The 57671-nt window shown below is 67.5% G+C and carries 40 protein-coding genes and 2 pseudogenes (1 of these 42 running past the window's edge); 32 read left to right on the top strand and 10 right to left on the bottom strand.

Features of this window, described 5'->3' with window-relative positions; all coding sequences use genetic code 11:
- On the bottom strand, positions 1–1685 hold the 5' portion of the coding sequence (locus AB0313_RS02230) for an MMPL family transporter (RefSeq protein WP_366303319.1). It extends 838 nt beyond the left edge of the window; 1685 of the gene's 2523 nt are visible here — the first part of the coding sequence; it begins with the start codon at positions 1683–1685; its stop codon lies off the left edge, out of view.
- Between the two features lie 17 nt (positions 1686–1702).
- Positions 1703–2374 (bottom strand): TetR/AcrR family transcriptional regulator, encoded by a 672-nt coding sequence (locus tag AB0313_RS02225; protein ID WP_366303317.1) that lies wholly within the window; start codon positions 2372–2374, stop codon positions 1703–1705.
- A gap of 165 nt (positions 2375–2539) precedes the next feature.
- Between AB0313_RS02225 and AB0313_RS02220 the strand changes: the two genes are divergently transcribed.
- Positions 2540–3100 carry a hypothetical protein gene (locus AB0313_RS02220; protein WP_366303315.1) on the top strand — a complete coding sequence of 187 codons (561 nt, stop codon included), beginning with the start codon at positions 2540–2542 and terminating at the stop codon, positions 3098–3100.
- 98 nt (positions 3101–3198) lie between these two features.
- Here the strand turns inward: AB0313_RS02220 and AB0313_RS02215 are convergent, their stop codons facing one another.
- From AB0313_RS02215 to AB0313_RS02200, 4 genes are all read right to left on the bottom strand, one after another.
- The gene (locus AB0313_RS02215) at positions 3199–4638 is read right to left on the bottom strand and encodes a dicarboxylate/amino acid:cation symporter (RefSeq protein ID WP_366303313.1); all 1440 of its coding nucleotides are present in this window, start codon (positions 4636–4638) and stop codon (positions 3199–3201) included.
- A 187-nt stretch (positions 4639–4825) separates the two neighbouring features.
- Positions 4826–6511, bottom strand: coding sequence for a DUF885 domain-containing protein (locus AB0313_RS02210; protein WP_141940654.1), 1686 nt, complete (start codon positions 6509–6511; stop codon positions 4826–4828).
- Between the two features lie 152 nt (positions 6512–6663).
- Entirely contained in the window at positions 6664–6903 is a 240-nt protein-coding gene (locus AB0313_RS02205; RefSeq protein ID WP_366303311.1) for an acyl-CoA carboxylase subunit epsilon, read from the bottom strand.
- On the bottom strand, positions 6900–8483 hold the full coding sequence (locus AB0313_RS02200; RefSeq protein ID WP_141940655.1) for an acyl-CoA carboxylase subunit beta: 1584 nt from the start codon (positions 8481–8483) through the stop codon (positions 6900–6902). Before AB0313_RS02200 ends, AB0313_RS02205 begins: the two co-directional genes overlap by 4 nt.
- A gap of 215 nt (positions 8484–8698) precedes the next feature.
- Between AB0313_RS02200 and AB0313_RS02195 the strand changes: the two genes are divergently transcribed.
- The 20 genes and pseudogenes from AB0313_RS02195 to AB0313_RS02100 all read left to right on the top strand — a co-directional run bounded on the left by AB0313_RS02195 (position 8699) and on the right by AB0313_RS02100 (position 40453).
- On the top strand, positions 8699–9586 hold the full coding sequence (locus tag AB0313_RS02195; RefSeq protein ID WP_366303309.1) for an NAD(P)-dependent oxidoreductase: 888 nt from the start codon (positions 8699–8701) through the stop codon (positions 9584–9586).
- A gap of 57 nt (positions 9587–9643) precedes the next feature.
- A complete protein-coding gene (locus tag AB0313_RS02190; RefSeq protein ID WP_366303307.1) occupies positions 9644–10552 on the top strand; it encodes a biotin--[acetyl-CoA-carboxylase] ligase in 909 nt (302 codons plus the stop codon).
- The gene (locus AB0313_RS02185; protein WP_366303305.1) at positions 10545–11144 is read left to right on the top strand and encodes a PH domain-containing protein; all 600 of its coding nucleotides are present in this window, start codon (positions 10545–10547) and stop codon (positions 11142–11144) included. Before AB0313_RS02190 ends, AB0313_RS02185 begins: the two co-directional genes overlap by 8 nt.
- A 127-nt stretch (positions 11145–11271) precedes the next feature.
- Positions 11272–12342: an adenylate/guanylate cyclase domain-containing protein gene (locus tag AB0313_RS02180; protein WP_307303698.1), complete on the top strand. Its 1071-nt coding sequence runs from the start codon at positions 11272–11274 to the stop codon at positions 12340–12342.
- A gap of 208 nt (positions 12343–12550) precedes the next feature.
- Positions 12551–18643, top strand: a complete 6093-nt coding sequence (locus AB0313_RS02175; protein WP_366303303.1) for an Ig-like domain-containing protein — start codon at positions 12551–12553, stop codon at positions 18641–18643.
- A gap of 53 nt (positions 18644–18696) precedes the next feature.
- Positions 18697–19668 (top strand): MoxR family ATPase, encoded by a 972-nt coding sequence (locus AB0313_RS02170; RefSeq protein WP_307303442.1) that lies wholly within the window; start codon positions 18697–18699, stop codon positions 19666–19668.
- Positions 19669–19738: 70 nt separating this feature from the next.
- Complete coding sequence (locus AB0313_RS02165) at positions 19739–21082, top strand: DUF58 domain-containing protein (RefSeq protein WP_366303301.1); 1344 nt, start codon at positions 19739–19741, stop codon at positions 21080–21082.
- Entirely contained in the window at positions 21079–23673 is a 2595-nt protein-coding gene (locus tag AB0313_RS02160) for a transglutaminase-like domain-containing protein (protein ID WP_366303299.1), read from the top strand. The genes AB0313_RS02165 and AB0313_RS02160 overlap by 4 nt, the downstream gene beginning before the upstream one ends.
- Positions 23670–23759, top strand: a pseudogene (locus AB0313_RS02155) (zinc-ribbon domain-containing protein); the annotation flags it as partial. The gene AB0313_RS02160 and the pseudogene AB0313_RS02155, both read left to right, overlap by 4 nt.
- A 294-nt stretch (positions 23760–24053) precedes the next feature.
- A complete protein-coding gene (locus AB0313_RS02150; protein WP_366303749.1) occupies positions 24054–25505 on the top strand; it encodes an RDD family protein in 1452 nt (483 codons plus the stop codon).
- Positions 25502–26437 (top strand): protein phosphatase 2C domain-containing protein, encoded by a 936-nt coding sequence (locus tag AB0313_RS02145; RefSeq protein ID WP_307303445.1) that lies wholly within the window; start codon positions 25502–25504, stop codon positions 26435–26437. The genes AB0313_RS02150 and AB0313_RS02145 overlap by 4 nt, the downstream gene beginning before the upstream one ends.
- On the top strand, positions 26424–28421 hold the full coding sequence (locus AB0313_RS02140; RefSeq protein ID WP_366303296.1) for an FHA domain-containing protein: 1998 nt from the start codon (positions 26424–26426) through the stop codon (positions 28419–28421). The genes AB0313_RS02145 and AB0313_RS02140 overlap by 14 nt, the downstream gene beginning before the upstream one ends.
- Positions 28418–30202 (top strand): protein kinase, encoded by a 1785-nt coding sequence (locus AB0313_RS02135; RefSeq protein ID WP_366303294.1) that lies wholly within the window; start codon positions 28418–28420, stop codon positions 30200–30202. The genes AB0313_RS02140 and AB0313_RS02135 overlap by 4 nt, the downstream gene beginning before the upstream one ends.
- Positions 30203–30287: 85 nt before the next feature.
- On the top strand, positions 30288–30992 hold the full coding sequence (locus AB0313_RS02130) for a hypothetical protein (protein ID WP_141940668.1): 705 nt from the start codon (positions 30288–30290) through the stop codon (positions 30990–30992).
- Positions 30989–35434 (top strand): FtsK/SpoIIIE domain-containing protein, encoded by a 4446-nt coding sequence (locus AB0313_RS02125; RefSeq protein ID WP_366303292.1) that lies wholly within the window; start codon positions 30989–30991, stop codon positions 35432–35434. The genes AB0313_RS02130 and AB0313_RS02125 overlap by 4 nt, the downstream gene beginning before the upstream one ends.
- Before the next feature lie 122 nt (positions 35435–35556).
- Positions 35557–36165: a hypothetical protein gene (locus AB0313_RS02120; RefSeq protein ID WP_366303290.1), complete on the top strand. Its 609-nt coding sequence runs from the start codon at positions 35557–35559 to the stop codon at positions 36163–36165.
- A gap of 133 nt (positions 36166–36298) precedes the next feature.
- On the top strand, positions 36299–38584 hold the full coding sequence (gene ligA, locus AB0313_RS02115) for an NAD-dependent DNA ligase LigA (RefSeq protein WP_366303747.1): 2286 nt from the start codon (positions 36299–36301) through the stop codon (positions 38582–38584).
- Complete coding sequence (locus AB0313_RS02110) at positions 38581–39390, top strand: inositol monophosphatase family protein (protein ID WP_141940672.1); 810 nt, start codon at positions 38581–38583, stop codon at positions 39388–39390. The genes ligA and AB0313_RS02110 overlap by 4 nt, the downstream gene beginning before the upstream one ends.
- A gap of 131 nt (positions 39391–39521) precedes the next feature.
- A complete protein-coding gene (locus tag AB0313_RS02105) occupies positions 39522–40025 on the top strand; it encodes a GNAT family N-acetyltransferase (protein ID WP_366303288.1) in 504 nt (167 codons plus the stop codon).
- A 47-nt stretch (positions 40026–40072) separates the two neighbouring features.
- A complete protein-coding gene (locus AB0313_RS02100; RefSeq protein WP_141940674.1) occupies positions 40073–40453 on the top strand; it encodes a RidA family protein in 381 nt (126 codons plus the stop codon).
- 19 nt (positions 40454–40472) lie between these two features.
- Here the strand turns inward: AB0313_RS02100 and AB0313_RS02095 are convergent, their stop codons facing one another.
- Positions 40473–41135: a response regulator gene (locus AB0313_RS02095; RefSeq protein WP_141940675.1), complete on the bottom strand. Its 663-nt coding sequence runs from the start codon at positions 41133–41135 to the stop codon at positions 40473–40475.
- The gene (locus AB0313_RS02090) at positions 41128–42897 is read right to left on the bottom strand and encodes an ATP-binding protein (RefSeq protein ID WP_366303285.1); all 1770 of its coding nucleotides are present in this window, start codon (positions 42895–42897) and stop codon (positions 41128–41130) included. Before AB0313_RS02090 ends, AB0313_RS02095 begins: the two co-directional genes overlap by 8 nt.
- A 204-nt stretch (positions 42898–43101) precedes the next feature.
- On the opposite strand from AB0313_RS02090, the gene AB0313_RS02085 reads away from it, so the two are divergent.
- From AB0313_RS02085 to AB0313_RS02065, 5 genes are all read left to right on the top strand, one after another.
- On the top strand, positions 43102–44589 hold the full coding sequence (locus tag AB0313_RS02085; RefSeq protein ID WP_366303283.1) for a CitMHS family transporter: 1488 nt from the start codon (positions 43102–43104) through the stop codon (positions 44587–44589).
- A gap of 147 nt (positions 44590–44736) precedes the next feature.
- The gene (gene gatC / locus AB0313_RS02080) at positions 44737–45033 is read left to right on the top strand and encodes an Asp-tRNA(Asn)/Glu-tRNA(Gln) amidotransferase subunit GatC (RefSeq protein ID WP_141940678.1); all 297 of its coding nucleotides are present in this window, start codon (positions 44737–44739) and stop codon (positions 45031–45033) included.
- Positions 45034–45035: 2 nt separating this feature from the next.
- Positions 45036–46598, top strand: coding sequence for an Asp-tRNA(Asn)/Glu-tRNA(Gln) amidotransferase subunit GatA (gene gatA / locus AB0313_RS02075; RefSeq protein WP_366303280.1), 1563 nt, complete (start codon positions 45036–45038; stop codon positions 46596–46598).
- Positions 46598–48106: an Asp-tRNA(Asn)/Glu-tRNA(Gln) amidotransferase subunit GatB gene (gatB, locus tag AB0313_RS02070; protein ID WP_366303278.1), complete on the top strand. Its 1509-nt coding sequence runs from the start codon at positions 46598–46600 to the stop codon at positions 48104–48106. Before gatA ends, gatB begins: the two co-directional genes overlap by 1 nt.
- Before the next feature lie 228 nt (positions 48107–48334).
- On the top strand, positions 48335–49009 hold the full coding sequence (locus AB0313_RS02065; protein WP_366303745.1) for a hypothetical protein: 675 nt from the start codon (positions 48335–48337) through the stop codon (positions 49007–49009).
- A gap of 41 nt (positions 49010–49050) precedes the next feature.
- Here AB0313_RS02065 and AB0313_RS02060 read toward each other — a convergent pair whose 3' ends face one another.
- Positions 49051–49962 carry a LysR family transcriptional regulator gene (locus AB0313_RS02060; RefSeq protein ID WP_141940682.1) on the bottom strand — a complete coding sequence of 304 codons (912 nt, stop codon included), beginning with the start codon at positions 49960–49962 and terminating at the stop codon, positions 49051–49053.
- Between the two features lie 132 nt (positions 49963–50094).
- On the opposite strand from AB0313_RS02060, the gene tdh reads away from it, so the two are divergent.
- The 6 genes from tdh (at position 50095) to AB0313_RS02030 (ending at position 56517) form a co-directional block, all read left to right on the top strand.
- The gene (gene tdh / locus AB0313_RS02055; protein WP_141940683.1) at positions 50095–51141 is read left to right on the top strand and encodes an L-threonine 3-dehydrogenase; all 1047 of its coding nucleotides are present in this window, start codon (positions 50095–50097) and stop codon (positions 51139–51141) included.
- A gap of 21 nt (positions 51142–51162) precedes the next feature.
- Positions 51163–52362, top strand: a complete 1200-nt coding sequence (locus AB0313_RS02050; RefSeq protein WP_366303275.1) for a glycine C-acetyltransferase — start codon at positions 51163–51165, stop codon at positions 52360–52362.
- Positions 52363–52419: 57 nt separating this feature from the next.
- Positions 52420–53535 carry an FAD-dependent oxidoreductase gene (locus tag AB0313_RS02045; RefSeq protein ID WP_141940685.1) on the top strand — a complete coding sequence of 372 codons (1116 nt, stop codon included), beginning with the start codon at positions 52420–52422 and terminating at the stop codon, positions 53533–53535.
- An 11-nt stretch (positions 53536–53546) separates the two neighbouring features.
- Positions 53547–54758: an imidazolonepropionase gene (gene hutI, locus AB0313_RS02040; RefSeq protein WP_366303273.1), complete on the top strand. Its 1212-nt coding sequence runs from the start codon at positions 53547–53549 to the stop codon at positions 54756–54758.
- Positions 54759–54857: 99 nt separating this feature from the next.
- Positions 54858–55646 carry a DeoR/GlpR family DNA-binding transcription regulator gene (locus AB0313_RS02035; RefSeq protein ID WP_366303271.1) on the top strand — a complete coding sequence of 263 codons (789 nt, stop codon included), beginning with the start codon at positions 54858–54860 and terminating at the stop codon, positions 55644–55646.
- 94 nt (positions 55647–55740) lie between these two features.
- Positions 55741–56517, top strand: coding sequence for a type II CAAX endopeptidase family protein (locus AB0313_RS02030; RefSeq protein ID WP_366303269.1), 777 nt, complete (start codon positions 55741–55743; stop codon positions 56515–56517).
- A gap of 42 nt (positions 56518–56559) precedes the next feature.
- Here AB0313_RS02030 and AB0313_RS02025 read toward each other — a convergent pair.
- Positions 56560–57576, bottom strand: a pseudogene (locus tag AB0313_RS02025) (DUF222 domain-containing protein); the annotation flags it as partial.
- Positions 57577–57671: the final 95 nt, after the last annotated feature.

The following is a 57671-nucleotide window of genomic DNA, read 5'->3' as shown; positions in this document are numbered from 1 at the left end:
ACGACGTTATCCACGGCACGGAGCTTGTCCGCAATGTCGTACTGCAGTTTCTGCGCCTGGGCCGAGTCCAGGCCTGCGGGGAACTCGCCGACGGCCACGATGGGACCGGTGACGCCTTCGCCGAAGCTGCGGGCGGTGAGGTCGTAGGCCTGGTATGCCTCGGACTCCACCGGTTCCGAGCCGCCGTCGGGCAGGGCGAGCTGCAGCTGGGTGGCCGGCAGGGCCAGGGTTCCGAGGAGGAGGACACCTGCAACGAGGGCCACCCAGGGGTGCCTGGTGACCAGGCCGCCCCAGCCCCGGGTGCTGCGTTCCCGGTCAACGGCAAGGTCCGCGGCCTCGTGGTCCGGTTGGGCGTTGTGCGCGTCAGCCTTGGCCCAGGCACGTTTGGAGATGATGCGGCGCCCGATGAGGGACAGCATGGCGGGGGTCAGGGTGATGGCGACAAGGACTGCCACCGCCACTGTTCCCGCCGCAGCGAGACCCATGACCGTGAGGAACGGAAGGCCAGGAACCACCAGGGCGGCCAGGGCGATGATCACGGTGAGGCCCGCGAAGACCACGGCGTTGCCGGACGTGCCGTTGGCCCTGGCCACGGACTCTTCGGGGTCCATGCCGGCCAGGAGCTGGGTCCGGTGCCGGTTGACGATGAACAACGAGTAGTCGATGCCCACGGCAAGGCCGAGCATGAGGGCCAGCATGGGGGAGATGGAGCTCATGTCGAACAGGCCGGAGAGTGCGAAGGTGATGCCCACTCCCACGCCGACGCCCATGATGGCCATGAGCAGCGGCAGTCCTGCCGCCACCAGGGTCCCCAGCATGAGGATGAGCACCAGGGCTGCTACGGCGATGCCAACGATCTCGGCGGTGCCGAACAGGGCGGAGATGTCCTCGGTGATTTCCTTGCTGGCCAGTGCCGTGACACCTGCCGAGGAGGTTTCATGGGCGATCTCCTGCACCTGCTTGCGAACGGAAGGAGCCAGGCCGTTGATGGAGGTGTTGAACTGCACCTGCGCCACGGCTGCCTTGTTGTCTTCTGAAACGAAGCGGATGGCTGATGCTGCCTGGGCCTGGCGTTTGCCAAGTTCCAGCTTGGCCTTATTCGCCTCCAGTTCCTTGGCGCCGGCGTCGAGCTTTGCCTGGCCCTGTGCCAGGGCTGCCTTCTGCTGGCCCAGCTGGGCCTCGATCACCGCGGCCGGGGCGCCGGCAGCGGTGAGCTGCTGCTCGGCGGCCGCCAGCTGGGCCTTGCCGGCTTCCAGCTGGGCGCGGGAGGCGTCCAGCTGGGCCTGGCCCGCGGCCAGCTGCTGTTCGCCATCGGTGATGGCCTTGCCTGCCTGGTCCACCTGGGCCTGGGTGGCGAACGGATCCACTGTGCCGCGGACGTCCGGGAGGGTCTGGAGTTTTTTGAGTGCGTCCGTCACGGCCGCCCGGCTCTGGGCCGTGAAACCGCCGTCGGGCGCTTCGAAGACGATGGTGGCGCTGCCGCCGGAGGCGGAGGGCAGCTCCTGCTTGAGCTTGTCCGCGATCCGCTGCGTTTCGGTGCCCGGAATCTGGAAGTTGTTGGAGAGGGTGCCGTGGAAGGCTGCGGCCGAGCCGCCCACGGCCACCAGCACGGCAAGCCACAGTGAGATGACAAGCCAGCGCCGGCGGTAGGAGAACTTGCCGAGGCGGTAGAGGAGGAGTGCCATGCGGAATACCGATCTGGTCAGGAGGAGCGGGACGTGGATGGTGCAGGGGTGGTGAAGCCGGTGCCCAGCAGGGCCATGGCGTCGATAAGCAGTTGCCGTAGCTCGGCCAGGGAAGCGGGCGAAAGGTCCGGGCCGCGGCGGTTGAACCAGACCTCCATGGCGGCCTTTCCGCAGGAGATGACGGAGCCGGCCAGGGCGTGGACGTACAGCTCATCCTCCTCGCTGGGGGTTCCGGCCAGGCGCTCGCGGGCAACCATGAACACCTGCGCGCGGCAGTGATCCCAGGCCTCGAGTTCGGGGTGGGCCATGAGGGGGCTCTGCTGGGTCAGCGAGAACAGTTCAGCGAGCGGTGCCACGGCCTTGGGATCGGCGAGGGCCACGAGGGCGGCCTGGGCGGATTCGAGCAAAGGTTCGTCCGCCGGCCTGAGGCGCAGCTGCTGGATGGCGTTGTCCAGGAATCCATGGACGATTGAGGCCAGGGCCGCGTCGGTGCTGCCGAAGTAATTAAAGAACGTGCGGCGGGAAATGCCCGCTGCCTCGGCAATGTCCTCCACCGTGAAGTTGCCCGGGCCCTTGCCGCGCAGGAGGGCCAGGGCTGCATCAGTGATGGCCTGCCGGGTGGCGGCCTTGTTCAGCTCCCGCCGGGAAGGCGCGGGGCCGGCATCAGCAGGAGAATCGAGTGTGCTCACGCGCTTACACTATGTGCAAGTTTGCACTCTATGCAACCTGCATTCACAGGTGAACGAAAGGTTCACAACAGCCTTTCCTGAACATCGGCGGAGAAGCTTGTTATGTCTCGCCAAGAGGCACAACACGAGCAGCCGTCCCCAAGGCGGCGAATCAGGAGACAAAAGATGACACGCACGAAGAAGATGACCCTGGGTTTGTCAGCCGCCGCGCTGGCGCTTGGTGCCGGAATCGGCGTTGCCGGCATGGCCTCGGCCACCACCACAACGCCCACGCCGAGTGCGAGCTCGAGCGCTTCAGCCGACGGAAGCACCGGAACCGGCCAGGAGCACATGGGCAGGCACGGCGCCCGCGGCGGCCAGGGCATGGAGCAGGCGTCGGCGCTGGCAGCGAAGCTCGGCGTGGACGAGGCCAAGGTTGCCGACGCCCTGAAGTCCTTCCGTGACGCCAACAAGCCCACCACTCCGCCCGCTGAGGGCCAGAAGCCGGACCCCGCCGCCCGTGAAGCGGCCCTGGCTAAATCGCTTGCCCAGTCGCTGGGTATTGATGAAGCCAAGGTAACGGCAGCGCTGCAGGAGATCCGCAGCGAGGAGCAGGCTGAGCGGGCAGCAGCACTGAAGACGCGCCTGGACAAGGCCGTCACCGACGGAAAGCTGACGCAGGCGGAGGCCGACGCCGTGACCAAGGCCGTCCAGAACGGCGTTATCGGGGGCGGCGGCGGCCGCTAACCAGGCAGCTGGCGTCTGCGGTGTAGCCGCCGGCCGTCCTTAACAAAGAACGTCCCCGGGGAAGACTTCCCGGGGACGTTCTTTTGGTTATTTGGGTGTTACGCCTTTGCATCCTGCAGTTCGCGGGGTGCGGTGTCGGCTGTGGTGCCGTCGGTGGCGTTTTCGCCGATCACAGCTTCCTCCTCGACGAAGGGGGTGCCGTTGCGGGGGGCGTTGTACAGCGACTCATCCAGGATGCCCTGGCGCTTGGCCACGATGGTGGGGACAACTGCCTGGCCCGCAACGTTCACTGCGGTGCGGCCCATGTCCAGGATCGGATCAATGGCCAGCAGGAGTCCGACGCCGGCCAGCGGCAATCCCAGCGTGGAGAGCGTCAGGGTGAGCATCACCACGGCGCCGGTGGTGCCGGCGGTTGCCGCGGAACCGAGGACGGAGACCAGCGCGATCAGCAGGTACTGGCTGAAGTCCAGGTGGATGCCGAAGAACTGGGCCACGAAGATTGCCGAGACTGCGGGGTAGATGGCTGCGCAGCCGTCCATCTTGGTGGTGGCGCCCAGGGGCACGGCGAAGGAGGCGTAGGCGCGGGGGACGCCCAGGCTGCGCTCGGTGACGCGCTGGGTCAGCGGCAGCGTTCCCACGGAGGAGCGGGATACGAAGGCGAGCTGGACGGCAGGCCAAACGCCGGAGAAGTACTGCTTGATGGACAGGCCATGGCTGCGGACCAGGACGGGGTAGACCACGAACAGCACCAGGGCCAGGCCGGCGTAGATGGCCACGGTGAACTTGCCAAGCGAGCCGATGGTGTCCCATCCGTAGACGGCGACGGCGTTGCCGATCAGGCCGACGGTGCCCAGCGGTGCGATGCGGATGATCCACCAGAGGACCTTCTGGATTACAGCGAGGGCTGAGGCGTTAAGGTTCAGGAAGGGCTCCGCGGCCTTGCCGACCTTGAGTGCGGCGACGCCCACGGCGATGGCGATGACCAGAATCTGCAGGACGTTGAAGCTGATGGAGGTGGTGACGGCGCCGGCGTCGCCGACGGTGGAGCTTGCACCCAGGCCGAGGAAGTTCTTGGGGAAGAGCCCCACGAGGAATGCCCACCAGTCACCGGACTTGCCGGTGTACTTGGCGTCCCCGGTGATGCCGGTGTTGGCGCCGGGCTGCAGCAGCACGCCCAGGCCCATGCCGATCAGCACGGCGATCAGGGAAGTGATGGCGAACCACAGCAGCGTGTTCCAGGCCAGCCTGGCGGCGTTGGATACCTGGCGCAGGTTGGAGATCGAGCTGACCACGGCGGTGAAGATCAACGGCACGACCGCGGTCTGCAGCAAAGACACGTAGCTGGAACCAATGGTCTGCAGCGTGGCGCCGAGCGCGTTGGGGTTCGCCTTGGTGCTGCCGGTGTACTTCGCCAGCAGGCCGAGGCCAAGGCCCACGATGAGGGCGGCGATGATCTGGAAGCCGAAGGAGCCCGCCCACTTGGGCAGCTGGAATCCGGTCTTCCCTGCGGGGGACGGGGTGCTTGTCTGAGTGCTCACCAGAACAAGCTAGACCTCCGCTCAATACCACGTCGAAAGAATATTGAGAAATATTACGCGCCAGAAGTTGGCGGAGAGACAGGAAAACCCCGGAAACACAAGGCGCACAGCGGCTTGTGTTACTTATTCCCGGCATTGGTGTGCTTAATGTCTCTCCGCGCCGGGGGTGATGGCCGCGCTGCCCGGGCTATCCCAACAGCGCCCGGCGGAGGGTGTCCAGCCCAACGGAGCCGATGTTGAGGGCCTTCGTGTGGAACTCCTTGAGGTCGAATCCGGGCCTGGTTTCGAGTTCGGCGCGGATCTGTTCCCAGAGCCGCTGCCCCACCTTGTAGGAGGGCGCCTGTCCTGGCCAGCCAAGGTAGCGGGTGAATTCGAAGTTGAGCTGGCCTTCGCTGATGGGGAGGTTTTCCTTGAGGAAGGCATAGCCCTTGTCGGCGGTCCAGGTGCCGGAGCCCCAGCGTTCGGGCATCCCGAGTTCAAGGTGGACGCCGATGTCGAAGACCACGCGGGCGGCGCGCATGCGCTGCATGTCCAGCATGCCCATGTGGTCGCCGGGGTCGCTGAGGTAGCCCAGTTCCTGCATGAGCTTTTCCGCGTACAGCGCCCATCCTTCGCCGTGGCCGGAGGTCCAGCAGACGTTGCGGCGCCATTTGTTCAGCAGTTCGCGGCGGTAGGTTGCGGTGGCCACCTGGAGGTGGTGGCCGGGAACACCCTCGTGGTACACCGTGGTGGTTTCGGCCCAGGTGGTGAATGTGTCCTCGCCGGCGGGGACGGACCACCACATCCGGCCGGGGCGGCTGAAGTCGTCGGAGGGGCCCGTGTAGTAGATGCCGCCTTCGTCCGTGGGCGCGATCCTGCATTCGAGTTTCTTCATCACGTCGGGGATGTCGAAGTGCACTCCGGCGAGTTCGGCAACGGCTTTGTCCGAAAGGTGCTGCATCCATTCCCGCAGGGCATCGGTGCCTTTGAGCTGGCGCGCGGGGTCGTTGTTGAGGATTTCCTTGGCCTCGGCGATCGAGGCCCCTGCCTTGATGGCGGCTGCCACCTTCTCCTGTTCGGCGATAAGGCGGTCGAGTTCCTGGACGCCCCAGGTGTACGTCTCCTCAAGGTCCACCTCGGCACCGAGGAATGACCTGGAGGCCAGGGAGTAACGGGTTCTCCCCACGGCGTCTTTCTCGGGCGCGGCGGGGAGTAGTTCGGTACGCAGGAACTCTGCCAGCCCGGTGTAGGCACGCCGTGCGGCGTCAGCGCCGGCGTCGAGCTTTTCCTGCAGCGCAGGCGGCAACGCTCCGGAGGCCGTGGAGGCTTCCGCCGCCAGCTTGGCGAAGAAGCCGTCTTCGGCGGCGTACTTGGTCACCTGTTCGATGACGATCCGCACCTGGCGGGCGGCGGCCACCTTGCCGGCGTCCCTGGCCAGGCGCAGGGACTCGGTGTAGCCGCGGATGGCAGCTGGCACGTTGTGCGCACGCCCCGCAATGTGCTCCCAGTCCTGCTCCGTCCCGGTGGGCATGAGGTCGAAGATGGCCCTGATGTCCTGGGCCGGGGAGGCTATGTTGTTCAGTTCCGCGTACTCCCAGCCGGAGGCGTGGATGAGGAGCTGCAGGCCGAGCCGCTCCCGCATGGCGTCCAGGGTGACGGCGTCCACGTCGTCCTCCGGTTCCAGGCCCTCCAGCGCGGCGAGTGCGTCGCGTGCCGCCTCGGCGAATCCTGCGATGCCGGCGGGTGAGAAGTCCTGGTACTCCGTTTCATGTCCGGGCAGGCCAAGGGTGGTGGCGAACGTCGGGTTGAGCCTGATCAGGGTGTCGGTGTAGTCGTCCGCGACGGCGTCGATCCGGGTACGCGGACGGGCGGCGGGTGCAGTGTCGATAGTCACATTCCGAGCCTAGCCGCTCAGGCCGGCCGGGTGGGCCCACGCCGCCGCGGGTTCCCTGGCCGAGCGAAGCGCGGTTACCGGATGTGGGTGGGCCCACGCCGCCGGGGGTTCCCTGGCCGAGCGAAGCGAGGTTAGGGAGGCGGTGGGGAGGGTCAGCCCTGGCTGCGCTTCCAGGCGCCCGGCCCGGGGGCGGGGGCAAGCCGAAGCTGCTGCCGCCGCACCCAGTGCCGCACGGCCGGTGTCCGGGCAGGGACAGCGCTTTCGCCGCCGAGGGAAAGGACGACGGCGGTCAGTGCGGCCAGTTCCTCGGCGGTCGGCTGCCCTTTGACAACAGAGAGCAGGGGAGTGGCGGGAGTTTCGGCGGCCTCAGGCACATTTGGGCTCGGGGTCACAGCGGGATGTTCCCATGCTTCTTGGCGGGGAGGCTTGCGCGTTTGTCACGCAGGGCGCGCAGTCCCTTGATGATCTGGATGCGGGTGTCCGAGGGGGCGATCACGGCGTCCACGTAGCCAAGTTCGGCCGCCTGGTAGGGGTTGAGGAGTTCTTCCTCGTACTGCCGGATCACCTCGGCGCGGCGGGCTTCAACGTCGCCGCCGTCCTGGGCAACCGTGGCGAGGTCGCGCCGGTAGAGGATGTTCACGGCGCCCTGCGCGCCCATGACGCCGATCTGGGCCGTGGGCCAGGCCAGGTTCAGGTCGGCACCGAGCTTCTTGGAGCCCATGACGATGTAGGCGCCGCCGTAGGCCTTGCGGGTAATCACGGTGAGTTTGGGAACAGTGGCCTCAGCGTAGGCGTAGAGGAGTTTGGCGCCGCGGCGGATGATCCCCTGGAACTCCTGGTCCTTTCCGGGGAGGAAGCCGGGGACGTCCACCAGGGTGATGATGGGGATGTTGAAGGCGTCGCAGTGGCGCACGAATCGGGCCGCTTTTTCCGAGGCGGCGATGTCCAGGGTGCCGGCGAACTGCAACGGCTGGTTTGCCACGATGCCTACGGTGTGGCCCTCCACGCGGCCGTAGCCGATCATCACGTTGGGGGCGTACAGGGCCTGCATCTCCAGGAAGTGCCCGTCGTCCACGATCTGCTCCACTACGGCACGCATGTCGTAGGGCTGGTTGGCGGAATCCGGGACCAGCGTGTCCAGGGCGAGGTCGTCGTCGTCAATCTCCAGCTCCTGCTGGTGGCCCAGGACGGGTGCCTCTGCGAGGTTGTTGGAGGGGAGGAAGTCCAGCAGTTCGCGCACGAACTCGATGGCGTCGGTTTCATCCGAGGCCAGGTAGGTGGAAGTTCCGGTGGTGGCGTTGTGCTGGCGGGCGCCGCCGAGGGTTTCCATGTCCACGTCTTCACCGGTGACCGTCTTGATGACGTCGGGGCCGGTGATGAACATGTGCGAGGTCTTGTCCACCATCACCACGTAGTCGGTGAGGGCCGGCGAGTAGGCAGCGCCGCCGGCGGACGGGCCCATGATGAGCGAGATCTGCGGCACCACGCCGCTGGCGTGGACGTTGTTGCGGAAGATATCCGCGAACATGGCCAGCGAGGCCACGCCTTCCTGGATGCGGGCGCCGCCGCCGTCCAGGATGCCGACGACGGGGCAGCCGTTGCGGAGCGCAAACTCCTGGACCTTGACGATCTTTTCGCCGTTGACCTGGCTGAGGGAGCCGCCGTAGACCGTGAAGTCCTGGGAGTAGACGGCCACCAGCCGTCCGTCCACCGTGCCGTAGCCGGAAACCAGGCCGTCGCCGAGCGGCTTCTTCTTTTCCATGCCGAAGGCGGTGGAACGGTGCACGGCCAGGGCGTCGAACTCGACAAACGAATCTTCGTCCAGCAGCATGGCGATGCGCTCGCGGGCCGTGTTCTTGCCGCGTGCATGCTGTTTTTCGATGGCTTCAGGGCCGGAGGGCTGTTCAGCACGCGCCTGGCGGTCGCGGAAATCGGCAATCTTTCCCGCTGTCGTTGTCAGATCGTGGCTCATCAAGTGTCTCCGGCTCTGTAGCAGGTCAGTTCTGTTGGCTGGCGGGCCGCACTGTCCGGAGCGTTAAGTAGCATCCACACAAAAGACGAACCCTGCTGGCAAGTCTAGTGACGCTTTGGACGCCCGCAGCTGTAGGGATCCTACAATTTTCTGCCGTTCGAGCAACCCCTCCACAATGTTACTCGCTGGTAACTTAGTTGGGCTACAGTGGTCCCATGACTTCAAGCGACGATGCTTTGCATGCTTCTGAAAGCCCGTACCGGGCAGCAGGTTCCCTCGCCGGCCGGACCATCCTCATTTCCGGCGGAAGCCGGGGAATCGGCTTGGCCATCGCCAGGAGGGCGGCGCGCGACGGCGCCAACATCGTGCTCCTGGCCAAGACGGGCGAACCGCACCCAAAACTGGAGGGCACGGTGTACACCGCCGCCGCCGAACTTGAAAAGGCCGGCGGCCAGGCGTTGCCGCTGGTGGGCGATGTGCGCCGGGATGAGGATGTTGCCGGCGCCGTGGAAGCCGCCGTTGACCGCTTCGGCGGAATCGACGTCGTCATTAACAACGCCTCGGCCATCGACCTGTCCGCCACCGACGCTGTGGACATGAAGAGGTACGACCTGATGCAGGACATCAACGTCCGGGGCACCTTCCTGCTGTCCAAGCTTGCGCTCCCGGCACTCCGGGCCTCCGAGCAGGGGCAGATCCTCACCCTCTCGCCGCCGCTGAACCTCGATCCGTCCTGGGCGGCCCGGCACCTCGCCTACACCATGGCCAAATACGGCATGAGCCTGACAACGCTGGGCCTTGCCGAGGAACTGAAGGCCGACGGGATCCGGGTGAACTCGCTCTGGCCCTGCACGCTGATCGACACAGCCGCCATCCGCAACATGCCGCACGGTGAGACCATGGTCCTTGCGGCCCGCGGACCGCAGATCATGGCGGACGCAGCCCACGCAGTCCTCACCGGAGGCAACCTTGCACCCGGCGCCCCGCCGTCGGGCAACTTCTACACGGATGAGCAGGTCCTGAGCGCCGCCGGGGTGACCGACTTCCGCCCCTACAGCCTCGGCGCACCGGAAGACCGCCTGGTCCCGGACATCTTCCTGTAGCGAAACCTGCCTGGGCGGCGCACCGCCGGGCACGATTCGGCTCGGTAGGATTTAGGCATGGACGACGCACACGCACCGGGCACCCCCCTGAACCGAGGGGACCTGGCCGACCAGCGCTTCCTCTCCGCCACGGGGATTCCCCGGCTCGACGTGGTGGACTCCACCGGCTCGACGAACGCAGACCTACTGCGCGGCGCCACAGTGGATCCGGCGGCGTGGCCCGACCTCTCCGTTCTCACCGCCGAGTACCAGACCGCGGCGCGGGGCCGGCTGGACCGGCATTGGGAAGCGCCGCCGCTGAGTTCGGTGTCCGTCTCCGTGGTGCTGCGCCCGGTCAACGCAGAGGGCGGGCCGCTGCCCGCCCAGAGCTACTCGTGGCTGTCCCTGATCGCAGCACTCGCGCTGCGCGAGACCCTCCTGGAGACGGCCGGCATTCCGGCGGAGCTCAAATGGCCTAACGATGTCCTGGTGCGGGGCAGGAAGATCGCGGGCATCCTGGCCCAGCTTGGACCCATGACGGACGGCAGGGTGCCCCCCGTCATCCTGGGCACCGGCCTGAACGTGACGCTGCGTGAGAATGAGCTTCCGGTTCCCACGGCCACCTCGGTGGCCCTGGAAGGTGCCCGCACCACGGACCGCACCGCCCTCCTGAAGAGCTACCTGTCGCACTTTGCGGCCCTGTACCGCAGTTTCTGCAACGCCGACGGCGACCCCGCTGCCGGTATGGCCGGTGGCCCGTCCCTTCACAAGAGGGTGGAAGCCGTGATGGTCACGCTGGGCAAGCAGGTCCGCGCGCAGTTGCCCGGCGACCACGAAATCATTGGACACGCTTCGCGGCTGGACGAATACGGCTCCCTGCTGGTGGTGGACAGTAACTCACGCGAGCATGTGGTGACTGCGGGGGACGTGGTGCACCTGCGGCCCTGGACCTCGCCGGATGAACCCGACCAAGGCGGTTATGCGTAAGAACCTCCTTCCCGGGGAGCAGGTCATCGTCACTACCCGCCCGCAGCCCAGGAAGCTGGCCGGGGCAGCCGTGGCGTTCGTGCTGGCCCCGGCGCTGGCGGCGTACGGCAGCGCCTGGATCATCCGGGGCGGCGCAGCACGCCTGGCCCCCGCACTCGGCCGCCAATGGACTCCCTGGCTGGTCGCCGCCTGCATCGTCGCAGCTGCTGCCGTGTGGCTGGGCTACTGCCTGCCCCGCCTGCTCCGCTGGCAGGGGACACGCTACATCCTGACCAGCCACCGGCTGGTGGCCCGCTACGGACTGCTGAACCGACGCGACCAGCAGGTGAACCTGGCATCGGTGCGCAACCTCACGGTCCATGAATCGGTGCTGCAGCGACTGGTGCGCTCGGGGAATATATCCTTGGAAACCGGGCACCCGGGTCTTGTGACCTTTCGCGATGTGCCCGAGGTTGCCAGGTTCCGCGACTTTATCCTCGACGCCATCGGGGAACTGCCGGACGACAGCGGGGCCCAGCCGGGCGGCGCGACGTATTACCCCGCCGGTGCTTTTCCGGAGGACATGAGAGAAGGTGGACGGGATGACCGATGAGGCCCAGCAGGAACGCGTCGAGCACATCCCAACCCGCGCCGCCTTTGGTCCCGACGGTGGATCTTCCGCGGGCCCGTCGACCGACCCGACCGGATCCGAACCCGCTTCCACCGCGGCGGCGACCGGGATGGACCGCCACCCGCCCACCGGCGTCATGTCCGCCGAACGCCTCGCCATGAAAGCCCTCGAAGCCCGCCTTTTGGGCGGGGAACGCAAGCTCCGCCGTCGTGAAGTTGCCGCCGGCGCCGGGCTCTCCCTCCTCTCCGCCCGCAAGCTCTGGCGGGCATTGGGATTTCCGAACTTCGGCGACGAGGACGTTGCCTTCACCGAACGGGACCAGGCGGCGCTGTCCACCGTGGTCGACCTGGTCCGAGCCGGCAAGCTCACGGAGGAAGCCGCCATCTCGGTCACCCGCTCCATCGGCCAGATGACCGACCGCATGGTCGTCTGGCAGATCGAAGCCCTGGTGGAGGACATGGTCCACGAACAGGGAGTCACCGACGCGGTGGCCCGCAAGCGGCTGGTCAACGAACTTCCCGCACTGGTGGACGCCCTTGAGGAGGTCCTGGTCTACTCCTGGCGGCGGCAGCTCAACGCGGGGGTCCAGCGGCTGGCAGTCCGGGCCGAGGCCGGCCTGCAGGCCAGCGAAGAGGGCCGGGAAGGCGACGAGGACGACGCCCCGCTGCCCCTGGCCCGCGCCGTGGGGTTCGCGGACCTGGTGTCCTACACCAGCCTGTCCCGGCGGATGAACGAGAAGACTCTCGCGCGGCTGGTCCAGCGCTTCGAGAACAAATGCGCCGAGATCATTTCCGTGGGCGGCGGCAGGCTGGTCAAGACCGTGGGTGACGAAGTCCTGTACATCGCCGAAACCCCGGCGGCCGGGGCAGAGATTTCGCTGGCACTGGCCGAGGCCTTCACCGAGGACGAGATCCTCCCCGAAGCCCGGGTGGCCATGGTGTGGGGGAGGATCCTGTCGCGCCTGGGCGACATCTACGGACCTACCGTCAATCTCGCGGCACGCCTGACCACCCTCGCCGACCCGGGGACGGTGCTGGTGGATTCCATGACGGCGTCCGCGCTGGAGCACGACGAGCGGTTCGTGATGACGCCCCAGGCTCCGGAGAACGTCCGCGGCTTCGGCGAGATCAACCCGGTCCAGCTCTCCCGCGGCCGTGGCAAGGGCCTGGTCCTGGACTAGGACGTGACCCGGCGCCGGGTTTCCAAACCGGCCCGGAAGAATTTGTCCATTTGCTGGCGTATAGGGGTATCGTTGTGGTGCCCGGGGGTCCTGTGATGCCGGCTGCCCGGCAACGAGCCAAAATCTATCCGGGGGATTTCCACTCATGAACCGTCGCGGACAAACGCGCCCTAAGAGCCCTGGCGCCGCTGTATCCCCATGGCGCCGGATGATGCGCTCCCGCCGGATCGCTGGTACTGCTTTTGGTGCTGTGGTGGCGGTAGTGGTGACGGGTGCTGTGTTGTATCCGGGGTTTAAGACCACTGAGGTGGAGTTGAATGACGGTGGCGTGTGGGTGGTGTCGAAGTCGAAGAATGCTGTGGGGCGGTTGAATTATCCGTCCCGGGTGTTGGATGGCGCGGTCACGCCGGCATCGACGACGTTTGATGTGTTGCAGCATGCGGGTGAGGTGTTTGTCGATGATGTGACTGGTTCGACGTTGAACCAGGTGTCTCCGGCGAATATGCGTTTGGGTGGGGATAAGCAGTTGCCGGGTTCTGCTGTGGTGAGTTTTGGTGCGCAGACGATTTCTGTAACGGAGGCGTCGTCGGGGAAGGTGTGGGCTGTTTCGCCGTCGACGGTGAATGGTTTTGATAAGGAAGCGTCGGAGCCGGTGCTGGTGGGTTCTGCGGGCATTGTGTCTGTGGTTGGTTCTGATGACCGGATTTATTCTGCGGATCCGAAGACCGGGGTGGTGACGGTGACGGGTGTGGATGCCGGTGGGGAGAAGGTGTCGTCCGAGTCCAGCGCCTGGGATGGGCTTAAGGGTGCCGGGGATTTGCAGATGACGGTGGTGGGGGACCAGCCGGTGGTGTTGGATGCTGCGGCGGGGAATTTGTTTTTGCCTGGTGGGAAGCGGTTGGCGCTGGATGATGCGCGGGATGCGAAGCTCCAGCAGCCGGGGCCTGGCAGTGATGTTGTTGCTGTTGCGACGCGCAAGGCGTTGGTGAAGCAGCCGCTGGGCGGGGGTACGGCCAAGACGGTGACGTTCGACGGCGAGGGCGTCCCGGCTGCTCCGGTGCAGTTGGGCGGTTGTGTGCATGCGGCGTGGTCTGGGGCGAACAAGTATGTCCGGGACTGTGTCAATGATGGTGATGACAAGAAGGTGGACGTGCCGAAGGCGAGTGCGTCGCCGTCGTACGTCTTCCGCGTGAACCGGGACCTGGTGGTCCTCAATGATGTGAACTCCGGGAACGTGTGGCTGGTGAACCAGAACATGCAGCTGGTCAACAACTGGGACGACGTCATCCCGCCCAAGAACCAGTCCGACGACCAGGACCAGGAGTCGGCGGACAACAACACGATCAACATCCTGCCGGACCGCACCAAGCCCAACCGTCCGCCGGAAACCAAGCCCGACGTCATCGGCGTCCGGCCCGGGCGCACCACCGTCCTCAGCGTCCTGGACAACGACTCGGACCCCGACGGCGACGTCCTCACGGCGGCTGTTGCGGCGGGCGCCGGACCGAAAGTCGGGACGCTGGAAAGCATCTACGGCGGAACTGCCTTCCAGATCACCGTGCCGGCGGACGCAAAGCCGGGCACGGAGACCTTCAATTACAGTGCCTCGGACGGACGCGGCCTGTCCGCAACCGGCCAGGTCACACTCAGCGTGGTGGGACCGGACGAAAACAAGCCGCCGAAGTTCAAGCGCGGTGAGGACACCACCATGCTGGTGGAACAGGGCAAAACCGTCAGCCAGAACATCCTTACCGACTGGATCGACCCCGACGGCGACGACCTGGTCCTGCTGGACGCGAAAGCGGACAACGACCAGGACCAGGTCAAGGTCCGGCGCGACGGCCTGCTCACCTTCCAGGACTCCGGCGCAACCGCCGGCAAGAAGAACGTCCAGGTCACCATCTGGGACGGCCGGGCCACCGTCACCGGCAAGGTAGTGGTCAACGTCCGGCCGCCCGGAGCCCTGGCACCGGTGGTCAACGCTGACCACGTCACCGCCGTGGTGGGCCAGGACCTGGTCATCTCCCCGCTGAAGAACGACGTCGACCCCAACGGCGGCGCCCTCCGCCTGGCACAGGTGGAAGCCAACGGCCCCGCCGAACTTGGCCCCGTTACCGACGGCGGCACGTTCACCTTCCGCAGTACTACCCCCGGACCCGTCTACCTGACGTACATCGCCAGCAACGGGCCCCAGAGCAGCCAAGGCCTCATCCGCGTGGACGTGGAGTCCGGTAACGACGGCGGCGACCCCGTGGCCGTCCACGACGTAGCCCTGATGCCCACCGGCGGAAGCGTGCTGTTGGACCCGCTGGCCAATGACTCCGATCCCTCCGGCGGCGTCCTGGTGCTGCAGTCCGTCAAGCTCCCTGATCACGCCGCCGTATCCGTCAGCGTGATCAACCACAGCGTCCTGCGGATCACGGACATCCTGGGGACCAAGGATCCCATCCTGTTCGAATACACCATGTCCAACGGCAGGAAATCGGCTACCGGAAGCGTGTCCGTGGTACCCGTCCCGGCCCCTGCGGTGCTGGAAGCGCCGCAGCCCAAACCGGACGAGGTGAATGTCCGTGTCAACGACGTAGTCACTATTCCGGTCCTGGACAACGACACGCACCCGCAGGGCCAGGAGTTGACGGTGGACCCCGTGCTGCCGCAGCCCGTGGACCCGGCCGACGGCAAGAGCTTCGTCTCCGAGAACAACCTGCGGTTCATCGCCGGGAGCCAGCCAAAGACCGTGCGTGCCATCTACAACGCCGTGGATCCGGAAGGCCAAAAGAGCGCCGCCGCCGTCACTATCCACATCCTCCCGCTGGAAGGCGCCGAGAACTCACGGCCCCAGCCGAAGAACCTCACTGCCCGCGTAGTGGCGGCAGGCACTGTCAGGATCCCCGTTCCACTGGACGGAATCGATCCCGATGGCGACTCCGTCCAGCTGACCGGTATTGACAGCACTCCTGCCATGGGCACGGCCACAGTAGGCAGCAACTTCATTGACTTCACCGCAGCCGGGGACGGTGCCGGTACCGATACCTTCCGCTACAAGGTGGTGGACCGCCAGGGGGCCGTGAACACGGGGACCGTGACGGTGGGCATCGCGCCGCGCGGCGAGACCAACCAAAAGCCCACCCCGGTGGACGACGAGGTCCGGGTGCGCCCGGGCCGCCAGATCGCAGTGGACGCAACCGCCAATGACACGGATCCCGACGGCGACCGCATCCGCATCCTGACCGACGGCATCGAGGCTGATCCCGCCCTTCAGGCCACCGTCAGCAAGAACAGCGGCCGCATCATCCTCCAGGCCCCGAACGAGGCCGGGACCTACAACGTCCGGTACACCGTTGCGGATGACCGGGATGCCACCGCGCAGGCCACCATCCGCCTGGTGGTGGACAAGGACGTACCCCTGAAGGCGCCGATTGCGCGGGATGACAGGGTGACCTCGGCGCAGGCCATGGGCAAGACTGCCGTGGACGTGCCGGTCCTCAAGAACGACGAGGACCCGGACGGTGTGGGCGAAAACCTGAAGATCAGTACCGGGGCCGCAACGGCCCGGCCCGGCGGCAACGGCAATGTGCTGGTCGACCTCACCGAACAGCCCCAGCTCATCCCGTACACCGTAGAGGACGTTGACGGCCTGCAGTCCACGGCCATCATCTGGGTGCCCGGCCTCGGGCAGCAGGTACCCACCCTCGCCAAGGACGAAGTCCTCGAAGTGGTCGCCGGCCAGTCCGTCGACGTCGACCTCAAGGAATGGGTCAAGGTACGGGAAGGGCGCTCGCCCCGCCTGACCCAGGCTGACCGGATCAAGCTCATCGGTGCCGACGGCGGCGACCCGGTCACCCGGGACGGCGCCGGCCTGAAGTACGCGGCAGGTGCGGACTACGTTGGGCCGGGGTCATTGACCTTCGAGGTGACGGACGGTACGGGACCTGACGATCCGGCCGGCCTGAAGTCCACCCTCAGCATCCGCACGAAGGTCCTCCCGGACCCCAACAAGAACAATCCGCCGGAGCTGCTTGGGGCTGACGTGGACGTCCCCAAGGGCGACTCGGCCAGCACCGACCTGGGCAAACTGACCTCCGACCCTGACCGGGACGACGTCGAAAACATGAAGTACGAGCTCGTAGGGAATGCCCCCGCCGGCTTCAATGCGAGCATTGAGGGCAAGTCCCTGAAGGTGTCGGCGGCCGATTCGACGGCTCCCGGAACCCGCGGCGCGGTGCAGGTGAAGGCCACGGATCCCCGGGGCCTCGCGGCGACGGCCACGTACCAGCTTGGGGTCACCGCTTCCAACCGGCCCAAGCCTGTGGCCAACGACGATGTGGAACCAAACGCTGCCGCCGGCAAGCCCGTGACCATCAACGTCCTGGCCAACGACGCCAACCCATTCCCCGAGACCCCGTTGAAGATCATTGCCGCCAACACCGAAACGGGCAGCGGCACTGTGGGCGTCAACGGTGACTCGGTGACCGTCACGCCGGCGCCCGGCTTTACCGGAACCATGGTGGTGACTTATACGGTGGAGGACAAGACCGGCGACGATTCCCGGCATGCCACGGCGCGCATCCGGCTCACCGTCAAGGACAAGCCCGCAGCACCCACCACGCCCCAGGCCCAAAGCGTGGGGGACCAGACTGCGCTGCTGAACTGGTCCGCTCCTGCGGACCGTGGCTCGCCCATCACCAAATACACCGTCTATGGGGAAGGTGGCTTCCGGCAGGACTGCCCCGCCAACACCTGCACCCTGAACGGCCTGACCAACAACACCACCTACCACTTCCAGGTGACGGCCACCAATGAGTTCGGTGAGTCCGACCGGTCCCCGGCATCGGCTGATGTCCGCCCCGACGTGAAGCCGGATACGCCGCTGGCGCCGTCGCTGAAGTTCGGTGACAAGCAACTGACGGTCAACTGGACCGCTCCGGCGAGCAAGGGCTCACCGGTGAAGTCCTACGACCTTGAGATCTCCCCGGCACCGGCCGGCCAGAACGCCCAGGTCCAGGGACTGACGTCCGTCAACTATGTCTGGAAGGGCCTGCAGAACGGCGTGTCCTACAAGGTCCGGGTCCTGGCACGCAACGATGCCAGGGATCCGTCCGAATGGAGCGCGTACTCAGCCGCGGAGGTCCCCGCGGGCGTGCCCGCCACGCCTACCGCCCCGAGCGTGTCCCAGGCAACGCCGGTCGGCTCGCAGAGCCAGCTGCGGGTGGTCTGGTCCGCGCCGAACAACAACGGTGACCCCGTCTCGGCCTATACCCTGACCACCCTCCGCGGCGGTGCGGCGATATCCAGCCAGCAGGTGGGTGGCACGTCGCAGAACGTGACGGTGGATAACTCGGAGTCCAACTACACGTTCACCGTGGCGGCCACCAACAAGGCCGGCACCAGCGCCACCAGCGCCCAGTCGGCACCCATCCGGGCGGCAGGCAAACCCGGCCAGGTGAGCAGCGGAACTGTCGCGGACACCGGGAACAGCGGACAGCTCAAGGTCACGTTCACCCCGCTCACGGAGGCGCAGCGCAACGGCTCCACCGCGAGCGAGATCGCCTACTCCTACCGGACGTCCTCGGGCCAGTCCGGATCGATCGCTGCCCCCGGGGGCAACATCAACGGGCTTCCCAACGGAACCGACGTGACCGTCACGATCATCGCCACCTCCACCAAGAACAACATGTCCGGGGATGCCAAGGCCATCGGCACGGGCAATCCGTACGGACCGCCCAACGCGCCGGGCGTTAACGGTATGGCGTCCACGCAGGGCGACGGCCAGGTGCACTGGACCTGGAACAACCCCAACATGAATGGCCGGCCGCTCAACCACTTCGAGGTCAGCATGGACGGCGGGGGATGGCAAAATGTTGGCACCGCCAACCGCTTCGACGCCTCAGCTGGAGGTTGGAGCAAGAGCCACAACCTGCGGGTTCGGGCCGTCTCCGTTGTGAATGGCGATATTGGCGGTCCCGCCACTTCCACGTCCGGTGCCGACCCCACCCCGCCGCCTGCCCCGACCAAGGTCAGGGTCAAGGCATCGGTCGTCAACAGCTGCCCCGGCAAACCGGGCGTTCCCGACCGCTACAGTTCCTCACCGCCCTCGTGCGGCGGAAGCGACGCAAACTGGGTGTCCTACTCCGACGGCTGGATCCCCAGCGCCTGCTGGATGAACATCTACGGGTCCAGCGAAACCTCCAACCCGCCCAGCTACTACAAGTGGTACCGCATGGACGGTGGCCCGTGGGCGGGATGGTACGTGAAGCTGGCCACCATCGACATTAGCGGCCCGGATGTCGGCAGATGTTGATTCACCAAGCCCCTTGACTGCCACCGAACCGTATAGAAAAAGAGGAGCTTTTCATGACCATGACCATCGAGCAGGCCGAGTGGTTTGCCGACACGTTCGAAAAGCTGGTTGCCAACGTGGGGCAGGCGGTGCTGGGCAAGGAACACGTCATCCGGCTGACCTTCACCGCCATGCTGGCCGAAGGCCACGTCCTGTTCGAGGACGCACCCGGCACCGGCAAGACCTCCCTGGCCCGGGCCCTGGCCGCCACGGTGCAGGGCTCCAACAACCGCATCCAGTTCACGCCGGACCTGCTGCCGTCGGACGTCACGGGGGTGACCATCTACGACCAGAAAACGCAGAAATTCGAGTTCCACAAGGGCCCGATCTTCAACAACATCGTCCTGGCTGATGAAATCAACCGCGCCTCACCCAAGACCCAGTCCGCGCTGCTGGAAGTCATGGAAGAGTCCCGCGTGACCGTGGACGGCGTCACCTACTCCGCGGGCCGCCCTTTCATGGTTCTGGCCACCCAGAACCCCATCGAGCAGGCCGGCACCTACCGGCTTCCCGAGGCCCAGCTGGACCGCTTCCTGATCAAGACCTCGATCGGCTACCCGGACCACGCCTCCACGGTGCGGCTGCTGGGCGGGAGCAGCCTGAGGGACCGCTCCAAGGAGCTGTCCGCCGTCATCACCACCCAGGCGGTCGCCGACATGGCCGACCTCGCCGCCACCGCACATATCGATACCGCGGTGCTGGAGTACATTTCGCGGCTGTGCGAGGAGACCCGCACCGCTCCGGAAACCAGGCTGGGCGTGTCCGTCCGTGGCGCCCTGGCCATGGTCCGGGCTGCCAAGGTCTGGGCTGCCTCCCAGGGACGGAACTTCGTCCTGCCGGATGACATCAAGGAGCTGGCTGCCGTGGTGTGGACCCACCGGTTCGTCATGGACCCGGAAGCCGAGTTTTCCGGTGCCACCGCCGAGGCCGTGCTGACCAGGATCCTGGCAGACGTAGCCGCCCCGCAGCAGCGGACCAACGCCTGACCCGGTGGCTGCAGCGCGAAGCTGCAGCCGCCACCTTTCCATTCCAGCGCAACAACGAAGGCACACCTTTATGTCCGACGGCACGTCCAGCGGCACCCCGTTGACCCGGTTCGCGGAGCGTCTCCAGCAGCTCCTCCACTGGAACGGCCGCACCACCCGCCTGCATCCGGCAGCAGTATGGTCAGAGGCCAGCAGTACCGCCCTGCAGGCCATGGCACCTGCCTGGCGTGCCGTCCGGGACAGCTGGCTGAAGTACGCGTGGCCGGTGCTGTCCGTGGTCAGCATCCTTGGCTGGTCCGTCCTGGCCGCCGCCGTCCTGCTGTGGATCACCGGGCAGGCGTTCGGCTGGCAGGAAGCCACGGCAGCGTCCATAGCCGCCTTCGCCATGTTCGTCCTCGCCGTGGCCTTCATCCTGGGCCGGTCCTCCTATGGCGTGGTGCTGGACCTCGCCCGTACCAGGGTGACGGTGGGAGACAGCGCGGTGGGCAGCATTGCGGTCTCCAACACCTCGGCACGGCCGCTGCTGCCGGCCGCGCTGGAACTGCCCGTGGGCAGCACCACGGCCGTGTTCCACCTGCCGCGGATGAAGCCGGGGCAGGTCCACGAGGACCTCTTCACCATTCCCACCGCCCGGCGTGCCGTCATCGTGGTGGGGCCTGTCCGCTCCGTCCGCGCCGACCCCCTGCACCTGCTCCGCCGCCAGGTGCTGTGGACAGAGCCGGAGGACCTCTTCGTCCACCCGCGCACTGTACCCCTGGCCGGTTCCGCCGCAGGCTTCATCCGGGACCTCGAGGGCATGCCCACCACGGACCTCTCCAGCGCCGACGTCTCCTTCCACGCCCTGCGCGACTATGTGCCGGGCGATGACCGCCGCCACATCCACTGGAAGACCACTGCCCGCACCAACAAACTGATGGTGCGTCAGTTCGAGGAAACCCGCAGGGCCCACCTGGCCATCTCGCTGTCCATCAATACTGACGAATACGCCTCGGAAAACGAGTTTGAGATGGCCATTTCCGTGGCTGCGTCCATCGGCCGGCAGGCCATCCGGGAACAGCGCGAACTGGACGTCCTCACCCAGAAAGGGCCGCTGCGCTGCGAGACCGGGCGCAACATGCTCGATGACATGACGCGGATCGTGGGCACTCCCATGCGCCGCACCGCCGTCGACCTCGCCCGGACCATGGCTGATACGGTCCCCAACGCCTCCGTGGTCTTCTTCGTGGTGGGCAGCAATGTGACGGCAACGCAACTGCGTTCCGCCGCCGCCTCCGTTCCGCCCGGCGTGCGAAGCCTTGCGGTCCGGGTGGAAGCCGGGGCCGCGGCCGCCAGGGCCAACATCGCAGACCTCACCGTCCTGACGCTCGGCGACCTGGCCGACCTTGCCATCGTGCTGAGAAAGGCGGCCGCATGAGCGCCGCACCGGGCCGGACGGCATCAACGCGGTCCCCGCAACCCCGTACCCGCCGCAAGGCCGCCAACCCGGAATCGGCCTTCGCAACCGGGCAGCCGCTGTGGCACTTCCTGCTCGACACCGGGGCCCTGGTGGTCCTGCTGGGCCTGGGCCTGCTCGGGTTCGGCCTGAGCTTCGGAGGTGACCCCTACTACCTGTTGTCCGGGTTCGGCGGCATCATCCTTGGCCTCGCCATCGGCGCGGCCAACGCCCACCTGCGCCTGGGCATGCTGATCACCACGGCCTTGGCCCTGTCTGCGTATCTCGTGTTGGGGACCTGGCTGGCGGTGCCGGACTCCGCTATTGCCGGCTTCGTCCCCAGCCTTGCTTCGCTGCGGACCCTGCTCCTGGGCGTCGTTTTCGCCTGGAAGGACATGCTCACGGTGGGCGTGCCCGTGGGAACGGCCGGCGGCGTGCTCATCGTGCCCTTCCTTAGCTCGCTGCTCATGGCGCTCGTTGCTGCGCTCCTGACCTGGCGGGCCCGCAGCCCGTACCTGCCACTCCTGCCCGTGCTGGTCCTGTTCGTCACCGGCATCGCCTTCAGCACCAACGCGGCGTTCCTCACGCTCGAGCGCGGGATCGGCCTGACCGTGCTGGGCATCGCCTGGGCAACGTTCCGGCGGGACGTCCTGCGGCGGAACAGCACCCGGAGGGTGGCCGTCAATAGCCCCCAGACAGACAGCGCTGCTGCCCGGCGTGCCAGGATCCGCAGGCTCGGCATGGCCGCGGGCGTGATGGTCCTCAGCGTGGGGATCACCGCGGTGGCTGCGCCGCTTGTCAGCGCCGGGGATGACCGCAAGGTCCTCCGCAACGTGGTGGTGCCCCCATTCGACCCCAAGGACTACATCACACCTCTGGCCAGCTTCCGGACGTACGTGAAGGACAAGAAGGACGACACCCTGTTCGTGGTCAAGGGGCTGCCGAAGGACGGGCGTGTCCGCCTGGGCGCCCTGGACGCCTTCAACGGGACCAACTACAACATGGATCCCAACGGCTCCGGCAACTTCAGCAAGGTGGGCGATGCCAAGTCCATCAACACGCTCGCCGACACGGGAGGGGTGGTGCCCGCCAACGACTACTCGATCAGCATCAACATCGAGGACTACCAAGGCTTCTTCGTCCCGGGCGGCCGCAAGACCACGGGCATAAGCTTTGACCAGGCAGGTTCGGCAGCTGCTGCCGGCCTCTACTTCAACCCGGGGACGGACACCGCCGTGACCACCAACGGCCTGTCCCGCGGCGATTCATACAGCGTCCAGGTATCCGATCCCGTCAAGCTTGAGCACGGTCAGCTGACCCAGTACGACTTCGCCAAGGTTTCCCTCCCGGACCCGCTGGAGGTGCCGCCGGTGGTGGGTTCCCAGGCCAACGACCTGTCCGCTGATGCCCCCACCGCCATTGACAGGGTGCGCCAGATCGAGGCCCATTTCCAGAAGACGGGGGCGTTCAGCAACGGTCTGGTCAGCGAGGGCCAGCTGCCCAGCGTTTCGGGCCACGGTTCGGCCCGTATCCGCAGCCTGCTGACTGCCAAGCAGATGCTCGGTGACGATGAGCAGTACGCGGTGGCCATGTCCCTGATGCTCCGGCACCTCGGCATCCCCTCCCGCGTGGTGATGGGTTTCTACCCCGATCCGACAAGCCCGGAAAACGGCGCAGGCGAAGTGAAGATCACCGGCAAGGACGTCCACGCATGGGTTGAGGTGGCGTTTGAACGGGTTGGCTGGGTGAGCTTTGACCCCACCCCGCCCAAGGACAACATTCCCATCCCGCCGGACCCCGAGAACAAGTCCAAGCCCAAGCCGCAGGTGCTGCAGCCGCCGCCCCCGCCGCAGGAGCCGGCGGACTTGCCGCCGGACTCTTCGCCGGACGCCCTGGACGCGGACCAGAAGAAGAACAACCCGTGGCTCTTCTGGGGTGCCCTCCTGGGTGCGCTGGGCGTCGCCGCCATTCCGCTGGTGGTCCTGGCCTTCCCGCTGTTGCTGGTTGCCCTGTTGAAGTCACGACGGCGGAAGTCGCGTTTCAGCGACGGCCTCCCCGCCCAGCGGGTGGGCGGGGGCTGGAGCGAAGTGGTGAGCCTGGCGACCGACCTGGGCGCCGCCGTCGACGCCCGTTCGACGCGGCGCGAAAGCGCTGCCGTGTTGGCCGAGGCGTTCCCTGCCACGCAGGGCACCACCACAATGCTGGCCCGCCGGGCTGATGCTTCGATCTTCGGCGCCGGCGAGCCCACGGAGGAGGACGTCCGTGAGTACTGGACCATCGTTGACGGTTCGCTCAAGGAGCTGACCGCGGGGATGGGCTTCTGGCGCCGCCAACAGGCACGCTTCTCGCCGCGTTCGCTGCTGGCCGATGCCCGGACCGCCATGAACTCCGGCAACGGCATCACGTTGCGCGGCGGCCGCTTGGCGCTGCCCGGCGTGGCCGGGATCCTTGCTGCCCGCCGCCGTCGTACCTCCGGCGCAGCCGCCGCGCCGCAGGAGCCGGGCGCACCCGGGGCGGGGCACCAGGCACCGGACCAGCAGGCACCAGACCAGCAAGGACCAGCACAGCAGTGACCGCCGACGCCGAACGCTGCCCGCGCTGCCCGCGCTGCCAACAGCAGATTCGTGCGGGGGCCACGTTTTGTCCCGCCTGCGGCGCACCGCTGCCCAACCGGGCAGCGCGCCGCAGCCGCCTCGAGGGCATTCCCGCGGAACGGGACCGTCGCGATGCCCGGGAGGCGCGCCCCGCGCACACGCCCGGGATTCCCGGTACTATCCCGGTAGTAGAAAGGCCCCCGGCAGGTCAGCCGGCGGGCACAGCATTGAAGGGCGCCGCGCACGTGGGCGCCTACTACACGGACAGCCCATACACGGACAGCCCGCACGCGGGCTCCGGGCCGGGCAGCACCGGCGGTTTTGCCGCGGTGGAAGCCGCTCCAGGGGGAGGAACGGGAATGGCAGTAAACCTTCAGCTTGTTCCGGCTGCGGCGGGCAAGCGGCTTGGTGCTGCCGTCATTGACTGGCTGCCCGGGGTGGCGGTGCTGGTGGTGGCGTTCGCCATCGGCTTCGCCGGGATCACCCGGACCAGAAGCGGCGGCTTCATCATTTATGACACCTCTTCCCTGGTGCTGTTCGGCAGCATCGGCCTCGGACTGACCCTGGCCTACCTGTTCGTCGTGCTCGGCCTGGAGGCCCGCAGCGGCAAAACGCCCGGCAACCTGCTGATGGGCATCCGCAGCGCCGACCACGATGGCTATGCGCCCGGTGCCGGCGCCGTCTTCCTGCGTGGCCTCATCACCGGCGCCGGCGTCCTGCTGGCCCTGCTGGCCGCGGTTCTGGTGGTCGTCTTCAAGTGGTTCGATGCCGCTCTCTTCATCCTTGGGCCGCTGCTCCTCGTGGGTGCCGCCTGGGCAATACTGGTGGTGGTGTCCTGCCGATGGGACAGGAACGGCGGCCTGCGCGGCTGGAACGATGCAGCTGCAAGGACGCTGGTGTTCGACGTCAAGGCAGGCAGGGATCCCATCACCACCGGGGGAATCCAGGGGCCGTACAGCTTTGCGCCACTGGACCTTCCCCCCGTGCAGCAGGTGCTGTCCCCGGTGGCAGGAGCGAAGCAGGCCCAGGCTGCTTCGGCGCCTGCACCGCAGCACCGGGTCCAAGTTACGCAGAACCCGGTGATGCAGGGACCGTTGATGCAGGGCCCGTTGATGCAGGGCCCGGGGACGCCGGCCCCTGCAGCTCCGGCGGCGTTCGCACCGTTACCTGCCACGCCGGCCCCACAGTTTGGCGTATCTCCCGCGCCGGCATCCCCAAGCCGTGCAGGCCAGTTACCCGCGCCGTCGGCCATCATGCCGTCCCACACCATGCCCTACACGTCGCCGGCATCATTCGCGCCGCCCGCAACCGACGCCCCCGTACAGGCTGCCCCCGTTGCCCGTGGTGCCGCCCCGGGTTTCGCTCCTGCCGCAGCCGTTCCCACCGACCCGTCCCAGGGCCACCGCGTGGCCGCGCAGCAGGTTGACGACGACGTCGAACGCACCCAAGTGCGCCCCGGCGCCGGCGGACCGGCCCCGGTAGCCGTCCTCCGCATCCGGTTGGACGACGGCCGTGACTTCCAGCTGGACCGCAGCGTCCTGGTGGGCCGCGACCCCGTGGGCCAGGCGGGGGAACAACACGCCCAACTGCTGGCCGTGGATGATCCCGGCCGCTCCATTTCCAAGACGCACCTGCACCTGCTCACCGACGGCGCGGGCATCTGGGTGACGGACCGGCAGTCAACCAACGGAAGCGCCGTCACCACACCGGACGGCCTGCGCACCCCCTTGGTGCCGGGCGTCCCCACCTTTGTCAGCCCGGGATCCAGCGTCCACTTTGGAGACCGTACCTTTTACCTAGGACAGGCATGAACCAGCACCCCGCCAGTGTTTCCCCCACCATCCAGCCGGGCCCGGGCCTCAGCCTCACGTACGGCTACGGGACGGACAGGGGACTCCGCCGGGAACTGAACGAGGATTCGTACATCGCCGCCGACCCCGTGTTTGCCGTGGCAGACGGCATGGGCGGGCACGAGGCCGGCGAAATCGCCAGCGGCCTGTGCGTGCGTGCGCTCGCCGAAATGCCCCAAATCGCCTCTGGCGAACGGAGTATCACGGCCGGTGTCCTCCAGCAGTACCTTGTCCGTGCGGACAACTCCATCCGCGAAGCCACCGGAGCGCGGGCCGGCACCACCTTGACCGGCGCGGTCCTCGTGGAACAGATGGGCATGCCTTACTGGCTGGTGCTGAACATCGGCGACTCCCGCACCTACCGGCTCAGCCAGGGACGATTTGAGCAGATCAGCGTAGACCACTCCGAGGTCCAGGAACTCGTCGACGCGGGCGAGATCACCGCCCAGGAAGCCACCGTCCACCCGCGCCGGCACGTGGTCACCCGCGCCCTGGGCACAGGGGATGAGACGGAGGCGGACTACTGGCTCCTCCCGGTCGAGGAAGGCGACCGCATCCTGGTGTGCTCCGACGGGCTGACCGGCGAACTCAGCGATGACGAAATCCTCCGCATCCTCAGTACCGTGGCGGACCCGCAGGACGCGGTGGACACCCTGATCCAGGCTGCCCTGCGCAGCGGTGGCCGGGACAACGTCACCGCCATCGTGGTGGACGCACGGAACGTAGCGAACGACGACGGCGCGGGCACCACGGCGCCCCGGCAGACCTCTGATGACGGAGACGAAGTGACGCTGCCGCGTCCCCCGGCGTCAGAAGCGGTCACGGAGCCCCTGCCCGAACCGGTGGTGGCAAGCACGGACCATGAGGGGGAGCCGGACGATGACCGGCGCTAGCTACACCCCAGGCCACTGGCTGGGCATCGTCCGGTCCCGGACCGCAGTCCTGCTGGGTCCCGGGGCACCTGCTGAACTCGCGGGTGCACTATGGGAGCTCCTGGCCGGGCGTCCTGAGCCGCACGAGGTCCTGGCGGCCGTAACGAGCAGCTCCGGCGGATCCCTTACCCGCATCCCGTCGTTCGGCATCCTTGATTTCAACGGCTCCCTGCGGGTCTTCCTGCGCGGCGGGATCGACCTCGCCGTCGACCAGCCCGGGGGAGCTGTCGAGCTTGACGGCCGGGACGTGACCACCTGGAACGAACGCAGGTTCGTGGTGCCGGGGACCTGCCGCCTGGTGATCGCGGACAGCGCCCGAACAAGCGGGCAGGCCGCGGGACAGCGTGGAACGCCCCTGGCTGAACTGCCCTTGGGGGAGGGGGTTGTCCTGCTGCAGTCCCTGACCCTCGGGGCACCTTCAGGGCCCGCCGCCGTCAACCGTCCTGCTGCGGCGCCCACCGGGGTTGCAGAGGCTCCCGCCGCTGCCGATGGTCCCTTCGCGGTGAATGCCGCCGGTGAGGTGGACGGCATCGGCGGCGAGTACGTTTCCGGCCCGGCGCCGCAGGGTGTCCTTCGCGGCCAGGAAGCCTCCGCCGAGACAGTGGGGGGAACCCTGGACCAGGACCCAGCCGACGAGGACCCGGACAGTGGGGAACTTGGCGGAGGGGAGCCTGCCGGCATGGACCCCGACGATGAGCGCCTGGCGGGCGCAGACCTCCAACCGGCGTCCGCGGCGGCCCTCATGGACCCGGCGCCCCTCATCGACCCGGAGGCCACGATCGCCCCCGGCGCCATCATCGACGCGGACGGAGAGTTGGTGGCCAGGGCCGCCGGGATGGAACCGGCGGATGGCGTGGCCGCCGGGCACGGCACCGGCATGGGTGAGGCTGTTCCGTCGGTGGAGCTGACCAGTTCCTACGACCACTTGTGGGACCGCACAGTGATGCGGAACATCGAAGACGCGGCGGTACGCGAGGAACCGGACCCCGATTCCGGCCATGTCCCGGCCCGACAGCAGCCTGCCCTGCCTGCCACTGAACAGCGGGCCGCGATCGAAACGGCGCAGGACGCTGCCCCGGAAGAGCCTGCGACCGCAGCGGGGGGTTCAGTTTACGGAGGCACCGGCCCGTCCGCCGCAGCCGGCACCGCTTCCGCCGCGGATGCACCCGCCCGGCCCCTTCCGGCTGCCACGGGCCTCATTGATTCCGTGCCCTGGCGTACCGGAGGATCCACGCCGGCAGCGTCCGCTTCCGCACCGGCCCCGCCGCCGGCCCCCGGCACTCCACCGGCCCCGGCAGCCGACGCTCCGGCAGCCGACGCTCCGGTTCCGGCCGACGGCGGCCCCGCCCAGGAGGCACCTCCGGCCGAACCCGGGGCAAGCTTCGCCCCCGATCACGACGGCCAGACGGTCATGAAGAACAGCCTCCCGGGGGCTGGTTCCGGTGCATCAGCCACCCCGCCGGCCGGCCGTCCGGATGCCTCGGGCGCCCCGCTGGTGCTGGCACGCGTCTGTGCGCGGGGCCACGCCAACCCGCCCACCCATGCACAGTGCAGCGCCTGCGGTGCCGCACTGCTCCCGGATGCCGTACAAGTGGCACGCCCCCGGCTGGGGCGGATGCGGCTGTCCACGGGTGAATTGCTGGACCTCGACCAGTCGATGGTCATCGGCAGGCAGCCGTCCGTGTCCCGCGTGCAGGGCGGGGTGATGCCGCGCCTGGTGCAGGTGGCAAGCCCCGGTGGGGACATTTCGCGGTCACATGTGGAGGTGCGGCTTGAGGGCTGGCACGTGATGCTCTGCGACCTCAAAGCCACCAACGGCACAGTCCTGGTCCGCGAAGGGCAGCCCCCGCGCCGCCTGGCCCAGAACGAGATGGCCATCCTGCTCGACGGCGACATCGCGGAACTGGGCGACGACATCTCACTGCGTTTTGAGGAGATTCCTTGAGTTCCAAACGGCCCGTTGCCCCGCCGCCCCGGATCCCCGGGTTCACCTACATCAGCCTGCTGGGCTCCGGCGGCTTTTCCGACGTCTACCTCTACGAACAGGACAGGCCGCGCCGGAAAGTCGCCGTCAAGGTGCTGCTCTCGGACCTGAAGACTGAGGGCGCCCGGCGGCGGTTCGAGTCCGAGGCCAACCTCATGGCCCAGCTGTCCTCGCACCCGTACATCGTGACCATTTTCGAAGCGGAAGTAACGGACGACGGGCACTCCTACCTGGCGATGGAGTACTGCTCCCGGCCCAGCCTGGACGTGCGGTACCGTCGGCAGCGCTTCAGCGTGGACGAGGTGCTGGCCGTCGGCATCCAGGTGGCGTCCGCCGTCGAAACCGCCCACCGCGCCGGCATCGCCCACCGGGACATCAAGCCCGCCAACATCCTGGTGACCGACTACAACCGGCCCGCTCTTACGGACTTCGGCATCTCCGGCACCCTTGCCGGCGACAGCGATGACGACTCCGGCATGTCCATCCCCTGGTCCCCGCCGGAGCAGTTCCGGGACGGCGCGGTGGACGGGGTCATGGTGGATGTTTGGGCCCTGGGTGCCACCCTGTACACCCTGCTGGCGGGCCGATCGCCCTTTGTGATGCCGGGAGCGGACAACTCGCAGCGCGAACTGATCAACCGGATCAGCAACACGGCCCTGCCCCGGCTGGGCCGGGCGGACGTGCCTGAATCCCTGGAACTGGCCCTGGCAACCGCCATGGCCAAGGCGCCGCAGTCACGGTACTCGTCCGCCCACGCCTTCGCCCTTGCCCTGCAGCGCATCCAGGCAGAACTCAACCTCTCGGTGACACCCTTCGAGGTCCTGGAGGAGCCCCAGCAGGAGGAAAACCACCCGGACGACAGCACCGAGGAAACGCGCGTCCGCAGCATCGCTGCCATTGATCCGGAGCGGACCGGCAGCGCGCCCACTTTCCCCGCGAGAACCCGTCCCAACGCAACCTTTGCGGGGACCGACGCGACCGGACGCAGGGATGGCGCCCTCCCGCCGTCGTCCTTCACCCCTGCTGCCCCCAGCCAATGGCGGCCTGCCCCGGCGGTCCCGCACATCCCCGCCGGCCCCGCCGGTACTTCGGACGCACAGGGCACGGCCGACGGCGGCGGGCAGGGGGAGTGGGCCCAGTCCACAGTCCTGCGCGGCAGCGAAGGGGCCGTCAACTACGGCGCCCCGCTGGCAGGAGGCCCGGCCACGTTGGCAGGGGGACCTGAGCAGGACACCGGCTACACGGCCGACGCAACAGTCCAGCGCGCCGTGAAAGTGGACGAACCCCAGGCGGAGCCGGTAGCGGACCACAGCAAGCGCAACCTTTGGCTCGCCATTACCGGCGGCACCCTCCTGGCCCTGGCGGCCGTGGTGGGCATCGTGGTGGCCAACGCCGCCCCCGGCACACCCAAGCCGGTGCCCACCCAGCAGGTCAGCAAACCGCCCGCGGACGCATTGGACAACGGCACTGTCCCTGATGTGGAAGGCCTCAAGGGCACCATCGCAGGTGACGGGGAGGCGACTTTCACCTGGACCAACCCGCAGCCCAAGGACGGGGACACCTACAAGTGGAAGGTGTATACCATCGGGGGCGGTGACGGGGGATTCCAGGCCATCACGCAGCCGTCCGTACGGCTCCGGCCCAATCCCTCCGGGCAGACCTGCATCCAAGTGATGATCGTGCGCACCGACGGCGCCTTTTCACCCATGGAATCAGGCTCCATCGCATGCGTGGGCAAGTGATTTCCCCTGCAGGGGCACCAGTCAACAGCACAACACCAGCACTCCGGCCACACCGGAACAGTTCTGCCTTGAGGAGGCATGGATCATGGGGGATCTAGCGATAGATTTCTGCGGCGAATGGTATGAGCCATCGGACGAAGACATCTTCAATATCGGCCGCGAAGGCGACCTTGAAGTGGACGACAACCCATACCTGCACCGGCAGTTCCTGCAGGTGGCACGCTACGACGGCATCTGGTGGCTCAGCAACGTGGGGAGCATGCTCTCCGCCACCGTGGCCGACGCCTCCGGCGGCATGCAGGCCTGGCTGTCGCCCGGCGCCCGGATCCCGCTGGTGTTCAGCCACACCAATGTCATCTTCACTGCAGGGCCCACGACGTATGAGTTCGCCGTGCACGTGAAGACACCCTCTTTCCGGCAGGAAGCCCGGGAAGGGACCAGCAGCGGGGACACCACCATCGGTCCGGTGGTCTTCACGGATGCCCAGAAGGCACTGATCGTGGCGCTCGCCGAGCCGGTGCTCCGGCGCGAGGGCACGGGCTTCAGCACCATCCCGTCCTCCGCGGCCGCGGCCAAAACGCTGGGGTGGGCGCTGACCCGGTTCAACCGAAAGCTCGACAACGTCTGCGACAAGCTGGACCGCGTGGGAGTGGTGGGACTTCGCGGCGGCGGTGGCAAGCTCGCCACCAACCGGCGGGCGCGGCTGGTGGAGCATGCTGTCACGACCCACCTGGTGACACCCGATGACCTGTACCTGCTCGAGAAGATGAGGGGCGTGGACGAAGGATGAGGATCCGGCTGACACTCCGCCGCGAGCCCGCCGAGGCCAAGGACCTGGCCGTCACGGTGGACGGCATGGCCACAGTTGCCGATATCGCCACCGTCCTCTGGGCGGCGGACCCGGCCCGCAAGGGCACCCCTGCGCCGGACAACCTCTCCCTGCGCATCGACGAAGCCTTCGTGGGCGCCGGGATCAGCGGCAACGTCCTGGCCCGGGAGGACAACCTCCTCGAATCAGGGCTGAGGCCGGGGTCGGTAGTATCGCTGGCCCAGGTGAGCGGGCAGTTCCACGAGGCCGGAGCCAGCCGGGGACCCGCCGCGGCAACCCTGCGGGTACTGTCCGGGCCCGACGTCGGACGCGAATTCCCGCTGCCCACCGGCACCAGCTATATCGGCCGGGACCGGAACGTGGACATCCGCCTGGCGGATCCGCTCACCTCCAAGCGGCACGCCCGCATCACGGTGGGCGAAAGCATCGAAATCGTTGACACCAACTCCGCCAACGGCCTCCTGATGGACGGCCTGCCCGTCACCCGCGCCACCCTCAACTCCTCCGACACGGTGACCCTGGGGGACACCACCATCACCGTGGTGCCGCTGGGACACAACCACGCGGCAGCGCCGACGTCGCCCCTGGTGGACTTCAACCGCTCCCCTCGCGTGGTGCCGCGCTTCGACGTACCCAAGCGGGTACTGCCTGCCGGGCCCAAGCGTCCGGAGGACCAGCCCTTCCCGTACATCATGCTGGTGGCACCGCTCATGATGGGCGCCGTGATCTTCGCGGTGACGCAGAACGTGCTCTCCATGGTGTTCATGCTGATGATGCCCCTGTTCATCGTGGGCCACTACATGGACACCCGGATGCGGACCCGGAAGCAGCAGAAGGAGCAGCTCAAGCAGTTCCGGGCCGCGATGGCCGCGTTCCGGCGGGACCTCACCGAACTGCAGCAGGTGGAACGGGCCGTCCGGCTCCAGGAAGCGCCGTCCGTCAGCGACACCGTGGATGCCATCTACAAGCTGGGGCCGCTGCTCTGGACGCACCGGCCGGAGCACTCCTCGTTCCTGGGCCTGCGCTTCGGGCTCGGCACCGCGCCGTCCCGCATTCCGCTGGAAGAACCCTCCAGCAACGACACCGAGGTCCAGTACGCCCGCGAAATCCAGGACTGCATCAAGCAGTTCAGCGAGATCGAGGGCGTTCCCGTGGTCTCCCAGCTGCGCACCTCGGGCGCCCTGGGCATCGCCGGCGCACGCGGCCTGGTGGACGACGTCGCCCGCGGTATGGTGCTGCAGCTGGTGGGCCTGCATTCTCCGGCCGAGGTGGTCCTGACTGCCATCACGTCCGCCCAGTCCCGGGCCCGCTGGAACTGGCTGCAGTGGCTTCCGCACGTGGGTTCGGGCTACAGCCCCCTGGGCGGGGACCACTTGGCCGCCGGTTCGGCCGGCGGTTCCTCCCTGCTGGCCCGCCTCGAAGACCTGGTCGATGCCCGCGAGGCAGCGGCCAAACGGACCGCGCCCGACCTGCGCCCCGGCATCGACCCCGTCAAGCATGAGCTTGAGGAACCGGTCCTGCCGTCCGTGCTGGTCATCGTGGAAGACGACGCCCCCGTGGACCGTGGCCGCCTCACCCGGCTGGCAGAACGGGGTCCGGACTCAGGTGTCCATGTGCTGTGGGTGGCCACGGACATCCAGGCGCTCCCCGCAGCCTGCCGCGACTTCATGATGGTGGACGGCGACCACGGCACCACTACCGGCCAGGTTCGGCTGGGCCGCCACACCTACCCCGTCAGCTGCGAAAGCGTGGACGCGGGACTGGCTGCGCAGCTGGCACGGATGCTGGCCCCCGTGGTTGATGTGGGCAAGCCCGTCAACGACGATTCCGACCTGCCGCGTGCCGTTTCCTACGCAACCTTGATCGGCAAGGATTTCCTGGACAACCCGGAGGCCGTGGCCGAGCGCTGGACGGAGAACAATTCGGTTCGTGCCAGCGCCGTGGCCAACCGCAAGGACAACGGCACGCTCCGGGCACTGGTGGGGTCCAAGGGCATTGAACCGCTCTACCTGGATCTGAAGAATGAAGGACCGCACGCGCTGGTGGGCGGAACCACCGGGGCCGGCAAGTCCGAGTTCCTGCAGTCCTGGGTCATGGGCATGGCCGCCGCCTACAGCCCGGACCGCGTCAGTTTCCTGTTCGTGGACTACAAAGGCGGCGCCGCGTTCGCCGACTGCATCAATCTTCCGCACACCGTGGGGCTGGTCACGGACCTGTCCCCGCACCTGGTGCGCCGGGCCCTGGCATCCCTCCGGGCCGAGCTGCACTACCGGGAACAGCTGCTGAACCGCAAGAAGGCCAAGGACCTGCTGGCCCTGCAGCGGGAGGCGGACCCCGACGCACCGCCGTACCTGATCATCATCGTGGACGAGTTCGCCGCGCTGGCCAACGACGTCCCCGAGTTCGTGGACGGGGTGGTGGACGTGGCCGCCCGCGGCCGGTCCCTGGGCCTGCACCTCATCCTGGCCACCCAACGGCCGGCAGGCGTCATCAAGGACAACCTCCGGGCCAACACCAACTTGCGCGTGGCGCTCCGCATGGCCGACGAGGACGACGCCACGGACATCCTGGGCGTGCCCGACGCCGCCTACTTCGACCCCGCCATACCAGGCCGCGGCGCCGCCAAGACCGGCCCAGGCCGCATCCAGGGGTTCCAGACCGGCTACGCCGGCGGATGGACCACCGACAAACCGCAGCGTCCCCAGATCGACATCGTGGAGATGGCCTTCGGCTCCGGTCCCAGCTGGGAAGCTCCGGCCCCGGACAAGCCTGTCGCGCAGGAGCCGGCCGGGCCCAACGACATTGCCCGGATGACCTCAACGATCGTGCACGCCGCGGAGCGCCTTGCCATCCAGCCGCCACGCAGGCCGTGGCTGGACGAACTGGCCAAGACCTACGACTTCTCGAAGCTGCCCAACCCGCGCACCGACGAACAGCTGCTGCTGGGCGTTGCCGACGATCCCGTCCACCAGGACCAGCCCACCGTGTTCTACGAGCCCGACCGGGACGGCAACATGGCCATCTATGGCACCGGCGGCTCGGGCAAGTCGGCGGCCCTGCGCGGTATCGCCATTGCCGCCGCGGTCACTCCCCGGGGCGGGCCCGTCCACGTGTATGGCATCGACTGCGGTTCCGCAGGGCTGCGGATGCTCGAGGAGCTTCCGCACGTGGGAGAGATCATCAACGGCGACGACGTGGAACGCGTGGGCAGGCTCCTGCGCCTCCTGCGGGACATTGCCGAGCGGCGGTCAGCGCAGTTCGCGGAGGTCCGCGCCTCCACCATCGTCGAGTACCGGAAGCTGGCCAACCGGCCGGACGAAAAACGGATCTTCGTCCTGGTGGACGGCATGTCCGCCTTCCGCGAGGCCTACGAGCACAGCAAGCTCTCCGGCCTCTGGGACATCTTCCTCCAGCTGGCCACCGACGGCCGGACCCTCGGCATCCACCTCGTGGTCACGGGCGACCGGCCCAACGCCGTCCCCGCCTCCCTGCTCGCCTCCATCCAGCGCAGGCTGGTGCTGCGGCTCTCCAACGAGGACGATTACATCTCCATGGACGTGCCCAGGGACGTCCTCACCGCCAATTCGCCCCCGGGCCGCGGGCTGCTGGACGGGCTCGAAGTGCAGCTGGCGGTCCTGGGCGGCAACTCCAACCTTGCCCTGCAGGCCCGCGAAGTCCACAAGCTCAGCGAAGCCATGATGCGGCAGGGGCTGGAGACCGCACCGGGCATCGAGCGGCTGCCGGAGCAGGTGGACCTGGACGTACTGCCCGCCGGCAGCCCGGACCTGCCGGTCATAGGCGTGGACGATGAGTCGCTCCAGGCCGCCGAGATCATGGCACGGGGCCCGCTGCTGCTTGCCGGGCCGCCGGGTGCAGGGCGCACCGTAGCCCTGGTTACCCTGGCATACGCCCTGCGCCGGTCCAACCCCGCCACCGAGCTGATCTACGTGGGATCCCGCCGGTCCGCCGTCGCGTCACTTCCCATCTGGAACCGCGCCGTGGTGGGGCCGGATGACCTCGCCGAGGTGGTGGAGGACCTGGTGGAGCATTCCACCGGAAACCCGGGAACCGTGGCCATCTTCATTGAAGGCCTCACCGAGTTCACCGACACCATCGCCGAATCAGGCATGGCCCAGCTGGTGACGGCGTCGCTCAAAGCGGACCAGTGGGTGGTGGGCGAGTCTGAATCCTCCACCTGGTCCAGTGCCTGGCAGCTTGCCCAGCCGTTCAAATCCGGCCGGCGCGGGCTGCTGCTCAACCCGGGGGATATTGAGGGCGACAGCCTGCTCAACACCTCCCTGGGCCGCGTCAGTCCCGAGTTCATTCCGGGCCGCGGCTACGTGGTGGGACGCGGTAAAGCCCGGAAAATCCAGGTGGCGCTGCCGCCCGAAAACCGGGACTGAACAGGTCCGATGACTGCGGGGGCGCCGCTGCTGCGGATTTGCGGCCCCGCAGGGAGCTGTAGAAGACTACCGGGGACACCAGAAAGCCGTGGTGGGGGGACTGCGCGCATCGAAAGGTAGCAATGACCCCGTCCGCACCGGCCCGCCACGCTGTTTCGACGACGGCATCAGCAGCTGTCCTGGCCCTGGCCTTTGGCTTCTTCCCGACTTCCCCCGCACGCGCCGCCACTGCCGAGCCCTCGGTGGCCCCGACCTCAACCTGCGGCATTCTCTGCCTGCCCGTCCTGGCTGGCAGCCCGGACACTGCCCAACCCGGGCGGCCGCGGAAGACCAGGGACCCCGCGCCGCCAACCTCCCAGCCGGCACCTACGGCCGGGGTACCGGTCCAGCCGGCCCCGCCCCAGCCTCCGCAGGGAGACGCCGGGCCCCAGGATGCTGCACCACCCGATCCGGCGCTGCCCGCCACGCCGGCAGGTGACGTGGCCCCTGCCACCGCCTCAGCCGCCGTGGGGTACCGGCCGCCCACCGGACCGTCCAGTGGCCAGGACTGGAACAGTCCCGTCACGCGGTCCGCCGCGGCCGCTCCGATGGCTGCCGCCGTTCCCGCGCGCGGCCAGGGTTCCGACGGGCCGGAGTTCCTCCCCATCGCCTTGGGAACGCTGCTGGTGGCTCTTTCAGCCGGCTCCTTCGCCTGGTTCACCCGCTACCGGAACCGGCTCCGGTCGCACTGAGCTGCGCGCACCTTCCGCCCCACCCGGCCACATCAGTGTCGGGGCTGTAGGGCAAGATAGGTCTGTGAGCACAGGACCAGGACACGCAGAACAGACCGCCGGCCGGAGCACGGCGCCGCACGAGCCCGAAGCGATCCCCACCGAAGCCATCCGCGAGGAATACGAGAACCTTGCGGACCTGGTGCGGAAGTACCGGTTCGCGTACTACCAGGAGGACGCGCCGCTGGTGTCGGACGCCGAGTTCGACACGCTCTTCCGCCGCCTGGAGGAGATCGAGGCGCTGCACCCCGAACTGGTGGCCAACGATTCCCCAACCCAGGAAGTGGGCGGCGAGGTATCGGCCGCGTTCGCGCCGGTAGAGCACCTGCAGCGGATGTACAGCCTGGAGGACGTCTTCTCGCTCGACGAGCTTGAGGCCTGGCTCAACCGGGCCGAGGCCAGCATCGAAAAGATCGGTGACGGCGGCGTCAAAGCCGCATGGCTGACCGAACTCAAGATCGACGGCCTGGCGGTCAACCTCCTGTACCGCGACGGCAAACTGGTGCGTGCCGCCACCCGCGGCGACGGAACCACGGGCGAGGACATCACCCACAACCTGCTCACCATCAAGGAAATCCCGCAGGAACTGCGCGGCAACGGCTTCCCGGCCGAGATGGAGGTACGCGGCGAGGTCTTCATCCCCTCCAAGGCATTCGCTGAGTTCAATGAAGCACTCATCGAAGCCGGCAAGGCGCCGCTGGCCAATCCCCGGAACGCCGCAGCAGGGTCGCTGCGCCAGAAGGACCCTGCCGAAACGGCCAAGCGGCCGCTGAAAATGTTCGTCCACGGCATCGGCGCCCGGGAGGGACTTGCGGCCGGGAGCCAGTCCGAAACGTACGGGCTGCTCAAGGAATGGGGCCTGCCGGTCAGCCCTTACTTCGAGGTGCTGGAAACCCGCGACGACGTCCTGGCTTTCATCGAACGGTACGGCGACCAGCGCCACAAGCTGCTCCATGAGATCGACGGCATCGTGATCAAGGTGGACGATTTCGGTACCCAGCGTGCCCTGGGCAACACCACGCGTGTTCCCCGCTGGGCCGTGGCCTACAAGTACCCGCCGGAGGAAGTCCACACCAAGCTGCTGGACATCCAGGTCAACGTGGGCCGCACCGGCCGCGTCACCCCCTACGGAGTCATGGAGCCGGTCAAGGTGGCCGGTTCAACAGTGGAGATGGCCACACTCCACAACCAGGACGTCGTCAAGGCCAAGGGCGTCAAGATCGGCGACATCGTGATCCTGCGGAAGGCCGGGGACGTCATCCCGGAAATAGTGGGACCGGTCCTGAACCTCCGCGACCAGCAGGACCCGCCGGTGCGCGACTTTGTGATGCCCACCGAATGCCCCTCCTGCGGGACGCCCCTGGCCCCTGCCAAGGAGGGGGACGTGGATGTCCGCTGCCCTAACGCCAGGTCCTGCCCATCGCAGCTGCGCGAGCGCGTGTTCCATGTAGCGGGCAGGGGCGCCTTCGACATTGAGGCCCTGGGCTGGGAGGCGGCCATCGCCCTGACCCAGCCCGCCGAGCCTGAGGTGCCGCCGCTGACCTCCGAAGCCCGGCTGTTCGACCTCACTCCCGGGGATTTGGCCGATGTCCGGATCCGGCGCGAGAAAAAGTCAAAGGGCGTTCCCACAGGCGAGTACGAGCTGGTGCCGTACTTCTTCAGCAAGGGCACCGCCAAGTCGCCGTCGAAGCCCACCGCCACCACCCAGAAGCTTTTCAAGGAACTGGAAAAGGCCAAGACCCAGCCCCTGTGGCGCGTCCTGGTTGCCCTGTCCATCCGGCACGTCGGTCCGCGCGCGTCGCGTGCCCTGGCACAGGCGTTCGGCTCCATGGACCGCATCCGCTCGGCCTCCGAGGAGGAACTGGCCCATGTGGACGGGGTAGGTCCCACCATCGCCGCCGCACTGAAGGAATGGTTCGCGGAGGACTGGCACCTGGAGATCATCGACCGCTGGGCCGCCGCCGGTGTTCGCATGGAGGACGAACAGGACGAGTCCATGCCGCGCACCCTGGAAGGCCTTACCGTGGTGGTCACGGGCTCCCTGCCCAACTTCAGCCGGGACGAGGCAAAGGAAGCCATCCTGCTCCGGGGCGGCAAGGCGGCGGGTTCCGTTTCGAAGAACACCAGCTACGTGGTGGCCGGCGAAAGCGCCGGCAGCAAGCTGGACAAGGCAGAACAGCTCGGGATCCGGGTCCTGGACGAGGAGGGGTTCAGGCAACTGCTCGACGGCGGCCCGGCTGCCTTGGGTGATGCCCCGGCAGCCGGCGAAGAACCTGGTGACGGTGCAGAACCTGGTGGCGACGCAGCGGAAACCTGGCGCGACGATGCCGACAGCACCCAGAAAGCGGCTGTACCTGTCGCAGTGGAGGAGAACGTATGACGTCCGCAGCTGAACTCCTGGCGGTGGCCAAACAGGCGGCCGCGGCAGGCGCCAACGTCCTCTCCGGCCGGGACGGCAACGCCCTGGACGCGAGCAACAAGGGGGCCGCCGGGGACTGGGTCACGGCCTTCGACCTGGCCGCGGAAGACGCCGTGCGCCGCGTCATCACCACTGCCCGCCCGGACGACAGCATCACCGGCGAGGAACAGGGAACCACCCGGGCCGCCGACCCCACCGGTTACCGCTGGTCCATCGACCCCCTGGACGGCACCACCAACTTCATCCGCAACATCGTCTACTACGCCACCTCCGTGGCTGTTGCCGATGCCGACGGCGTCTGGCTGGCCGGCGTCGTCAACGCCCCTGCCCTGGGGCGGGTGTACTACGCTGCCCGCGGCCAGGGTGCGTGGCTGGAGGAACGCGGCACTGTCACCAGGCTCGACGGCCCGGTACCGGGCCGCGCCGGGCAGATCCTGGCCACCGGGTTCAGCTACGAACCCGGCGTCCGCAGCGAGCAGGCTGCCGCTTTCGCCACCCTCATGGACGGCTTCGCCGACGTCCGCCGCCTGGGTTCCGCAGCCCTCGACCTGTGCATGGTGGCGGATGGAACGCACGATGCCTATGGCGAGCGGGGACTCAACGAACACGACTTCTCGGCCGGGGCGCTGATCGCCGAGGAAGCCGGCTGCTGGGTGCGCAGGCCCCGCCTGACCAGCCCGCTCGACGGCGGCCCCACCGACGACGAGCGCCTTGACGCGTGGACGTGCGCTGCCAGCCTGGAGTTGTCCGGGAAGTTTCCGCTCTAACCGGTGAGGTACTGCGGGCGCAGGCGCCGGAAGGAGGCGGCTGCCCCGGTTGCTGCGCACCATCTGATAGTTCGATCACGGAAAACGCTTTTCCGCGCAGCCCACGGACCGGCTGCCACTACCATTGACGGGTGCAGCCGCAGCTAACCATCCGTCCCGCCGTCGAAGCCGACTTCCCCGCCATTGCCCGCATCACCGGGGACTCTTACCTGTCCGCAGGCTACTTCGACGACGCCTCGCACCCGTACATTGTCAAGATCATGGACGTTGCGGCGCGGGCCGAACAGGCAACCATCTGGGTGGCCGAACGGGAAGGAACCATCGTCGGCTCGGTCACCTTGGCACTGGCGGGGGAACCGTACGCGGACATCGCCCTGCCTGACGAACTGGAATTCCGCATGCTGGTGGTGGACCCTGCCGTGCAGCGCAGCGGCGCCGGCAAAGCCATGGTGGACGCCATCGTCAGCCATGCCAGGACGCTTCCCGGCATCCGTGCAGTGGCCCTCACCACGGGCCAGGCCTGGGAAAGCGCGCACGGGCTCTACCTTAAGACCGGCTTCCACAGGGCCCCTGAACGGGACTGGCTGGTCCCCGGAACCGACACAAAACTGCTGGTTTACCGGCGCGACCTGTAGCCGCCCTACAGTGGTGGCGACCCATTCCAGCTTTGAAAGGCCCACCCATGCGCAATACCTTCGGCAGCGGATCCGTCTGGGAACAGACCCTCGGCTATTCCCGCGCCGTCCAGGTGGACAACACCCTCTACATCTCCGCTACCGCGGCCAGCGGTGACGACGGAATCGTGGGGGATGACTTCTACACCCAGACCCAGTACATCCTGCAGAAACTCGGCAAAGTCCTGGCTGACGCCGGCTTCGGCTACGAGGACGTGGTGCAGTCCAAGCTGTACCTGACGGACATCAGCAAATGGGAAGAGGCCGGCCGCGCCCACGGCGAGGTGTTCGGAGAGATCCGCCCCACTCTCTCCCTGGTCCACGTGCTCCCGTTCCTGGACCCGAAGATGCTCGTCGAGATCGAACTGGTGGCCCAGAAGAGCGCATAACGCGGAAGTTTCTTCTGCCCTACCGGGCCGGCAGGCCGTAGCGGTGTTCCGGCCTGCCGGTGGTCCCGTAGCGGAGCTGGATGTCCACCGCGCCGTCGTCGGCCAGGGAGGACAGGTACCGCTGGGCGGTGGCGCGGGAGACACCCACGCGTGAGGCCACCTCGGCAGCCGAGTACTGCTCGCCGCTGACCAGCGATTCCAGGACCGCCGCTTCCGTGGCCGAACGGGGTTTCGACGACGGCGTGACATCCCCCGGAATCAGAGCACGTTTGGCGCGTTCCACCCTGTCCTGGTCCAGTGCCCCCGGCTGCGCCAGGAGACGGCGGTAGCGGGCGTAGGAGCGCAGCTGCTGCGACAGCGACTCGGCGGTGAACGGCTTCAGCAGGTACCCCAGCGCGCCGCGGCGGAACGCCGCCCGGACTGAGGCGGCGTCGGAGGCGGCGCTCAGGATGATCGTGTCCACGTCCAGCTGCTGGAGCAGGTCCAGTCCGGAGGCATCCGGAAGGTAGACGTCAAGCAGCACCAGGTCCGGCCGCAGGCTGTGGATGGCCTGCAGCGCCAGGGATGCGCTGCCGGCGGGCGCCAGGGCCAGGAAGCCGGCCACCGAGTCCACGTAGGTGGCGTGGAGCTTTGCCACGTGGAAGTCGTCGTCCACAATCAGGACCCGAAAATCGTCAGCCATTGTCATCCTTTCCGGCTGCCCCCAGCTGGTGGGCGGCAGGGTTTCCTGCCATTGTGTGTGGCAACGTGGCCATGAATACAGCGCCGGGTCCGCCCCTGGTTCCGCGTTCGAGAACTTTGACGTCGCCTCCGCGGCGGCGGGCCAGCTGGCGGGCCAGGGCCAGCCCGAATCCGTGGCCGCCGCCGGCACGAACGGGCCCGGTGGCGGTGGTGAAACCTTCGGCGAACACGCGCTCCGCGTCCGTTCCGTCCGCCAGCCCATCACCCGAGTCCGCGACCACCACGTGCAGCGTGCCGCCGTCGTCGCCCGGCTCATCCAGCACCTCAATCTCCACCCAACGTTCGGTGGAGGATCCCGCCACGGCGGCGTTCACCGCGTTGTCGATCAGGTTGCCCAGCACGGTGGTCACATCCTGGGCCTGGGTCACCTGGCCGCGGACCAGCGTCTCCGGCCCAATGCGCAGGGCAACGCCGCGTTCATCCGCCTCCACGCCCTTGGCGCCCACGAATGCCTGCAGGTACGGGTCCTGGAGCAGCTCGGCCTGGTCCACCGGAAACTTCAGCGGTCCCGTGGCGGCCAACCCGGCCAGGTAGTCGCGTGCCTCCTGATGCTGCCCGATGCCCAGGAACCCGGCCAGCGTGTGCAGCTGGTTGGCGAACTCGTGGCGCTGCGCCCGCAGGGCGGTGGACATGGTGCCCACTGCGTCGAGTTGCCGGGTGAGCTGCTGCAGTTCGGTGCGGTCGCGCAGCATGATGACCCAGCCCAGGTCCTCCCGGCGGTGCAGTGCCTTGCGCGCGTTTGCCACCAGGACCCGGCCGCCGGCCATCAATTCCAGGGCATCCTGGCCCGAACTGCTGGTACCCGCGGCGGCTCCCATAACGGTGCCGCCGGCAGCACCGGCCCCCGGCCGGGTCAGCGACTTCAGCTGCTCCGGCACCGGAGCGTCCTCCCAGGCAGTACCGGACAGGTCGGGCAATCCGAGCAGGCGCTGGGCTGCGGCGTTGAAGACGCTGACCCGCCCGTCGGCACTCACGCCGATGACGCCGTCGTCCACGCCCTGCAGTACGGCAACCTGGTCGTGGACCAGCCTGCTGATCTCCTCAGGCTCCAGGCCCAGGGTGAGGCGCTGCAGGCGCCGGCGCAGCAGGAAGGACCCCAGGACCCCCGCCAGCAGGGCTCCGGCGGCCGTCAGCGCCACCGGCCCGATATCCCGCGCCACGCTTTGGGCGACGGTCTCCATGGAATAGCCCACGCTGACCTCGCCCACCACCGTCGCCGTGCCCGGAGCGTACACCGGAACCTTTGCCCCCGCGGAAGGGCCCAGGGTCCCGGTGTTCCGGGTGGTGATCTCCTGCCCGGACAACGCCTCGGTCGGGTCGGTGCTGACCTTCCCGCCGAGCCGCTGGGGGTCGGGATGCGCCAGCCGGATGCCGGTTTCGTCGGTGATCACCACGAACAGTGCGCCCGTCCGGGTCCGCGCTGCCTCGGCGGACGCCTGCAGGGGGCCGGCCAGAAGCTCCGCGGGCGGGGGAGTGCCGGGCTGTTCACTGATGGCCAGCACGTCCGCCCGGACCTCGGGATCGGAAGCAACGGTGCGGGCCAGCGTCAGTGCCTGGTTTTCGGCGTCGCTGCCCACCCGGTCGTAGGTCAGCCAGGCATGGACGGCGGCGCTGAGCAGCACTACCAGAAGAACCACGGCCACCTGGAGCAGGAGCGTCTGGGTGGAAAACCGCAGCGGCGGCCGGGGCGCGGAACGCTGCATTCATCCTCCTTGACGGGTACTGCGTGACGGTAGCGGGCGGGCGGCCTCCAGCGCGAAAAAGCTGCGTGAGCACAATGAGCAAAATGCTCCCAACAAGCAGTATGCCAATCAATTAAGCCAAAGGCACCGCCGTGACGCCCGCCACCCTACAGTCTGTAGCACGCATCACAACGCTGTGGTGCTGTTCACAAGAAGGAGCCGGCTGTGCTGGTAATACTTGGATTCGCCATGATCGCGGTTTTCATGGTGCTGATCATGACGAAGAAGTTGACGCCAGTGCTGGCGCTGATCATCGTCCCTACTGTTTTTGGCCTTTTCGCCGGTGCCGGCCTGGGTATCGGCGACATGGTGATGGACTCCATGAAGTCCATGACCTCCACCGCGGCCCTGCTGATGTTCGCCATCATCTACTTCGGCCTGATGATCGACGTCGGGCTCTTTGACCCGCTGGTGAAGTTCATCCTCCGCAAGCTGGGCAACGACCCCGCCAAGGTTGTCCTGGGCACTGCCATCCTGGCCGCCGCCGTATCCCTGGACGGCGACGGATCCACCACCTTCATCCTCACCACCGCGGCCATGCTGCCCGTCTACCTGCGCCTGAAGATGAGCCCCGTAGTCCTCACCTGCGTGGCCGGCCTGGCCAACGGCACCATGAACATCCTGCCCTGGGGCGGCCCCACGGCCCGCGCCGCCACCGCGCTCAAGATCGACGTCAACGACGTCTTCGTCCCCATGATCCCGTCCCTCGTGGCCGGCCTGGTGGTCGTCTTCGCCTTCTCCTGGCTGCTGGGCCTGCAGGAACGCAACCGCCTCCGCGCCACCGCTCCCGAAATCTGGGGCGTCCCGGACACCGCAGCAGAGTTCGACGGCGGCACCTCCACCGGTGGTTCGCTCGCCGGCGGCACGGCGTCCGGCACCGGACGCAAGGGCGGCAACCCTGGCGGAGCAGCCCCCGCCGTCGACCGTTCCCCGGCAGGATCCTCGGTGGCCGTGCTGGAGCATACCGACTCCCTTGCTGAGGACAGCGGCACCGGACTCGCCGACACCGCCCTCGATCCCAACCGCAGCACCCTGCGCCCCAAGCTGTTCTGGTTCAACCTGGCCCTGACCGTCGCGGTCATGGTGGTCCTCGTGGCCAATGTCATTCCGCTGCCGTTCGTCTTCATGGTGGGCGCCGCGATCGCCCTGCTGGTCAACTTCCCCAGGGTCAAGGACCAGGGCGCCCAGCTGATCGCCCACGCACCGTCCATCGTCGCCGTGGTCAGCATGGTCATGGCGGCCGCAGTGCTCACCGGCGTCCTCAAGGGCACCGGCATGGTCGGGGCAATGTCCGCCTGGCTGGTCCAGATCATCCCGTCCTCCATGGGTCCGTTCATGGCCGTCCTCACCGGCGTCCTCAGCATCCCCATGACGTTCTTCATGAGCAATGACGCCTTCTACTTCGGCGTCCTGCCGGTGCTCAGCGAGACCGCCGCCCACTACGGTGTCGGCGCCGCGGACATGGCCCGCGCCTCCATCACCGGCCAGCCGTTCCACCTCCAGAGCCCGCTGGTTCCGGCCATCCTGCTCCTGGTGTCGCTGGCGAAGGTGGACCTCGGTGACCACCACAAGAAGGTCCTGTGGCGCACCGCCGTCATTTCGCTGGTAATGCTTGGTGTCGGCATGCTGACCGGAGCCATTGGTATCGGTTAGTCTGTAGCTGCCCGTGCTCCTGTCCCCGCGGCAGGATGCGGGTATCGAAGGTGCCCGTCTGACGCCCGCTGGGGGATGTCAGACGGGCATCTGCGTTTCCCCACTAGACTGGATCGGAAAACAATTCGAACTTTGCAGGGGAGATCCATGGCTGCGATCAACCGTGACGACGTCGCGCATCTTGCGCGGCTCGCTCACATCGAGATGAGTGCCGAAGAGCTGGACAGGATGGCCGGCGAGCTCGCCGTCATCGTCGATTCGGTGAAGTCCGTCAGCGAGGCCGCGGGGGACGACGTGCCCGCCACCTCGCACCCCATTCCGCTGACCAACGTGTTCCGCGAGGACGTCGTGGGCCACACCTTCACGGCGGAACAGGCTCTCTCCGGCGCCCCGGACTCCGATGAGAACCGTTTCAAGGTCCCCGCCATCCTGGATGAGGCATAACCATGACTGAACAGAACATCAGCGCCGATACCCTGATCCGCCTGTCTGCAGCGCAGCTCGCCGAGAAACTGCGTGCCGGCGAGGTCACCGCCGTCGAGGCAACCCAGGCCTACCTGGACCGGATCGCCGCCGTGGACGGCAAGGTCAATGCCTTCCTGCACGTCAACGCCGAGGAAGCGCTCGCCGTTGCTGCGGAAGTCGATGCCATCCGCGCCGCCGGCGGAGCGGAAGCCGAAGCCCTGCACTTCCTGGCCGGCGTTCCCATCGCCGTCAAGGACCTTATTGTCACCATCGGCCAGCCCACCACCGCCGGATCGAAGATCCTCGAAGGCTGGCACAGCCCGTACGACGCCACCGTCGTCGAGCGCCTGCGCGCGGCCAAGATGCCGATCCTGGGCAAGACCAACCTCGACGAATTCGCCATGGGCTCCTCCACGGAGCACTCGGCCTACGGCCCCACCCGCAACCCCTGGGACCTGGACCGGATCCCCGGCGGCTCCGGCGGCGGTTCCGCTGCCGCCGTTGCCGCCTTCGAAGCGCCCCTGGCCCTGGGCACGGACACCGGTGGTTCCATCCGCCAGCCCGGCGCCGTCACCGGCACCGTGGGCGTGAAGCCCACTTACGGCAGCGTCTCCCGCTACGGCGCCATCGCCATGGCCTCCTCACTGGACCAGATCGGCCCCGTTACCCGGACCGTCCTGGACTCCGCCCTGCTGCACCAGGTCATCGGCGGCCACGACCCCCGCGATTCCACCTCCCTGCCGGACCCGCTGGCGGACCTCGTCGCCGCCGCGAAGACCGGCAGCGTTGAGGGGCTCCGCATTGGCATCATCAAGGAACTGCACGGCGAGGGCTACCAGGCGGGCGTCGAAAACCGCTTCAATGATGCCCTGGAGCTGCTCAAGGACGCGGGCGCGGAGATCGTGGAGGTCTCCTGCCCCAACTTCCAGTACGCCCTGGGCGCCTATTACCTGATCATGCCGTCCGAGGCCTCCTCCAACCTGGCCAAGTTCGACGGCGTCCGGTACGGCCTGCGCGTCCTCCCCGAAGAGGGTCCCATGACGATTGAACGCGTCATGGGTGCCACCCGCGCCGCCGGCTTCGGGGACGAGGTCAAGCGCCGCATCATCCTGGGCACCTACGCCCTGTCCGCCGGCTACTACGACGCCTACTACGGCTCCGCGCAGAAAGTCCGCACCCTGGTCCAGCGGGACTTCGAGGCCGCCTTCGCGCAGGCCGACGTCCTGATCTCGCCCACCGCCCCCACCACGGCGTTCCCGCTCGGCGAAAAACTGGACGATCCGCTGGCCATGTACCTGAACGACGTCGCCACCATCCCCGCCAACCTCGCCGGCGTGCCCGGCCTGTCGCTGCCCGGCGGCCTCGCGGATGAGGACGGGCTGCCAGTCGGCATCCAGTTGCTGGCCCCGGCCCGCGAGGACGCCCGACTGTACCGGGTGGGTGCGGTCCTGGAATCGCTGCTCGAAGCCAAGTGGGGCGGCCCGCTGCTGGCCCAGGCGCCCGACCTTGCCGCTGAATCCCTCGAAACCCAGGAGGCAAAATAATGAGCACCGACGAAATCCTGAGCTTCGATGAGGCCATGGAGAAGTACGATCCCGTCCTGGGGTTCGAGGTCCACGTGGAGCTCAACACCAAGACCAAGATGTTCTCCTCCGCGCCCAACGTCTTTGGCGACGAGCCCAACACGAACGTCAATGAGGTGGACCTGGGAATGCCCGGTGTCCTGCCCGTGGTGAACAAGACCGCCGTGGAGTCCTCCATCAAGATCGGCCTGGCCCTGAACTGCAAGATCGCCGAATCCTGCCGCTTTGCACGGAAGAACTACTTCTACCCGGACACCCCCAAGAACTTCCAGACCTCCCAGTACGACGAGCCCATCGCGTACGACGGCTACCTGGATATCGAGCTGGAAGACGGCACCGTATTCCGCGTGGAGATCGAACGCGCACACATGGAGGAGGACGCCGGCAAGCTGACCCACATGGGCGGGGCTACGGGCCGCATCCACGGCGCCGACTTCTCCCTGGTGGATTACAACCGCGCCGGCGTTCCGCTGGTGGAAATCGTTACCAAGCCCATCGAGGGCGCGGGTTCCCGCGCCCCGGAACTGGCCAAGGCCTACGTGGCCGCCATCCGGGAAATCGTGAAGAACCTGGGCGTGTCCGACGCGCGCATGGAACGCGGCAACGTCCGCTGCGACGCCAACGTGTCGCTCCGTCCGCACGGCCGCGAACGTTTTGGCATCCGGTCGGAAACCAAGAACGTGAACTCGCTGCGCGCCGTCGAACACGCCGTCCGCTACGAGATCCAGCGCCACGCAGCCGTACTGGACTCCGGCAACCCGGTTGTCCAGGAGACCCGGCACTGGCACGAGGACACCCGCACCACAACGTCGGGCCGGCCCAAGTCAGACGCGGACGACTACCGCTACTTCCCGGAACCGGACCTGGTCCCCGTGGTTACGTCCCGCGAATGGATCGAGGAACTGCGCGCCACCCTGCCTGAACCTCCGGCTGAGCGCCGCAAGCGCCTCAAGGCGGACTGGGGCTACTCCGACCTGGAGTTCCGCGACGTGGTGAACGCCGGCGTCCTGGACGAGATCGAGGAAACCATCGCCGCCGGTGCCTCCGCTTCAGTGGCCCGCAAGTGGTGGATGGGCGAGATCGTGGGCCGCGCCAAGGCCGCCGACGTTGACCCCGGCCAGCTGGGCGTCAGCCCCGCCACCGTTGTGGAGCTGAGCCGCATGGTGGAAGCCGGCAAGATCAACAACAAGATGGCCTCCCAGGTCCTGGACGGCGTACTCGCCGGCGAGGGCACCCCGGAAGAGATCGTCGAAAAGCGCGGCCTGGCGGTCGTGTCCGACGACGGTCCCCTCCTGGAAGCCATCGATGCCGCCCTCGCAGCCCAGCCCGACGTGGCGGACAGGATCCGCGGCGGCAAGGTACAGGCCATCGGCGCCATCGTGGGCGCGGTCATGAAGGCCACCCGCGGCCAGGCCGACGCCGTCCGCGTCCGGGAACTCATCCTGGAGAAGCTGGGCGTCACGGTCTAGCGTTTCCTACCCAACCGGGCCGCAGTAGATGCCGTTTTGAGCCCTCATAACGGCAATAACTGCGGCCCGGTTCGCTTTAAGTACTCAGGCGGCGCTCCCCAAAAGTACCCGTGGCTGCGGGCTCCTGGCGGACTTACACTTGAGCCCACAAGGCGCCGGTGCGACGGCGTGGAGTTGCGGCACGAGCGCGCGGGAGGGACAGCCATGGCGGTCCGGGAGCCAATGAGGATGCGCAGGGTGGCGGTTGTGTGCGCGGTAGCCCTCGCACTGACCGGGACCGGGGCCGCGCTGGCATGGTCCGCCACAGTCACGGCCGCACCGACACCGTCGGCGTCACCCGCTCCGTCCCGATCGGCGCCGGGAAACTCCGGCAACGCTCCAGGACACAACAAACCCGGCAAAGTCCAGCGCGCCCAGCCCCTCCATGGGGAGGCCGTAGTCAAGAACCCGGACGGCACTTTCACCACCGAGCTGGAGCAGCAGGGGACCGTGGAGTCTGTGAGCGGCACCGCCATTACGGTCAGGAGCGAGGACGGCTTCTCCCAGACCTACACCGTCAACGGCAACACAAGAATCACCAGGCTTCCGGCCGCGGGCGCCGGTGGTTCGGGAGCAACGGCCAGCCCGGGAGCAACGGCCAGCCCGGGCGCAGCGCCCACCCCGGGTGCAAAGGGCGACGACGGCAAGCGGCCCAAGGCGGCAGGCGGAACGATTGCCGACATTGCGGTTGGAGACACCGTGCGCATCTCCGGCGTCAAGGACGGGGACAAGGCAACCGCCAATCGGATCGTCAAGGGCGCCGGCGACGCCCCCGGCCTGGGACACAACCAGGGCTTGGGGCACGGTCAAGGCCTTGGACACAGGATGGGCAAGGGCAACGGCCAGGATGCCGAGGACTCGTAGCGCCCGGCAAGGACCCGCAGCCTCCCGCAGGCGCGCCGCGTTCAGCCCTGCTGCACCAGCCCTGCCATGATGTCTTCCAACGCCTCGCAGACCATCACCACCGCCCTCCGCTTCAGGTTTTCCGGCCTGGCCAGCAGGTCGATCCTGCGGCGGGTGCTGATGCCTTCCAGCGGACGCAGCACGATGTCCGGGTTGAGGACCGGGCCTGCCGTGTACCTTGGCAGCAGCCCCACCACTCCGCCGGCGCCCACGAGGGCCGCGACCGTTGAATAGTCGTTGATGCGGTGAATGATGTTGGGCACCCGGCTGGAGACGGCAGCGATGGCGGACAGGACATCGGCGGGGGAGTACCCGGGGTGGCTGGTCACCCACGCCTCGGCGCCGACGTCGTCCGCGGTTACCGTGTCCCTCCGGGCCAGGGGGTGGTTGGCGGGCAGGGCGACGTCCAGGGGTTCGTGGGCCAGCGGGATCACGGCCACGCGGTCCGCGGGCCAGCGCGGGCTGTGGTCCATCCTGTGCGCGAGGACCAGGTCGTACCGTGCGGTCAGGGCGGGGAAGTCCTGCTGCGCGACGTCCTCGTCGGACAGTTCGATCCGGGGGTGCTCCGGCTGGTCCAGCATCCGGGCCAGCGGTGCAAACAGGGCCTGTCCCGCGCTGTGGAACCCGCTGACCGTCACCCTGCCGGCAGGGGAGCCATGGTAGGTGCCCAACGCACCCCGGGCTTCGGCCATGGCGCTGACGACGGCGGCCCCCGCGTCGGCAAGTACCTGGCCCGCCTCGGTCAGTACCAGGTTCCGGCCCTCCTTGCGCGTCAGTGGAACGTCCACGGAGCGCTGCAGGTGTGCCAGTTGCTGGGAGACCGCCGACGGCGTCACCATGAGGGTGTCGGCTACCGCCTTCACGCTTCCCAGGACGCCGAGTTCCCGCAGGATTTCAAGCTGATGAACCTCCACTAGCCCAGTCTATCCCTTAGCTTTGCTACATCGTCGATTGAGAAGAATCCTGTTGTGCTAAAGCGTCGGCGGGGCTTCAATGAGGAGGAGACGCCGTTCCCCCCGTTATAGCTGCATGAAGTAAGGATGCCAATGAAGGCCCTGTACAAGGCCGGCCCCCAGGCCGGTTTCGAACTCATAGACCGCCCCGAACCCCAGGCTGGCCCGGCGGACGTGAAAATCCGGGTCATGACCACCGGTATTTGCGGCACTGATCTGCACATCCAGTCCTGGGACGCCTGGGCGCAGGGGATGATCGAAGCCCCCCTCATCGCCGGGCACGAGTTCTACGGCGAAGTGGTGGAAGTCGGCTGGGAGGTGCGTGACGTCAAGGTGGGCGACCGGGTTTCCGGCGAGGGCCACATCGTGTGCGGGATCTGCCGGAACTGTCGTGCGGGCCGCCGGCAGATGTGCATCCACACGGTCAGTGTGGGGGTGCAGCGCGACGGCGCCTTCGCCGAGTATGTGGTCATCCCCGAAACCAACGTCTGGGTCCACCATGACCCATCAGTCACACCCGAACTGGGCGCAATCTTCGACCCCTTCGGCAATGCTACGCATACGGCCCTGAGCTTTCCGCTCGTGGGGGAGGACGTGCTGATCACCGGTGCGGGTCCCATCGGCCTCATGGCCATCGCAGTGGCACGCCACGCAGGTGCGCGGAAGATCGCCATCACGGACGTTTCCCGCCCCCGGCTGGAACTGGCCCGGCAGCTCGGTGCCGACCTTGCCATCGATGTCTCCACCACCCGCGTCCGCGACGCCCAGCGGGAGCTTGGCATGCGCGAAGGCTTCGACGTCGGAATGGAAATGTCCGGCCACCCCTCCGCCCTGCCTGAAATGATCGACAACATGAACCACGGCGGCCGGATCGCCATGCTGGGACTGCCCAGCCAGGAGATCACCATCGACTGGGGCAAGGTGGTCACCCATATGCTCACGCTCAAGGGCATCTACGGCCGCGAAATGTACGAAACCTGGTACGCCATGAGCGCCATGCTCTCCTCCAACCCCGTGCTGCACGCGGGAATTTCCGCTGTGGTGACGGACACGCTGCCGGCCACGGACTGGGAGAAGGGCTTTGAGATTGCCCGCAGCGGTGTTGGCGGAAAAGTAGTCCTCGACTGGACCCGACTGTAAGACCTGACGGTAAGGAAACCCATGTACACCTCCATCAAGGACCAGCTCCGCGACGAGCTGGAAGAAATCCGCTCAGCCGGCCTTTACAAGACAGAACGCAGCATCAGCTCCCCCCAGTCCAGCCACATCACCGCCGGCCGGATCGGCGGACCGGGCGCCGACGTCCTGAACTTCTGCGCCAACAACTACCTGGGCCTGGCGGACCACCCCGAGATCATCACCGCCGCCAAGGCCGCCATGGACGAGCGCGGCTTCGGCATGGCCAGCGTCCGTTTTATTTGCGGCACCCAGGACCTGCACCTGCAGCTCGAAGCCCGGGTTTCCAAATTCCTGGGCACCGAAGACACCATCCTGTTCTCCAGCTGCTTCGACGCCAACGGCGGCGTCTTTGAGTCCCTGCTCGGCCCGGACGACGCAGTGATTTCCGACGCGCTCAACCACGCCTCCATCATTGACGGCATCCGCCTGTGCAAGGCCAAGCGCTACCGGTACGCCAACCGGGACATGGCAGAGCTAGAGGGCCGCCTGCAGGAGGCGCAGGACGCGCGCCGGAAACTGATCGTTACCGACGGCGTGTTCTCCATGGACGGATACCTGGCTCCGCTCAGGGAAATCTGCGACCTCGCCGACAAGTACGGCGCCATGGTGATGGTGGACGACTCCCACGCGGTGGGCTTCATGGGGGCCACTGGTGCGGGGACGCCCGAACACGCAGGAGTCTCGGACCGCGTGGACATCTACACCGGCACGTTCGGCAAGGCCCTGGGCGGAGCGTCGGGCGGCTATGTGTCCGGCCGCAGGGAGATCATCGCCATGCTGCGGCAGAAGGCCAGGCCCTACCTCTTCTCCAACTCGCTGGCGCCCGCCATCGTGGCCGCCACCCTCAAGGCGCTGGACCTGGTGGAAAACTCCGGTGACCTGCGTCGCCGGCTGTTCGAAAACGCCGCGCTGTTCCGCCGCCGAATGACGGAAGAAGGCTTCGACCTGCTCCCCGGCGAACACGCTATCGTCCCGGTCATGTTCGGCGACGCCGTCATGGCCGCCAAGGTGGCCGACCGGATGCTGCAGCACGGCGTTTTCGTCACCGCGTTCAGCTTCCCGGTGGTCCCGCGCGGTGCCGCGAGGATCCGGGTACAGCTGTCCGCCGCCCATTCAGCGGACGACGTCGAAGCGTGCGTCCGCGCCTTCGTCGCCAGCCGTGCCGAGGCGGCAGCAGCCTGACCCGGATTCAGTCGAGGCGGGAGTCCCGGAGAGCGCGAACTCTGGCAGGATGATCGGATGGCAGCACACTACGATGTCCTGATTGTGGGCGGCGGCATTGCCGGCCTGTCCCTGGCGTCCGCGCTCGCTGGCCGCTGCAGCGTTGGTTTGGTGGAGGCGGAGCAGGAGCTGGCATACCACACGTCCTCCCGCTCGGCCCGCCAGCTGATCCCGAGCTACGGGCCGCCCGCGGTGCAGGAACTCACGATGCGCACCCTGGAGCTGCTCTCTGCCCGCGACGCGGAACTGCCGGAACCGGTCCTGACGCCGCGCAGCTTCATGCTGGTCGGGTCCGAATCCGAGGTGGCCGCGGAAGCCAGCGGACACATGCAGTCCATCACGGTGGACCGGGCCCTCGAATTGTGTCCGGCGCTGGTCCCGGGAACCTTCGCAGCCGCAGGCCTGGATACCGGCTCCTTCGGCTGCAACGCGCCCCTGCTCCTCAGTGAGCACCGTAAACAGGCGCTCGCCGCCGGCGCCGACATCTTCACGGGGGCACGTGTGCATTCGGCCCAGCGGGTGGGTACGGGCTGGCAGGTGGGGGCCGGTGCCGAGGGGTTCAGTGCCGGGGTGCTGGTCAACGCGGCTGGTGCCTGGGCTGACGAGCTCGCGGTGATCAGTGGCGTGGAGAAGCTGGGGCTGCAGCCGTACCGGCGCACCGCGGCGATTGCCGCCGTCGAACATCCCCTTCCTGGGCAAAGCCCCATGGTGGCGGCAGCGGACAACACGTTCTACTTCCGCCGCGAAGGCAACGACGTGCTCATCTCGCCGTCCGAGCACGTGGCCAGCGGCCCCGAGGACGCCCGGCCCCGCCCCGGCGACGTTGAACGCCTGGTGGAGCGATTGAATTCGTTGACCAGCTTGGGGATCAGGGAGATCCGCCGCGCCTGGACCGGCCTGCGCACGGAAGCAGCCGACGGCGTCCCCGTGGCCGGGTTCGACGCGGAAGCCTCCGGCTTCTATTGGCTGGCCGGCCAGGGCGGTTATGGCTTCCAGACGTCGTCAGCCCTGGCGGAGCTGGCCGCGGAGCAGATACTGGCAGGGACGACGGCTTCCCCCGACGCAACCGCAGACCGTCCGGAATCCCGGACAGCACAGGCGCTCGCCGCCACGCGATGGTCCATCCGGCGTTAAAGAATGGTCCTATGAGCACCCTGATCACCAACATTGCCGAGCTGATGACCCAGGACCTGGAGCGCCGGGTCCTGAAGGACGCGGCGGTGGTCATTGAGGGGGAGCGGATCTCCTGGATCGGTGTCGCGGCCAGTGCGCCGGCCGCCGATCGGGTGGTGGACGCCGGCGGCAGGGCAATGCTCCCCGGGTGGGTCGACTCCCACAGCCACCTCCTCTTTGCGGGCGACCGAACCGCGGAATTTGAGGCCCGGATGGCTGGGGAAGCCTACGCCGCGGGCGGCATTGCCGTCACCATGAACGCGACGCGTGCCACCTCGGATTTTGACCTGACCCGACTCGCCATGGGACGGGTTGCCGAGGCCGTCTCCCAGGGAACCACCTACCTGGAAACGAAAACCGGCTACGGCCTGGATATTGAGCATGAGGCACGCAGCGCGCGCATTGCCTCCACCGTGGCGGACCAGGTGACCTACCTGGGGGCCCATCTGGTTCCCGCGGGACAGGACCCTGACGAATACACCGACCTTGTGTGCGGTGCCATGCTCGCCGCCGTCCGCCCGTACGTCCAGTGGGCCGACGTCTTTTGCGAAGAGGGGGCCTTCACGGCCGAGCAGTCCCGTCGTGTGCTGACGGCTTGCCGCGACGCGGGAATGGGCCTGCGGGTACACGGCAACCAGCTCGGTGAAGGTCCTGGCGTGCAGCTCGCCGTCGAGCTTGGCGCCGCCAGCGTGGACCACGTGAACTACCTTGCCGTTCAGGACGTCAAGGCCCTGGCCGCGTCCTGGTCCGGATGGGACCCGGCAACGGGGACCGGGGAGCGGGGCACCGTTGCCACCTGCCTTCCCGCCTGCGACCTTTCCACCCGCCAGCCACTGGCCCCCGCGCGCGACCTCCTGGACGCGGGGGTGCAGGTGGCACTGGCCTCCAACTGCAACCCCGGCACGTCGTACACCAGTTCCATGGCTTTTTGCGTGACCACCGCCGTCCTGCAGATGCGCCTAAGCGTGCACGAGGCCGTCCGCGCGGCCACCTATGGCGGAGCCCTGGCGTTGCACAAGGAACGCGGAAGGGACGCCGACGGGGAGCGCGCCGTGGGGTCCATCGCCGTCGGACACCGGGCCGACCTGCACCTGCTGAATGCCCCGTCCGCCACGCACCTCGCCTACCGGCCCGGGATGCCGTTGACGTACGCTGTGTGGCGGGCCGGCGTGCGGGAGCGCTGACGAAAGGCCGCGTTTTGATTGTTCCTGATCGTTTCCCTTCGGTTATAATCAGGAAGCGTCATCAGGAGTGGTGGCTGCAGTATCGAAAGGCCCCTTGGGATGACCCGCACTGACCGGTTGACTGCGATTCTTGACCTGCTGGCCAAGACCGGCCAGGTGGAGGTGGATGAAATCGTCAGCACCCTCAACGTTTCCCCAGCCACGGCGCGCCGAGACCTGGACAGCCTGGCCAAGCGCCGCCTGCTGACCCGCACCCGCGGCGGCGCCACTACCGGTGCCCTCGCTTACGATCTGCCCGGGCGCTACAACCGCGACGACCACGCCGAGGCCAAGGAACAGATCGCGCAGTGTGCCTCGGCGCTGATCCGGCCCGGAGCGGTGATCGGTCTCTGCGGGGGAACCACCAGTACCGCGCTGGCCCAAATCCTGGCTACCCGTGAGGACCTGAACGCGCCCTCCAACCAGCCCACGCTCACCGTGGTCACCAATGCGATCAATATCGCCGGACAACTGGCAGTGCGGCCGAACATCAAGGTCATGGTTACGGGTGGAATCCTCAACCCGCGGTCGTACGAGCTGGTAGGCCCCTACACGGACATCATCATGCAGAAGGTGGTGCTGGACATCGCGTTCATCGGGGTCAATGGGATCGACCCCGAGGTAGGACCCACCAACACGGGAGAGGGTGAGGCCTCCGTTAACGCCCTGCTGGCATCCCGGGCCCGGGTGTCCTACGTCCTGGCAGACTCCTCCAAAGTGGGCGTGCGGGCCTTTGCCACCATGGATGGCTACGAGTTCACGAGGCTCATCACTGACGCCGGCATTTCTGCCCGCGACAAGGCGGCCTTTGAGGCCAACGGCACCGAAGTGATCGTGGCACCCGCCTGATCCGGGCGGCTCATCCAGGTCTTCCCGCGTAACCGGTGTGAGACGACGGCTCCTCCATCAGCCCGGATCCAGAAACTGCAGGCAAGATGGGAACATGCTGGTTCCCTCCCGCCGTCGCCTTCGACTCGAAGTCTGGATCGTCCTGGGCCTGTCCCTGGGCCAGTCGGCCGTCTACTCAGTGGTGCAGCTGCTGGACAAGATGACCCGGGCCCCGCTGGCCGAGGGTACGTCCACCCTGAACCGCTCCCAGAGCACCCGTGAATATTTCGACCTGACCTACCAGCTCCTGGACATCATCTTTGCCCTGGTGCCTGTGCTGCTGGTCCTGTACTTCCTGGCGGACCAGCGCCAGACGGTGCCGGGTGAGGCCGGCCCCCGTTCTGCGTTCCAGAAACTGGGGTTCAACTTTGCACGCCCGGGCCGGGACCTGCTGCAGGGCATGGGGCTGGCTGCGCTGATCGGCATCCCGTCCCTGGGCCTCTACGCGGCAGGGCGCGCACTGGGAATCACCACCGCGATCATCCCCAGCGCCCTCGAATCCTATTGGTGGACGGTTCCGGTCCTCATCCTGTCCGCCATTCGCCACGCAGTGCTCGAGGAAGTCATTGTTGTGGGCTACCTCCTGGACCGTTTCGGCAAATTCGGCTGGAGCATGCCGCTCGCCATCGCGGTGAGCTCCGTGCTGCGCGGCAGCTACCACCTGTACCAGGGCTTTGGACCGTTCATCGGCAACGCGGTCATGGGCGTAGTTTTCGCATGGCTCTACACCCGGACCCGCAGGGTCATGCCGCTGGTCGTCGCCCACGCCTTGCTGGATATCGTGGCCTTCGTGGGGTTTAGCCTCTTTGGCAAGGCTGTGGGGCTGGGGTAACCCCAAGCACCCGCGTCCGTTGGCGGTGCGATGGCTTGGCGGTCACCTCAGCGGGAGCAGCAGCTCCCGGTCGGTTTGCGGGTCGGGCGGCAAAGTGCGCGGGTTTTCGTAAAACTCATCCCAGAGCGGATCGCTGGGGCAAAGTTCATCCGAATCGAGGATGCTGTCGCCTGCCGGTTCTTCGGCTGGCGGGTCGGGCCATGATGGCATCCCGGCAAGCAGCTGTTGCCACTGGACGTCGTCGTCCCGAAAAGGTGTCGCATCCGCTTCAGCGTGTTCCGCGGATAGGATTCCTGGCGGCCAGGGTGGTGGTTCGGGGGCGGGGTGTTCGGGTTGGTAGTGGCGTCCGGTGGGTGAGGTCCATCCGGGTGAGTCTTTCGCGCAGGCTGGATCCGGTGTCCAAGTGCTGTGGTGTTTGAGCCTGTGGTGTTTGGGACAGAGTTGGGCCAGGTTGCCGACGTTCGTGGTGCCGCCGTGGTCCCAGGCCTGCAGGTGGTCGGTGTCGTTGTCGGGGGTGTGGTTGGTGCAGCCGGGGAACGTGCATTTGGCGTCGCGCATCCTAATCCAGCGTTTGATGGTTTCGGGGAGCCGGTAATTCTTCCGGCCGATTTCCAGTGGTGCCCCGTCGCGGGGGTCGACCAGGACCCGGTAGAACGAATGCGCCCCGTCAGCGACGAGTTTGCGGGCCATGGAAGCCGGGATTGGGCCGAACCCGTCGAGTTCTGCGGGTTCGTCGGTGCTGCCGAGGAGGGAGAACACGGGCACGGTGACCAGGACGTCGGCCTTGGGGGTGGGTGTCTTAATGGGCCCGGCAGGGTTTCCGGCACCGAGCAGCAGTGAGGCGGCGATGTCGGGCCGGAGTTGGCTGAGGGTGCGGGTTTCGTCGGGTCCTTGGAGGCCGCGGGCGGTGGCGGTGGTGCGGTTCCAGATGGCGCAGGCGGTGTCCCCGGGGAGGTAGAGGGAGAGCCAGGCCATGCCGTCCCGGTCGGGGCTGTATTCCATCCGCCGGTCCGCCACACCTTTGGCGTGGCGTCTCCCGATGGACTCGGGGTGGTGGCGGGGGGTGTCAAGTTTTCTGTGTAAGGGACCGGTCGGTTGTCCGGTCTGCCGGTTTGTCAGATCGGGAGTCGGTTGGGGAATTGAACGGCGAAAGC

The organism is Pseudarthrobacter sp. NPDC080039 (assembly GCF_040702335.1).
Lineage (GTDB): Bacteria > Actinomycetota > Actinomycetes > Actinomycetales > Micrococcaceae > Arthrobacter > Arthrobacter enclensis_A.
Note: the sequence above shows the minus strand (reverse complement) of the source record. Positions and strands in the feature narration are given on the sequence as shown.

Bases quoted from the DNA above. Each gene is read 5' to 3' on its own strand.
- AB0313_RS02120 (WP_366303290.1), top strand. From the start codon at position 35,557: ATGACCCCGTCCGCACCGGCCCGCCACGCTGTTTCGACGACGGCATCA.
- gatC (WP_141940678.1), top strand. From the start codon at position 44,737: ATGGCTGCGATCAACCGTGACGACGTCGCGCATCTTGCGCGGCTCGCT.
- AB0313_RS02160 (WP_366303299.1), top strand. From the start codon at position 21,079: ATGAGCGCCGCACCGGGCCGGACGGCATCAACGCGGTCCCCGCAACCC.
- AB0313_RS02170 (WP_307303442.1), top strand. From the start codon at position 18,697: ATGACCATGACCATCGAGCAGGCCGAGTGGTTTGCCGACACGTTCGAA.
- AB0313_RS02100 (WP_141940674.1), top strand. From the start codon at position 40,073: ATGCGCAATACCTTCGGCAGCGGATCCGTCTGGGAACAGACCCTCGGC.
- AB0313_RS02175 (WP_366303303.1), top strand. From the start codon at position 12,551: ATGATGCGCTCCCGCCGGATCGCTGGTACTGCTTTTGGTGCTGTGGTG.
- AB0313_RS02220 (WP_366303315.1), top strand. From the start codon at position 2,540: ATGACACGCACGAAGAAGATGACCCTGGGTTTGTCAGCCGCCGCGCTG.
- AB0313_RS02035 (WP_366303271.1), top strand. From the start codon at position 54,858: ATGACCCGCACTGACCGGTTGACTGCGATTCTTGACCTGCTGGCCAAG.
- AB0313_RS02190 (WP_366303307.1), top strand. From the start codon at position 9,644: ATGGACGACGCACACGCACCGGGCACCCCCCTGAACCGAGGGGACCTG.
- AB0313_RS02030 (WP_366303269.1), top strand. From the start codon at position 55,741: ATGCTGGTTCCCTCCCGCCGTCGCCTTCGACTCGAAGTCTGGATCGTC.
- AB0313_RS02180 (WP_307303698.1), top strand. From the start codon at position 11,272: ATGGACCGCCACCCGCCCACCGGCGTCATGTCCGCCGAACGCCTCGCC.
- gatA (WP_366303280.1), top strand. From the start codon at position 45,036: ATGACTGAACAGAACATCAGCGCCGATACCCTGATCCGCCTGTCTGCA.
- tdh (WP_141940683.1), top strand. From the start codon at position 50,095: ATGAAGGCCCTGTACAAGGCCGGCCCCCAGGCCGGTTTCGAACTCATA.
- AB0313_RS02045 (WP_141940685.1), top strand. From the start codon at position 52,420: ATGGCAGCACACTACGATGTCCTGATTGTGGGCGGCGGCATTGCCGGC.
- AB0313_RS02095 (WP_141940675.1), bottom strand. From the start codon at position 41,135: ATGGCTGACGATTTTCGGGTCCTGATTGTGGACGACGACTTCCACGTG.
- AB0313_RS02195 (WP_366303309.1), top strand. From the start codon at position 8,699: ATGACTTCAAGCGACGATGCTTTGCATGCTTCTGAAAGCCCGTACCGG.
- AB0313_RS02065 (WP_366303745.1), top strand. From the start codon at position 48,335: ATGCGCAGGGTGGCGGTTGTGTGCGCGGTAGCCCTCGCACTGACCGGG.
- AB0313_RS02150 (WP_366303749.1), top strand. From the start codon at position 24,054: ATGGCAGTAAACCTTCAGCTTGTTCCGGCTGCGGCGGGCAAGCGGCTT.
- AB0313_RS02200 (WP_141940655.1), bottom strand. From the start codon at position 8,483: ATGAGCCACGATCTGACAACGACAGCGGGAAAGATTGCCGATTTCCGC.
- AB0313_RS02050 (WP_366303275.1), top strand. From the start codon at position 51,163: ATGTACACCTCCATCAAGGACCAGCTCCGCGACGAGCTGGAAGAAATC.
- AB0313_RS02145 (WP_307303445.1), top strand. From the start codon at position 25,502: ATGAACCAGCACCCCGCCAGTGTTTCCCCCACCATCCAGCCGGGCCCG.
- AB0313_RS02130 (WP_141940668.1), top strand. From the start codon at position 30,288: ATGGGGGATCTAGCGATAGATTTCTGCGGCGAATGGTATGAGCCATCG.
- gatB (WP_366303278.1), top strand. From the start codon at position 46,598: ATGAGCACCGACGAAATCCTGAGCTTCGATGAGGCCATGGAGAAGTAC.
- AB0313_RS02110 (WP_141940672.1), top strand. From the start codon at position 38,581: ATGACGTCCGCAGCTGAACTCCTGGCGGTGGCCAAACAGGCGGCCGCG.
- hutI (WP_366303273.1), top strand. From the start codon at position 53,547: ATGAGCACCCTGATCACCAACATTGCCGAGCTGATGACCCAGGACCTG.
- AB0313_RS02090 (WP_366303285.1), bottom strand. From the start codon at position 42,897: ATGCAGCGTTCCGCGCCCCGGCCGCCGCTGCGGTTTTCCACCCAGACG.
- AB0313_RS02125 (WP_366303292.1), top strand. From the start codon at position 30,989: ATGAGGATCCGGCTGACACTCCGCCGCGAGCCCGCCGAGGCCAAGGAC.
- AB0313_RS02165 (WP_366303301.1), top strand. From the start codon at position 19,739: ATGTCCGACGGCACGTCCAGCGGCACCCCGTTGACCCGGTTCGCGGAG.
- AB0313_RS02140 (WP_366303296.1), top strand. From the start codon at position 26,424: ATGACCGGCGCTAGCTACACCCCAGGCCACTGGCTGGGCATCGTCCGG.
- AB0313_RS02185 (WP_366303305.1), top strand. From the start codon at position 10,545: ATGCGTAAGAACCTCCTTCCCGGGGAGCAGGTCATCGTCACTACCCGC.